Source organism: Caulobacter ginsengisoli, from assembly GCF_030814835.1.
GTDB classification, from domain to species: domain Bacteria; phylum Pseudomonadota; class Alphaproteobacteria; order Caulobacterales; family Caulobacteraceae; genus Caulobacter; species Caulobacter ginsengisoli.
The window spans coordinates 1-55,059 of record NZ_JAUSVS010000014.1 but is presented as its reverse complement, the minus strand read 5'-3'; the positions used below and the strand labels follow the sequence as shown (position 1 = coordinate 55,059).

Below are 55,059 nucleotides of genomic sequence, written 5' to 3'. Positions count from 1 at the left end.
ATCACGAAGTGTTGGTCAATAGTTAACACGCGTTTACTCAATCGAACGCCAAGTCTGATAGTAAGCTTGCGGCGACGTCTTGATATGGCTGTTTGACGAAGCGATCCGCGGCGAAGCTAATCTGGCGAGCTGGCTGTATACGGGGTTGGACACATGGGGCGACCGGATCTGGGAGCCGTCGTAGCGCGAGGTTGCTCCTCCGTCCCGCTCGTCATTGCCCTCGCCCTATCGATCCACGCGACGCCGGCGGTTGCCGAGATGGTGTCCGCGCCCGAGACCCTGGCCGATCTTCGCCAACTTTCGATCGAGGACCTGGCCAATGTCGATGTCTCGTCGGTGTCGAAGACCGCCCAGCCGCTGAGCAATGCGCCGGCCGCCATCTATGTCATCACCCGCGACGACATCCTCCGGTCCGGGGCCACGACCCTTCCGGAGATCCTGCGGCTGGCCCCCAACCTGCAGGTGGCGCGGATCACCGCGACGAGCTACGCCGTCTCGGCGCGCGGGTTCAATGGCAGCGCCGCCGACAAGCTGCTGGTGCTGATCGACGGTCGCAGCGTCTACACGCCGTTTTCCCATGGCGTGTTCTGGGACAGCCAGGACGTCCTGCCCGAGGACATCGACCGGATCGAGGTGATCAGCGGGCCGGGGGCCACCCTGTGGGGCGCCAACGCCGTCAACGGGGTGATCAACATCCTCACCCGCCGCTCGTCGGAGACCCAGGGCGTGAGCCTGCGGGCAGGCGGGGGCGACCGGGAGCAATTCGCCAGCCTGCAGTATGGCGGGACGCTGGGCGACGGGCTCACCTACCGGATCTACGCCGACGGCATGCGCCAGACCGGGAATGAGACCGCTACCGGCCAGGACGCCCGCGACGGCTGGAGCCGCCGTCAGGCCGGCTTCCGCCTGGACTGGTCGGGCGCGGACGATCTGATCACGCTGCAGGGCGATGTCTATAAGGGCTCCGAGGAGCAGGCGACGGCCCCGCTCTTCGCCGACCTCGCCAACTCCGGCGGCAATCTGATGGCCCGCTGGACCCGCACCCTGTCGAGTGGCGGGACGCTCCAGGTCCAGGCCTACTACGACCAGATCGAGCGGTCGGTTCCCGGGCGCTACCGTGACACCCTGCGCACCTATGACCTGGATGTTCAGCACAGCTTCTCCCTGGGCGGACGGCATCAGATCGTCTGGGGCGGCGGCTATCGTCTGACCGAGGACGACTTCCCCATCGCGCCCTCGCCGCCGAAAACCCAGTTCTTCGATCCGGTGAGCAGCCGCCAGACCCTGACCAACCTGTTCGCCCAGGACGCCATCACGCTCACCCCGACCCTGACACTGACGCTGGGACTGAAGCTGGAGAACGAGCCCTATGTCGGCCTCGAGCCGCTGCCGAACCTGCGCCTGGCCTGGAAGCCGACCAATACGACGCTGCTCTGGCTCGGGGTCTCGCGGGCGGTCCGCTCGCCTTCGCGTCTGGATCGGGACTTCGTCGAGGTCCACGGCGCCACCGTCTTCCTGACCGGACGCGATTTCCAGTCCGAAAGCCTGGTCGCCTATCAACTGGGTTATCGCGGCCAGCCCTCGGCCCGCAGCTCGGTCTCGGTGTCGGCCTACTACAACGTCTATGACGACCTGCGCAGCTTCGAGCTGACCGGCGGCGGCCTGCCGATCGTGTTCGCCAACCGGATGGAGGGCGAGGCCTATGGGATCGAGGCCTGGGGCGCCTATCAGATGACCGACTGGTGGCGGCTCAGCGGCGGCTTTACCTGGCTTCACAAGGATCTGCGCTACCGGCCCGGCTCCGCGAACCTGGTTTCCACCGATATCGCCGGCAACGACCCCGACTATCAGGCGTCCGTCCGCTCGATGATGGATCTGGGGTCCGGGGTAACTCTGGACCTGGACGTGCGCCGGATCGGCGAACTGCCGGACCCGGTTTCCCCCGCCTATACCGAACTGGGCGCGCGGGTGCGCTGGGCGGTGTCGGACTCGGTCGAGATCGCCCTGACCGGCGTCAACCTGCTCAACGATCGTCACCTGGAGTTTGGCTCGGCCAGCGCCAACGTGCAGCTGGGCGCCACCGGGATAGAGTCCGCCCGCAGCGTCTCGGTCGACCTCAGGTGGAGGTTCTAGCCATAGCCCTCCCGCCTCAACTCGATCGACGCGCTCTGGTCCTGGGCCTGGCCGGCCTGGTGGCCGGCGGCGCGCCCGCGCGGGCGTGGGCCGGCGTCGACGAGACCGCGGTGAAGGCGACCTATCTCTACAAGTTCGCCCCCTTCATCGAATGGCCCGCATCGACCTTCGCCTCGCCGACCAGCCCGCTGCATATCTGCGTCCTGGGCGACGATGCTTTCGCCGGGGTGCTGGAGCAGGCGGCCATGGGCCAGCGCCTGGACGGGCGGCCGATCATGGTCAGGCGGCTGCGCACCGCCGACAAGCCCACAGGCTGTCACATCCTCTATCTGGGCGCCGGCGCGGCCAAGTCGTCGGGCAATCTGCTGCGCGTCCTGAAAGGTTCGCCGATCCTCACTGTGTCCGACCGGGGCGGCGACGGCCAGGGCGCGATCATCCAATTCCTGGTCAAGGACGGCCGGGTCCGGTTCGGCGTCGATCTCGCGGCGGCCAACGCCAACGGCGTGACCATCAGTTCGAAGCTTCTAAGCCTGGCCGTTCTGGTCAAGCCCGGAGCCTGAAGATGGTGTTGTCGGAGCGACTGGCGATCTGGAAGCGATGGAAGGTGGGGCCAGGCCTGGTGATCGCCATGGCTGTCGGGCTGCTGCTCGCCGGGCTGTCCATGGCGATCTACAACGAATACCTGACCAGCGGCCAGAAGCTGCGGGCCTTGACCGTCCAGGCCGAGATCCTGTCCGGCAGCGTTTCCGCGGCCCTGGCCTTCGACGACCGGGAGGCCGCGCGGGAGTATGTCTCGGCCCTGAGCGCCAACCGCGATGTCGAGGCGGTTGGCGTCTACGACCTCCAGGGCCGCCTGGTGGCGGGCTTTGCCAAGGGCGGTTCCAGGCTGCCGGCCATCAACCAGGTCCGCCCTCCGGCCTGGAACGGCGATCGCCTGACGGTGACCGCCACGGTCGCCCAGAAGTCCGAGGTGCTGGGCTCGGTCTATCTGCGGACCGTCCGCGAGCCGCTCGTGCGGCGGATCGCCCGCTATGGCGGTATCGCCCTGCTGATCATCATGGCCTCGCTGCTGCTGATCGTACTGGGTGTCTCGAACAACTCCCTGGCCTTGGCCCACCGGTCCCTGGGGATCGAGATGGACGAGCGCGGCAAGGCCGAGGCGGCGCTGCGGCGCAGCCAGGAGCAGGAGGCGGCCGCCCAGTTGACCCTGGCGACAGAGCGGGGCCAGGCCGCGCTGCGGCAGTCGCAGCAGCAGCTGGAGTTCGCGCTGCAGGCCGGCCGCCTGGGCAGCTGGGAGCTGGACCTCACAACCCGGAAGTTGGCCGCTTCCGAATTCTTCCGGGCCAATTTCGGCCTGGGCCCGGACGATCCGCTCGATCGCTACGATGAGCTGTTCGCCCGCGTCTACCCAGACGACCGGGACGCGCTGGCCCAGGCCATCAACAAGGCCATCGCCGAGGCCTCCGAGCTGGAGGCCGAGCATCGAACCCTCACCCCGACCGGCGAGATCCGGTGGATTCTGGTGCGCGGCCGGGCGGTCTATGACGAGGCCGGGACGCCCGTGCGGCTGGCCGGGGTGTCGCTGGACATCACCGGCCGGAAGATGGCCGAGGACCGCCAGCGGGCCCTGCTCGACGAGCTGAACCACCGGGTGAAGAATACCCTGGCCACGGTGCAGGCGGTGGCGATGCAGACCAGCCGGACCAAGAGCGCTGGCACCTCCTTCGAAAGCGCCTTCCTGGCGCGGATCGGGGCGCTGGCCCGGGCCCACGACCTGCTGACCGAGGTCGCCTGGGAGGGCGCGTCGCTGACCCGGGTGATCAGCCGCACGCTCGAACCCTATGTCGCCCAGGGCCAGCTGGACCGCATCAGCCTGACGGGCCCCGAGGTGCGGCTGGGTCCCAACGCCGCCGTCACCCTGACCATGGCCTTCCATGAGCTGGCGACCAATGCCGGGAAATACGGCTCCTTCTCCGCCGTGGCCGGGCAGGTGTCCGTCGACTGGCGTGTGGACAGCGCCAGCAGTCCCCCCGCCCTGGAGATCGACTGGCGCGAGATGGGCGGGCCGGCCGTGGCGCCGCCCAGCCGCCGGGGCTTCGGCTCACGCTTCATCGAGAAGGGCCTGGCCCGCGAATTCGACGGCGAGGTTCACCTTACCTTCAGCCCTGAGGGTGTCTGCTGTCGCATGCGACTGCCCCTGTCCACCAAGCTGAGATTGGCCGCCTAGTCATCATGATTCCAGCCCTCAACGGACTGCGCCTGCTGGTGGTGGAAGACGAGACCATGCTGGCGATGATGATCGAATCCATGCTGGACGACCTCGGCTGCGTGGTGGTGGACGTCGCCGGGACGGTGGCGCGCGGCGTCGCCCTGGCCAGCGACGAGAGCCTGGAGATCGACGGCGCCATCCTCGACGTCAATCTGGGCGGCGAGAAGGTCTATCCGGTGGCCGAGGCGCTGATCAGCCGGCGGGTGCCGTTCATCTTCTCGACCGGCTACGGCATCGACGGCATCGCCGCGCAGTTCTCGCATGTGCCGGCCCTGGCCAAGCCCTACCGCCAGGAAGCGCTGGAGGGCATGCTGGTCTCCACCCTGGGCTCAGGTCGCGCCTGACCCCACCGACCATGTCCGAAAACCGCGAGACTTGCTCGGCCATCCGGGCGACGATGGGGTATGGACGATCTCGACGACGACGCCTGTTACCGGGCCATCAGCACGCGCGACGCCCGCTTTGACGGCCGCCTGTTCATCGGGGTGAAGACCACCGGCATCTACTGCCGTCCGGTCTGCCCGGCCCGCACGCCCAAGCGTGAGAACGTCACCTTCCATCCGACCGCCGCCTCGGCCCAGGAGGCGGGGTTCCGTCCCTGCCTGCGCTGTCGGCCCGAGACCGCCCCGGACCTGGGGGCTTGGCGCGGCACCTCCAACACCGTCTCGCGGGCGCTGGGCCTCATCGAGATGGGGGCGCTGGACGAGGGCGACCTTGAAGCGCTGGCCAACCGGGTCGGGGTCGGCGACCGGCAGCTGCGCCGCCTTTTCCAGCGGCATCTGGGCGCTTCGCCAGTGGCGGTGGCCCAGACCCGGCGGGTGCTGCTGGCCAAGCAGCTGATCCACGAGACCCGCTTGCCGATGGCCGAGATCGCCCTGGCCTCGGGCTTCGGCTCGATCCGCCGCTTTAATGAAACCTTCCAGCAGCTGTTCGGCCGCCCGCCCAGCGCCCTGCGCCGCGCCAGCGGCGAGACGGTCTCCTCCGGCCCGGCCGGCGAGGTCACCGTGCTGCTGCGTTATCGCCCGCCCTATGACTGGGAGGCGATGCTGGCCTTCCTCCGCCTGCGCGCCATTCCCGGCGTCGAGGTGATCGACAAGGGCGGGTATGCCCGCACCATCGAGATCGACGGCGCGCAGGGGACGCTGCGGGTCGAGCCTGGCGAGGGCAACACCCTGCGCGCCGCCATCCGCTTTCCGAAGCTCTCGGCCCTGCCGGTCATCATCGCCCGCCTGCGCCGCGTCTTCGACCTCGCCGCCGACCCGGTGGCCATCGGCGCCCAGCTGTCCGAGGACCCGGCGCTGGCCCCCCTAATCGCCGCCCGGCCGGGCCTGCGTGTGCCCGGCGCCTGGGACGGCTTCGAACTGGCCATCCGCGCCATCCTGGGCCAGCAGATCAGCGTCGAGGCCGCCATCGTCCTGGCCGGCAAGCTGGTCGCCCGCTATGGCCAGCCGCTCGAGGCGCCGCAGGAGGGGCTGACCCACCTCTTTCCCCGGCCAGAGCGGCTGGCCCAGGAAGACCTGGCGGCGCTCGGCCTGATGCCCGGGGCGCGGGCCAGGGCGCTCTCCAGCATCGCCGCCGCCGTGGTCGCCGACCCGCAGATCTTCGGCGCCCGCCGCGGGCTGGACGAGGCGATCCAGCAGCTCAAGAGCCTGGCGGGCGTCGGGGAATGGACGGCGCAGTACATCGCCATGCGTGAACTGCGCGAGCCCGACGCCTTCCCGGCCGCCGACATCGGCCTGATGCGGGCCCTGGCCGACGAGGCCGGCGTCCGGCCCACGCCCGCCGAACTGCTGGCCCGGGCCGAACGCTGGCGACCCTGGCGCGCCTATGCGGCCCAGCATCTGTGGGCGTCCTGGACGCCGCATGCGGTGGTGAAGGCGGCCTAGGCGGCCTTGAGGTGATCCAGCAGCTGCCGGGCGAACGGCCGCAGCTCACCGGCATCGCGCACGCACAGGGTCAGGTCCCGCGCCGCCCAGTCGTCGCTCAGTTCGACGATGGCCAGCGGCAGGGTGAGGGCGGCCCGCTTGGCCGTGGTCTCCGGCACGACGCCGATGCCGACCCCGGCGGCGACCAGCCGGCAGACGGCGTCGAAGCTGCGCAGCTGCACCCGCAGGCGCAGCGGCAGCCCGACCCGCGAGGCCTTGTCGGCCAGGAAGCGTTGCAGGGCGCTGGACCGCTCCAGCCCGACGATGTCGAAGCGCAGGGCGTCGGCGAAACGGATGCGGGTCATCTGGCCGAGCGGATGGCCCAGGCCGGTAATCAGCACGAAGCGGTCGGAGCGGAACGGGAAGGTCTGCAGGCCCCCGACATCCACCGTGCCGGCCACGATGCCGATATCGCCCGCCCCCTCGGCGATCATGCCGACGATCTCGTCCGACAGCCGCTCTTCCAGGTCGACGCTGACCCGGGGATTGGCGCGCAGGAAGGCGCTGAGGGCCTCGGGGAGGAATTCAGTGGAGGCGTTGGTGTTGGCCAGCACCCGCACCTGGCCGGCGAAGCCCTTGGCGAAGGCCCCCATGTCGTCCTGCAGCCGGGCGACCTGGGTGAGGATCGTGCGGGCATGGACCAGCAGGGCCTGGCCGGCGGCGGTGGCGGTGACGCCGTAGCGGCCACGGGTGAACAGCTTGGCGCCGAGCGAGTCCTCCATCCCCCGAATCCGGGTAGAAGCCGCGGCCAGGGCCAGATGGCTGCGCTCGGCGCCGTGGGTGATCGAGCCGGCTTCGGCAACGTCGCGGAAGAGCTTCAGATCAATCAGGTCGAACCGCATGCCTTCGTCCCCCGAACATTCGCGTTCGGCGAATGCTGGGCGTTAGATAGCGCGGATTTGTCTCGGAACGCCAGCGGCAGCCTTCGCCTGTCCGCTAGCCTCTAAGCGCGAGCCAGCGGCAGATCGTCGAACAGGCTGGGCTGGGCGCTGGTGCGGGCCTTCTCGATGGTCAGCATGCGCAGCTTGGTGTCGACCCCGCCCGGCGCCGAGAAGCCCCCGGTCCCGCCGCCGGCCGCCAGCACGCGGTGGCAGGGGACGATGATGGGGATGGGGTTCTTGCCCATCGCCTGGCCGACCTCGCGGGCCAGCTGCACCCCGCCCAGGCGCTTGGCGATGTCGCCGTAGGTGAGCGTTTCGCCCGGCGGGATGGCGCGGGCGATGGCGTAGACTTCGCGCTGGAAGTCGGAAACCGCCGCAAGGTCCAGCTTGATATCGGCCAGGTCGCGCTGGCCGCCGGCGAACAGTTCGCGGATGGCCTCGATGGCGGTGGCGATTTCGCTCGTTGGTTCGGTTTCGACCGCGGCGGGCGTGCGGCGCAGCAGCCGCTGGCGGGTCGCCTCCAGGTCGGCCTCAGGCAGGACGGCGTTGGTGACCCCATCATCGCCCCAGACCAGGCCGCAGGGGCCGATGGCGGTGTCGAAAAGAGCGTAGGAAGGCATGAGGGACTTTAACACATTTGCAGGCGGAGACTGGCGGGAAACGGACTCTCACCTTTCCCGTATCCCCAGCGAAAGCTGGGGATGCGGAGTTAGGGGAGGACAGCCTTTGCCCAGGCGGCGTAGCCCGCCTCGGCCTCGTCGGCTGAAATCCGTGGCTCGAACGTCCGGTCGTAGTGCGCCAGCCGCCCCAGATCGTCCCGTCCGATCAGCCTGGCCCCCATCGCCGCCGCCACCAGCGCGCCATAGGCGGTGGCGTCGCGCACGGCGTGGCGGCGGACGGGGCGTTGCAGGGCGTCGGCCTGGAGCTGCATGAGCAGGTCATTGGCCGTGGCGCCGCCGTCGACCGGCAAGGATTCCGGCAGATCGATTGCCGCTTCGCTTGCCGTCCCGGCGATTTCGCGGATGCGCCAGGCCAGGCCTTCCAGCGCCGCCCGCGCCAGTTCGCCCCGGCCGACGCCGGGCCTTAAGCCCCCGATCAGGGCCGGCAGATCGAACCGGCCATGCGGAGCGCCCAGCCCCTGCAGCGAGGGCCGCATGGCCGCCCCGCCGCTGGTCGGCACGCTTTCGGCGGCGGCCTGCAGGTCGGCGGGCGAGGCGAACAGGCCCACCTGGCACAGCCAGTCGATGAAGGCCCCGGCGGTGATCACCATGCCCTCGAAACAGAACAGCACCTCGCCCTCGCCCGCCGCCAGGGCCATGACCGGCAGGGTGGGGTGGGGGCTGGTCGGCTCGGGCCCCATCGACACCATCAGCACCGCCGAGGTGCCGTAGGTCGCCTTCCAGGCCCCGCGCCCCGGCCAGCCATGAGCGAACATGCCGGCCTGCTGGTCGGCGAGAATGGCGGTGATCGGGATTTTGGCGCCCAGGCCGGCGTCGGCCTCGCCGATCGCCCCCCAGCTTTCGACGACCTTGGGAAACAGGCCCTCGGGCAGGTTCTGCGCCGCCATCAGCCCGGCATGCCAAGCGGGAAAGCGGTCGAAGTCCATATAGCCGCTGACCCAGGCGTTGGAGACATCGGTGACGTGAGCCGCCCCGCCGCTCAGCTTGGCGACGATGAAGCTGTCCAGCGTGCCCCAGGCCAGGGCCCTGGGGTCGCGGTCGCCCAGCGCCATCTCCAGCTTGCAGGCCGGGGTCTGGGGCCAGACCTGGAAGCCCAGGGCGGCCAGGCTGGCGGCGCGGGGCAGGCCGCGCAGGTCGCTCCAGACGACCATGGGGGCCACGGCATGGGTGGTCGCCCTGTCCCAGAGCACGATGCTGGCCCGTTGGGTGGTGACGCCGATGGCGGCGACATCGGCCAGCTCATGGCCGGACTTGGCCAGGGCCAGCGCGATGACCCGCCGGGTCAGGGTCCAGACGCCTTCCGCATCCTGCTCGACCAGGCCCGGCGCGGGGAACAGCGAGGGGATCGGACAGCGGGCCGAGCCCAGCACATGGCCGTCGGCCGTGCCGACCAGGGTCCTTGTGCTGGTGGTTCCGACGTCGAGGGCGAGGATCAGCTCAGGCATCTGGCAGCAGATTGCCGGGGTTCATGATCATGTTGGGGTCCAGGGCCGCCTTGACCCTGCGCAGCAGGGCCACCCCCTCGTCGCCCAGGTCATGATGCAGGTAGTCGCGCCGCACCCGGCCGGAACCGTGGTGATGGGCGATGCCGCCGCCGTGCCGGGCCGTGGCTTCCAGGATGCGCCGCCAGCACTCGAAATACAGCGGCTCCATGTCGGCGCTGTCCTCGACCTTGGCCGCGAAGCTGAAATAGAGGTTGATGCCCGAGCGGTAGACATGGCTGGAGTGGGCCGAAGCGTTGACGATGCCGCCCACCTCCTCCAGCGCGGCCACGGCGTCCTCGTAGATGGCCTCGATGGCCGTCCAGGAGCCGGACACCTCGACCGTGTCGACGATGAAGCCGCGCTCCAGCAGGTCGCGCCAGGCCGGCACGTGATTGCGGCGGGCGAACCAGTCGGCCGTGGCCTGGGTCGGGGCTGGGGTCAGACCCGCGGCGAGGGCCAGGGCGGTGACGCCCGCGACCTCGACCTCGACTCGCGCCTTGGGGCCTTCGTGGATCATCAGCAGCAGGCCCTGGTCCTCGTTCGCATGGTCCTTGAACGAACGGCGGGCCTCCTTGGCGTCATAGAGGCGCATGACGGGCGGTCGCCAGTCGGCCTGGTAGATGATCCGCTGGGCTTCGAAGCCGGCGGCCATGGTCGGGGCGTGGAATGCGGTCATGGCCCGGTGCTCGGCCTGGCAGCGCAGGGACAGGGTGACGCCGGTGACCACGCCCATGATCCCCTCGGCCCCCATCAAGAGGTGGCGCAGGTCCGGCCCGGCGGCGGCTCTGGCGGCCTTGCCCAGCACCACCAGTTCACCCGTCGGCAGCACCGCCTCGATGGAATGGATGATGTCCTCGATATTGCCATAGGCGCTGGAGAACTGCCCCGAAGCCCGGGTCGAGACCCAGCCGCCGACGCTGGAGATCGCCACCGACTGCGGCCAGTGGCCGATGGTCAGGCCGTGGGCGGCGACGGCCTCCTCGGCCTCCAGCCCGTTCTTGCCGGCGTCGAAACTGGCCAGCAGGTTGACCGGGTCTACGCCGCGCACGGCGTTGAAGCTGCTCATGTCCAGCAGGATGGCGTCGGGCGAGGCCACCACGCCGCCGCAGACGCCGCTGCCCAGGCCGTGGGGGATGACGGCGATGCTCTCCCGGTTCGCCAGGCGCAGGATGGCCTGGACGTCGGCCACGCTGGATGGCCTGACGACCACGCCGGGCAGGGGCAGGACCTCGCCGCGCCAGTCGCGCAGGTGATTGACCACCCACTGGTCGAAGCGGCGGGACTTCAGGCTGTCCAGATCGACAGCCACCTTGTCGGGTCCGATGGCGCCGGAAAGGGCGGTAATGACATCGTCGATCATGCGGCGGCCTCTAAGACTTGGTTCAACCGGTCCAGCGACCGGCAATGGTTCAGTTCGGCGGCCCGCCGCTCGGCGCTCCAGCCCAGCAGTTCGGCCATGCGGTCGGCGGCCGCTTCCAGCCCTTCCGGCCCGCCGAACCAGGCCCGGGCGGTGCGGCGCACCCACCAGTCTTCCAGCGTGAGGGCGCCCTCGTGTTGCACGGCCTGCGTGGCTTCCGCCGCCGCATCGCCGCCGGCCGCGCGGACGGCCTCGGCTTCCGCGCCATACAGCCGCCAGAGCCGGTCGTCGCTGGCCGCTTCCGCTCCGCCAGCGCCGGGCAGGGGCTCTTCGGCGGTTCGACAGGCGGCGGTCTTGGCGCTAAGAACTTCGGCGACCTGATCGACGATCCGCTCGGCCATGGCGCGGTAGGCGGAGAGCTTGCCGCCGGCGATGGTGATAACCCCGGCCGGACCGGTCCAGACCTCGTCCTTGCGGGAGATCTCGCTGGCGCCCTTGCCGGCCTGGCCGATCAGCGGCCGCACGCCCGACCAGACGGCGGCGGCGTCCTCGGGCTTGAGGGTCGGGGCGTCGAGCAGCGCCTTGGCCGAGTCGACCAGATAGCTGAGGTCCGCTCGGGTCACGGTCGGCCAGTCGTCGGCGGCCTCATAGAAGGTGTCGGTGGTGCCGATGTAGGTGAAGTCGCCGCGCGGCACGGCGAAGGTCCCGCGCTTGTCGGCGGCCCGCAGGATCACCGTGTTGTTCACGGGCAGGGCGGACCGGGGCAGCACCATATGGACGCCCTTGGTCAGGGTCAGCCGGGGCGTCGCACTGCTGTCCTCCAGCGCCCGCACCGCATCGACCCAGGGCCCGGCGGCGTTGACGATCAGCCGGGCGCGCACGGTGACCTCGCGGTCCTCGCCGGCCAGGGTCGAGCGGGCCAGGACGCCGACCGCCCGGCCGCCCTCGATCAGGATGCGGGCAGCCTCCAGATGGCTGGCCACGGCCGCGCCGTGCTCGGCGGCCGAGCGGACATTGGCCAGCACCAGGCGGGCGTCGTCGGTCAGGAATTCCGGATAGACCAGGGCTGCATGCAGCCCCGCCGTCCTGATCAGCGGCTCGCGGCGGGCGATCTCCTTGAGGTCCCAGATCTCATGGACCTCGGCCTTGGGCACCTCGCCCAGTTTCTCGAAGGTCCACAGGCCGGCGCGCATCTTGGCCAGGGTCGCCAGGTTGGGCAGGGTAATGACGAAGGGGGTCAGCCGGGCCAGGTGCGGGGCGATGCGGCGCAGCACCTGCCGCTCGGACGCCGCCTCCTTGACCAGGGCCAGGTCGCCCTGGGCGAGGTAGCGCAGGCCGCCATGGATCATCTTGCTGCTGCGGCTCGAGGTGCCGCTGGCCCAGTCGCGGGCCTCGACCAGGGCGACCTTCAGGCCCCGCATGGCCGCGTCCCGCGCCACGCCGGCCCCGGTGATGCCGCCGCCGATGACCAGCAGGTCGAAGCTCTGCGTTTCCAGCGCGTCGAGATCGCTTGCGCGTCGTCGCGCGTCCAGGCTGGCGCTACCCATGATTTTCTCCCTGGCGACCACCCTAGAGGAGGCCGGCCCTTGGCGCGACAGCCTAGCTGGGCGAACTCATATCCCGATGGCGTCTCTGGACTGTGCTTCGATGCGGCTCAGGGTTTCGCGATCGACCTGGCGACGGACCGCGCTCAGCAGAGCGTCCCGGTCGGTATAGGCCCTCCCGTATGAGAGGTTGAACCCGTAGTCGAAATCCTGGGCGTTCCGCCCGATCAGGTGCTGCAGCATCGTCTCCAGCTTGTCGAAGCCCTTGGCCATGATCGCCTCGGGGGTCACGCCTTGGGCATATTCGTCCGCCAGGGCGAGGACTTCCGATGCGAGATCGTCAGGCAGCGGCTCGCAAAGCTGGATCAGGTCTTGGCGCTCGCGCGCGGCGCGACCGGAATCGCCGCCCTGCAGCACCGCCGGGACGTCACCGGAGATCGCCTCCCCGAGGTCATGCACCAGGCAGAGCTTCAGGAGGTGGAGGAGATCCACGGTCCCCAGATCCCGGTGGAACAGGAGCGCCATCAGGCAGAGCCGCCAGCTATGTTCGGCCGTGCTCTCCGGTCGGCCCTGTCGGGTTACCCCGCTGCGCAGCGTATCCTTCAGCTGCTCCGAGGCCTGGACGAAGTCCAGGATGGCGGCGATGCGGCACGGATCGGGCGCTGAACTCATCGCATCGGCCTAGCGCGCGTCCGCCGCCCGTTCCAGACCCGGAATAACTTATGCCGCGGTAGCGCCCTCGGCTCTGACAAGCCGGGCGAAGCTGCCGTCCGCCAAGGGCATCCGGGTGTAGCGGATCAGCCCGGCGGGATCGTCAGCTCCGGGAACACGGCCTTCTCGGTTGCGACGACGATGTCCGAGGCGAGCGGCCCGTACCAGCCTCGGGACTCCAGGCCGGCCTCGCCCGCGGCGATTCCTTGGGACGCGAACCGCCACAGGGACGTCCCGATGAGTTCGTCTATTCCAACGGTCCAGCTCCGGGCGCGGGCCGGCGACGCGGCGATCAGGCGATGGGTGAAATCGCAAATGAGATGGGCCGGCGTACTGGCGCAGCGGACCAGATCCGCCAGGGCGCGATCGGATGCGGACCCCGGCCTGGCCGCCAGCAGCGTGATCAGTCTGCGGGCCTCCCGGCCCTCCGGCGCCCGGGCCCCGGTCTCCCAACGCGAGATGGTCGTTTGCGAGACACCCAGCCGCTCGGCGGCGTCCGCCTGCTTGATCCTGTTCAGGACGCGCCAGCGCCTGAGCGAAACCCCCAGGCCGAGGCTGGTCGTGGCGATCGGCACGTTACGAAGCTCCTGATTTACGGGGCCGGACGTTCGGCTTTCGCCTGGGACCGTGGCGCCAGCTTGAGCTGGCTTAACATGGGGCCGACAGGCGATCCTGTCACCTCCGTGCCCGACCTGGACGACCCGGCCCTTGGCGCGACGGCCAAGCTGGGCGATGGTTGATCAAACAGACAAGTGAAGGGGAGATCAGGCCCATGAGGCTGTCCAAGCCGCGCATCGCGCCGCTCGAGATGAGCGAACTCAACGAGGATCAGAAGGCGATCGTGGCGCCCATCGCCGAGCGCGGGCCGGTGCTGAACATCTTCATGACCATGGCCAGGGACCCGGCCGCCGCGAAAGCCTTCCTCGCCTGGGGCAACTACATCCTGTCGCGCAAGAACGGCCTGCCGGCCCGGGAGCGCGAGATCGTCATCCTGCGCATCGGCTATCTCTGCAAGTCGGGCTACGAGTTCACCCAGCACACCCGCATCGGCCTGCAGTCGGGCCTGACCGAGGACGAGATCGAGCGCATCAAGCGCGGCGCGGACGCCGGCTGGAGCGAGGCGGACGCGGTGCTGATCCGGGCCTGCGACGACCTGAACAGGAATCATTTCGTCAGCGACGCCGTCTGGGCCGAGCTGGGCCGCTTCTACGACGACAAGCAGAAGATGGACCTGGTCTATACCGTCGGCCAGTACACCCAGGTGTCCATGCTGCTGAACAGTTTCGGGGTGCAGCTCGACAAGGGCCAGACCCTGGACCCAGAGCTGAAGGGCTACTGACATTCTGGAAGAGAGCTACCAGCCGGCCGCCGTCGAGGCGGCCCGCGACCGGTTCTTCGTCATCACCGGCTGCTCGGGCGGCGGCAAGTCCTCGCTGCTGGCCGGGCTGAAGGCGGTGGGCTATCCGGTGATCGAGGAGGCGGGGCGGCAGGTGGTGCGCGAGCAGGCGCTGATCGGCGGGCCGGGATTGCCGGACGATATCGATCACTTCCTGGACCTGACCATCTCGCGGACCATCTACGCGATGACGATGGCTCTGGCGCAGAACGGCCCGATGATTATGGACCGCTGCATCGTCGATCAGATCAGTGACCCCGGCCAGCCGGCTTGGCGGCTCGAGGCAGCGCGGCGGTTCGCCGTCAATCGGACGGTCTTCGTGACCCCGCCCTGGCCCGAGATTTTCGCCACCGACACCGAGCGTCGCCACGGCTTCGTGGCGGCCGAGGCCATGTACCATCAGCAGATGCGGACCTACCGCGACCTCGGCTACGACCTGGTTCACATTCCCAAGAGCCCGGTCCCTGACCGCATCGCCTTCCTGTTGGAACGCCTGCCCCCGCCTGGAGCCAAGCCATGACCGACCGCCTCAAGGGCAAGACCGCCGTCATCGTCGGGGCCGGGCAGACGCCGGGCGAGACCATCGGCAACGGCCGGGCCATGGCCGTGCTGTTCGCCCGCGAGGGGGCCGACATCCTCTGCGTCGACCGCGACATCGCCCGGGCCGAGGAGACGGCGGAGATGATCGTCGCCGAGGGTGGCTGCGCCGCCGCCTGGCAGGGCGACATCACCAAGCCGGACACCGCCCAGGCCCTGGCCGATCTGGTCAAGGAGCGCTGGGAGCGGCTCGACATCCTGGTCAACAATGTCGGCATCGGCGGGGGCGGCGACGGCCCGGCCCACCGGCTGGAGGAGGCGGCCTTCGACCGCATCATGTCGGTCAACCTCAAGGGCATGTGGCTGACCATCAAGGCCATCGTCCCGCTGATGCGCGAGCAGGGCGGCGGGGCGATCGTCAACATCTCGTCCCTGGCCGGAATCGCCGGCGGCAATCAGGTGGCCTACGAAATGTCCAAGGCCGCCGTGAACCGCCTGACCACATCCGTCGCCCAGGCCAACGCCGCCAAGGGCGTGCGCTGCAACGCCATCATGCCCGGCCTGATGGACACGCCCATGGCCGTGGCCGGCATCGCCAACGCCACCGGCCAGGACCAACAGGCCGTGCGAGAGGCTCGCAGCGCCCGGGTGCCGCTGCTGGGCAAGATGGGCACGGCCTGGGACACCGCCTATGCGGCCCTCTACCTGGCCAGCGACGAGTCGGCCTTCGTCACCGGGGTGGTGCTGCCGGTGGACGGCGGAATGTCCAGCCGGATCGGGTAATTGACCGATCCGCGTTCGTCGAGCAGGCTCCCCGCACAAGAACGGGGAGGCTCTGAAACATGTCCACTGAACTCACCATGCTCGCCTGGTCGGTCGGCCTGCTTATCGCGCTGGTCGTCATCCAGGCCTTTGCCGGCATCCGCTCCAAAGGGCTGGTTCCGCTGGCCAACAACCGCGACGACCTCGGCCCCGCCGAGGGTTTCCACGCCCGCATGCTGCGGGTGGTCGACAACCACCGCGAAGGCCTGACCATGTTCGCCCCGCTGGTGCTGATCGCCGCGGCGACCAGTGTCTCAACGCCGATGACGGTGCTGGGCGCGCAGCTGTTCTTCTATTCGCGGCTGGTCCACGCGGTGCTCTACATCCTGGGCGTGCCGATGGTGCGGCCCCTGGCCTGGGGCGTGGGCCTGGCCGGGACCGTTATGATCCTGCTGGCCGTCTTGCGCCTGATCTAGGGGGCGCCGGCCTTGCCGCGATAAATGTCGCACAGGGTGTCGATCACCCGCATCGCGGCCGGGTCGGACAGTCGGTAATAGATGGTCTGGGCCTCGCGCCGGGTGGCCACCAGCCCCTCGGCCCGCAGCTTGGCCAGATGCTGCGAGGCGGCCGACTGGGCCAGCCCCACATGCCGGGCCAGGTCGCCGGCGGAGCATTCGCCCTCGCTCAGCCGGCACAGCAGGATCAGCCGCTGCTCGCTGGCCAACAGCTTCATCAGCCGGGCCGCCGCCGAGGCGCTGGCCTCGAGTTCGGCCAGTTCGGAATGGGAGGGTGGGGCCAAGCTCTTGGTTTCCATCCGACTAGGGTAAGCGCGTCCGTCAGGCCGGCAAAGCCGGCTCGTCACGCCGCCCGTCGTCGCGTAGCGCCACATAGATGGCGGGGATGACCAGCACGGTCAGCAGGGTCGAGGAGGCCAGGCCGAACAGCAGCGAGATGGCCAGGCCCTGGAAGATGGGATCGAACAGGATCACCGCCGCCCCGATCATCGCCGCCAGGGCGGTCAGCAGGATCGGCTTGAAGCGGATCGCCCCGGCCTCCAGCAGCACGGTCCGTAGCGGCCGCCCGTCGCCGGCGCTGTGGCGGATGAAGTCGACCAGCAGGATCGAGTTGCGCACGATGATCCCCGCCAGGGCGATGAAGCCGATCATCGAGGTGGCGGTGAAGGGGGCGTGGAACAGGATGTGGCCGATGACGATGCCGACCAGGGTGAGCGGGATCGGGGTCAGGATGACCAGCGGCAGCTTGAAGCTTTTGAACTGGGCCACCACCAGCACGTAGATGCCCAGCAGGGCGACCATGAAGGCGGCCCCCATGTCGCGGAAGGTCACCCAGGTGATCTCCCATTCGCCGTCCCACAGCACGCTGGCCCTGGCCTCGTCGGTCGGCTGGCCGTTCAGCCGGATGGCGGGCGCGCCGGCCGGGCCCCAGTCGGCGTTCCTGATCGCCTTGTCGACCGCCAGCATGCCGTAGATCGGGGCCTCGTACTGGCCGGCCAGTTCGGCGGTGACCATTTCGACGTCGCGGCCGTCGCGGCGGAAGATGTGCAGGGAGCCCGGCTGGCGGTCGGCCTTGACCACCTCGTCCAGGGCCACCAGCCGCGCCTGCGCCCCCGAGCCGGTGACCGCCACGGGCAGGGCGCCCATCCGGCCGTCCCAGGTCCGGGCCGACTGCGGCAGCCGCACGCTGATCTCCAGCGGCGGGCGGCCCTCGCCGCGCGTCGAGTAGCCAACGAGCTGGCCGCCGAGGGCAGCGCCGATGGAGTCGTAGACGTCGCGGTCGGCCAGGCCCAGATGCTCCAGCTGCGCCCGGTCGGGGGTGAGGCGCAGACCGGGCCGGGGCGTCCCGGCGCTGTCGTCGATATCGACGATGTAGGGCACCGACTTGAAGATCGCCTTCACCCGCTGGGCGGTCGCCCGCCGCGTGGCCGCGTCCGGCCCGTAGACCTCGGCCAGCAGGGTGGCCAGCACCGGCGGCCCGGGCGGCGCCTCGACCACCTTCAGGGACGAGCCGGCCGGCAGCGGCAGGTCCGCCAGCCGCTGGCGCAGGTCCAGGGCCACGGCGTGGCTGTTGCGCTTGCGCTCGCCCTTGGGGGTCAGGGTGACGGCCAGGTCGCCCATCTCCGGCTTGCCCCGCAGGTAGTAGTGGCGGACCAGGCCGTTGAAGTTGAAGGGCGAGGCGGTCCCGGCCTGGGCGTCGATGGCGGTGACTTCGGGCAGGCCCCGGGTGATGTCGGCCGCCTGGGCCAGGATGCGCTGGGTGGTCTCCAGGCTGGTTCCCTCGGGCAGGTCGGCCACCACCTGCAGCTCGGACTTGTTGTCGAAGGGCAGCAGCTTCACGGTCACCGTCTTGGTGGCGAACATTGCGCAGGCCAGCAGCGTCGCCACGCCGACCGCGCCCAGGAAGATCCAGGCGCTGCGGCGGCTGGCGATCACCGGGGCGGCGACGCGGCGGTAGAGGCGGCCCAGCCGGTCTTCCCGGCCATGGGCGTGGCCGCGGGCCAGGGTCTTGCGGGCCAGTCGCACCATCAGCCAGGGGGCGATGACCACGGCCACGAAGAAGCTGAACACCATGGCCGCCGAGGCGTTGACCGGGATCGGGGCCATGTAGGGGCCCATCAGACCCGAGACGAACAGCATGGGCAGCAGGGCCGCCACCACGGTCATGGTCGCCACCACGGTGGGATTGCCGACCTCGGCCACGGCCTCGATGGCCGCCTGCCGCCGGTCGCGGCCGTCGTTCATCGCCCAGTGGCGGGCGATGTTCTCGATCATGACGATGGCGTCGTCGACCAGGATGCCGATCGAGAAGATCAGGGCGAACAGGCTGACCCGGTTGATGGTGTAGCCCATCAGGTTGGAGGCGAAGAGGGTCAGCAGGATGGTGGTCGGGATGACGATGGCCGTCACCATCGCCTCGCGGAGGCCGATGGCGAAGGCGATCAGGGCCACGATGGTCGCCGTCGCCAGGGCCAGGTGGAACAGCAGCTCGTTGGCCTTCTCGTTGGCCGTCTCGCCGTAGTCGCGGCTGATCGAGACCTGCAGGCCGGGCGGGATCAGCGTGCCTTTCAGCGTGTCCAGGCGCTCGAGCACCGCATGGCTGACCACCACGGTGTTGGCGCCCTTGCGCTTGGCGAGCGCCAGGCTGACCGCCGGGGTTTTCGACCACTGGCCATCCAGGCGGGCATAGCGCCACTGGCCGGCCTGGTCCTCGCGGGGGGCCTGGACGACCCGGGCGACGTCGCGGACATAGACCGCTTCGCCCCGCACCGAGGGGACCGTCAGCAGGCCCACGGCCTGGGCGCTGTCCAGGGTGGTCCCGACGCTGACATTGAGGGCCTGGTTGTCCTGGCGCAGGCTGCCGGCCGGGAAGCGGCGGTCGGCTTGGCGGACGGTGTCGACCAGCGCCCCCAGCGACACCCCGCGCAGGGTCATCAGGGCCGGGTCCGGCTCGATGCGGATCTCGTCGGGCCGGCCGCCGACGATGAAGGTCAGGCCCACATCCTCGACCTTGGCCAGTTCGGTGCGCAGCTTGCCGGCGATGTCGTAGAGCGCCTGGTCGGTCCAGCGCCCGGCCTGGTCCGGCCTGGGCGAAAGGGTCAGCACCAGGGCCGGCACGTCGTTGATGCCCCGGGCGACGATCAGCGGCTCGGGGATGCCGACCGGGATACGGTCGTAGTTGGCGCGGATCTTCTCGTGGATGCGGACGATGGCGTCGTCCGGGTCGGTGCCGACCTTGAACCGGGCGGTGACCATCACCTGGTCGTCGTCGACGAAGCTGTAGACGTGCTCGACGTCGCTGACGCTCTTGACGATGGTCTCCAGCGGCTTGGCCACCAGCTCGACGGCGTCGCTGGCGCGCAGGCCCGGGGCTGCGACCTGGACGTCGACCATCGGCACGCTGATCTGCGGCTCCTCCTCGCGGGGGATGGAGACCAGGGCCAGCAGGCCGATGGCGATGGCCGCCAGCAGGAACAGCGGCGTCAGGGGCGAGGCGATGGTGGCGGCAGTCAGCCGTCCGGACAGGCCCAGCTTCATGGCGCGACCAGCACGTCGCCGGCGGCGGCGCCCGAGAGGATTTCCACCCGGGCCGGATCGCCGGTCGGGGCGGTCTGGACCGGAGTCTCCAGCGCCGAGCCATTGGCTTGCAGCAGCCGCACATAGTCCAGGCCATAGCGGCTGACGATGAAGCGGCGGGGAATGGTCAGGGCCTGGCGCTGGCCGACGGGCAGCTGGACCCGCACGCGCGAGCCGACCAGGACCGCGCTCAGCCCGGCGACCCGCACGTCGGCGGTCACCTGGCCGGCGGTGACCGAGGGATAGACCTGGATGACCTGGCCCGCGGCGGCGGCGCCGGGAAGATCGCCCGGCTGCAGGCTCACCGCCTGGCCGACCCGTAGGGACGCGGCCTGGCCTTCCGGAACCTCGATCCGCAGCAGGGGCTCGCCAGCGGTGATCGTGGCGACCGACTGGCCGGCGGCCACGACCGAGCCGACCGGGGTCTGGGCGGTCAGCACCCGGCCGGTGGCGGGGGCCAGGATGGTTCCCTGGCCGGCCAGGTCGGCGCCGGCGGCCCGCTGGGCCCGGGCGGCGGCCAGGCTGGCCTCGGCCGAACGGGCGCCGGCCCTGGCCTGGTCCAGGCGCGCCTGGGCGTAGATGCCCTTGTCGAACAGGCTCTGGATGCGCTTGAGGTCCGCCCGCGCCCGGTCGGCCTCGGCGGCGGCGGCCAGCACCTGGGCGTCGTCCGCCCGGGTCAACAGGCCCAGCCGCTCGTCGCGCACCTGGCCGATGACCTGGCCAGCCCGGACCGTATCGCCCTCGCGCACGCTCAGGCTGGCCAGGATGCCGCCGATCCGGCTGCGCGCCTCGGCCATGTTGCGGGTGGTGACGGTGGCGGTCACCGGCTTGAGGTCATCGACCGGGCCGCGCGCCAGGACGAGCCGCTCGCCGCTCGCCTTGACGGGCGGCGCGGAGGCCGGCTCCGGCCGGCCGCAGCCGGCCACGGCCAGGAGAATCATCGCCATCAGGATCGGCGCGAGGCGCATGGGCTTCAAGTCCTAGGGTTCTAGCGGACGTCGCGGGTCCAGCCGGTTTCCGGATCGATGGTCACGGTCGGCAGGCCCGCCGCCTTCCAGGCGCCGATGCCGCCGGCGAGGTGCGCGGTCACGTGGACGCCGGCCTTCTGGCAGCGCTCCGCCGCCATGGCCGAGCGTTTGCCCGAACCGCATTGCAGAACGATGCGCCGCTCGCCGGAATCGGGAAGGGCGGCAGGGTCGAAACTCGACAGCGGAAACAGCAGGGCGCCGTGGATGCGCTCGGCCTCGAACTCGCCGGGCTCGCGCACGTCGACCAGCAGGATGCTGTGCGCATCCAGGCCGGCCTTGACCTGTTGGGGCGTCAGGTTCTCGAGCAGTGACATGGATTCTCCTCGGATCGGGTCAGCGTGATTTCGTATTTGCATATATGCGAATATACAAATATAAAACAACCCATCGAACCTGAAACATGGTCCCGGCGGCGAAAAAGGCCTTGATCCTGGTCAACGCGCCACCGCCGGAACCGGGAGATGCTGGCGTCATGAGCAAGCCATCGATCGTCATTCTCGGCGCCGGGCTCGGAGGAGCCATCGCCGCTTTCGAGATCAAGGCCGCGGTCGGCGACCGGGCCCAGGTCACGCTGGTGGGGCAGGGCGACCGCTTCCACTTCGTGCCCTCCAATCCCTGGGTGGCGGTCGGCTGGCGCACCCGCGAGGCCATCGAGGTCGAGCTGCCGCCGGTCATGGCCAAACGCGGCGTGGCCTTCATGAACTGCGGCGCCGAGCGGGTGCATCCGGCGGAGAATCGGGTGGCGCTGATGGACGGCGAGAGCCTTCCTTACGACTACCTGGTCATCGCCACCGGCCCGGATCTGGCCTTCGACGAGATCGAGGGGCTGGGGCCCGCCGGCTTCACCCAGTCGATCTGCCAGGTCGAGCATGCCCAGAAGGCCGCGGTCGCCTTCGACGCCCTGGCGGAAAACCCCGGCCCGGTGGTGATCGGCGCCGCCCAGGGGGCCAGCTGCTTTGGCCCGGCCTACGAGTTCGCCCTGATCCTCGACACCGAGCTGCGCCGCCGCAAGGCGCGCGACCGCGTGCCGATGACCTATGTCACGCCCGAACCCTATATCGGCCATCTGGGTCTCGACGGGGTGGGCGACACCAAGGGCCTGCTCGAGAGCGAGCTGCGCCAGCGCCACATCAAGTGGATCACCAACGCCAAGGTGGCGAAGGTCGAGGCCGGGATGATGCATGTCGAGGAGATTGGCGAGGACGGCGCGGTCAAGACGACCCACGACCTGCCCTTCGCGTTCTCGATGATGCTGCCAGCCTTCCGGGGCGTCGCCGCCGTGCGCGGCATCGAGGGCCTGACCAACCCGCGCGGCTTCATCATCGTCGACAAGCATCAGCGCAACCCGGCCTTCCCCAATGTCTTCGCCCTGGGGGTCTGCGTGGCCATCGCCCCGACCGGCAAGACGCCGGTGCCGGTGGGCGTGCCCAAGACCGGCTTCATGATCGAGAGCATGGTCACCGCCATCGCCCGCAACCTCGGCGACCTGGTCGCTGGCGAGCCGGCCGTGGCCGAGGCGACCTGGAACGCCATCTGCCTGGCCGACTTCGGCGACGGCGGCGTGGCCTTCATCGCCCAGCCGCAGATTCCGCCCCGCAACGTCAACTGGGCGGCCAGCGGCAAGTGGGTCCACCTGGCCAAGGTCGGCTTCGAGAAATACTTCCTGGGCAAGGTCCGCCGCGGCGAGAGCGAGCCCTTCTACGAGAAGCTGGCCCTCGACATCATGGGCGTCAGCAAGCTCAAGGCCGTGAGGTGAGCCCCACCCCCTTCCTCCACAGGAGTCTCTCCCGATGACCCTCGATCGCGCCGTCATGGCCTTCGCCGGGGCCATGGTCCTGGTCAGCCTCGCCCTGACCCAGTTCGTCCACCCCGCCTGGATCTGGCTCACCGTCTTCGTCGGCGCCAACCTGCTGCAGGCGTCCTTCACCGGCTTCTGTCCGGCGGCCATGGCGTTCAAGAGGCTGGGCCTGAAGGCGGGTGTGGTGTTCCGTTAGGCGTCCGCAGAGCCGATATGCGTTTCAAGCGTTGTCTTGCGCGGTAGCCTCATGACCCAGACCGTCTGCCCCCACTGCGACACCACCAACCGCCTGCCGGACAGCAAGCCGGCGTTGCAGGGCAAGTGCGGGCGCTGCGGCCAGCCGCTCTATGTCGGCCAGCCCAAGGAGGTCACCGGCGCGGGCCTGGCCAGGCGCATGGCCGCCGAACCGGCCCTGCTCGTCGATGTCTGGGCCCCCTGGTGCGGTCCCTGCCGGGCCATGGCCCCCAACTTCGCCGCCGCGGCCGCGCGGCTGGAACCGGACGTGCGGCTGCTGAAGCTGAACTCGGAGGCCGAACCGGCGGCGGCGCAGCGGTTCAACGTCTCCAGCATCCCGGCCCTGCTGCTGATCAAGGACGGCCAGGTGGCCGCGCGCACCGCCGGCCTGATGAGCGCCGAGCAGATCGTCGGCTGGGCGCGGCAGGCGCTGGGCTAGAGGCGACCTACTCCACCCAGTTCGGGAAGAAGCCCAGCCGCGCCTGCACCCGGCTGTCATGGGCCGGCACGATGGTCAGGCCCGGATCGGCCTTCTGCAGGGCCCGCATCCGGTCGATCTCCGCCTGGGTCCGGCCCGCGTCGCTGTCGGCCAGCAGGCCGGCCAGCCAGAACTTGGGCCGCGCCTGGGGGATGGCCGCCGCCGACCACACCGTGTCGCCGCAGAAGAAGAAGCGCCGCCCGCTGGAGGTGGTGACGAACATCCCCACCGCGCCGGGCGTGTGGCCGAACTGCGGGACCAGCACCACCGTCCCGTCGCCATAGAGGTCGAGGCTCTGGGCGAAACCGCGATAGGGTCTGGGCTGGAAGAGGATGGTGCGCCAGCGGATGGACGGGGCGCCCACCTGGCTTGGCCAGGCGCCGCCGCCGCGGATGAAGGCCAGTTCCTCCTTCGTCACCCAGACCTCGGCCTGGGGGAAGTCGACCACGCCGCTGGCATGGTCCCAGTGGCTGTGGCTGAGGATGACCCGGCGGATCGGCGGCAGGCCGGCCCTGGCCAGCTGGTCCCGCGCCGGGATGATGGGCTTGAGGTATTTGAAGAACCGCTGCTTCCAGCCCGGCATGTCCTGGGCGTACTGGCTGTCGATCCGCGCGCCCAGGCCGGTGTCGAACAGGAACTCGTCGTCCCCGTGCCGGATCAGGAAGGCGGAGAAGTTGTTGTCGAGCTTGGCCGCCTTGTCGCCGCCGGCATACAGCAGGGATTCCTGGACGACGGTCCGGCCGGTCTTGACGATGGCGAAGCTGACCCTGGGCCCGGCGGCCGCGGCGGGCAGGCCGATGGCCAGGACCGCCAGGGCGGCGGCGAAGCCGGCAACCAGGCCGGCGAAGCGGGGGCGACGATGCATGGGGTGTCCCTCTGTGACGATGGGGCGACCCTAGGTCGGCGTCTTAAATCGGCAAAATATATAGACTTGAGCTAGTTTCAATATTTGACCTATGTTCAAACCATGTTCGATCTGCGCGCCCTCCGCTATTTCGTCGCCGCCTATGAGACGGGGTCGATCACCGCCGCCGCCCGGCGCTGCTCGATCTCGCAGCCCTCGATCACCGCCGCGATCCAGAACCTGGAGGCCGAGCTGGGCGCGCGGCTGTTCGAGCGCACCCGCCAGGGCCTGGCCCCCACCCGCGACGCCGAGATCCTGCATCCCCGCGCCAGCGCCCTCCTGGCCGAGGCCGCCGCCCTGCACCGGGAATTCCGCGTCCGCGCCCCGCGCACCCTGGCCATCTTCATCCAGCCGGACGTCGGGCTGCGCCGTGTCGCCCCGGTGTTGCGCACGGCCTATGAGCTGGTCCCCGACCTGGTGGCGCGCCTGGTCGGCGAGCGCTCGGCGGCCGATATCCAGGTCACCGCCCAGGGCTGCCACGAGGCGGACAGCGACTTCCTGCCGCTCTGGACCGAGCCCTATGCCGTCCTCATGCCGGCGACCCATCCCTTGCGTTTCCGCAGCCACATCCGCCTGGCCGACCTCGACGGCCTGCCGCTGATCGAACGCCCCCACTGCGCCCTGCAGGCCAGGTTCGAGGGCGGGCTGGCCACAGCCGGTTTCCGCCCGGACATCCGCGCCACGGCGGCCGACGAGGAGGCGGTGCTGGTGCTGGTCGAGATGGGGGTGGGCCTGGCCATCGCCCCGGCCAGCCATGCCGAGGGCGCTTCCGGGGTGATCGTCAGGCCGCTGGCCCCGGAACTCGCCACCGACCGCACGGTGGGCCTGGCTTGGCGCAGGGGCTCGGGCCATGAGGACTTCTGCCGCAGCCTGGCCGCCGCGGCCCCGGCGCCCGCCTACGAACGCCGCCAGGCGGGCTGACGGTCAGTCCGGCGCCTCGGTCTCGGGAAACGGCGCGCCGGGCAGGTAGCGCAGGATCGGGCGGATCTCATAGACCGCCGTGGGATTGACTTGCCGCAGCTCGCGAGCGACCGCGACCGCCTCGTCGATGCTCTCCCCCTCCACCACATAGAAGCCCAGCAGCTGCTCCTTGGTCTCGGCGAACGGCCCGTCCAGCACCACGCCCTTTCCCGGCCCCCGCAGCGTCAGGGCGTCCCCCGTCGCCCCCAACCGCGCCGCCGGCCCCAGCCGCCCTTCGGCGGTGAGGCGGTCGTTGAGCTTGATCAGGTCGGCCATCAGGGCGCTGTCCTCGTCGGGCGTCCAGGTCGCGACGGTGGCGGCTTCGTCGTGGTAGGCCAGGATGGCGTAGAGCATGTGGGGTTCCAGGTAATTGGACGGTCGACCTCCAACTTGACGGGGAGTCGGGGCAAGGCCAAGCGAGGCGACACTTTTCCGTCACCCTACTCGACTGCCGCATTGAGAATGCAAACCAGTGGTAGAACCGATTAACCAAGACGATCTATCTCGGGGGTGAGGCGGGGAGAGAGAGCCGATGACGATAGCTGAGTTTGATCCCCATGTGCGGTTTGAGGATTGGACGAGAACCCGAGTGCCGGCTGTCATCGGAACCAATTCAGGATCGGAGCCGCTAGCATTCCAGAACTGGCGCCGGTTCAAGGAAGCGTTCGTGCCAGAACTGGTCGAACGAGCGGTAAGAGAAACGGGTGAGGCGCTTGGCCGTCCGGTAATAAATTGTCTGGATCCCTGCGCGGGGTCGGGCACCACGCCGCTCGCCTGCCAGTTTCTGGGCGTCGAGCCCATCGCGATTGAGGTCAACCCTTTTCTGGCCGACCTGATCGAAGCCAAGCTCTCGGTCGTGGATGCCGCGGTTGTTGCGAGAAGGTGTAGTGAGGTTATCGGCACTCAGCTTCACGTCGATCCAAATGAGCACTACGCGCTAGCACCAGCGACCTTCGTCGAGCCTGGTGTGGCAGATCGTTATCTTTTCCCGCGTGACGTTGCCGAGCGTCTAGCGAACCTTGTCCTTGCGGTCGAACAAGTGCCTGAGGTCAAGGTCAAGCGTCTACTACGCGTGCTACTCGGGTCGGCCGCGCTCGAAGTTTGCAATGCAACAGTCAGCGGGAAGGGCCGACGTTACAGGCAAAATTGGAAGGAACAGATGCGAACGGTCGATGAACTCGATCAAGCATTCGTCCAAGCCGTGGAGGGAGCCGTTTTCGATATAGCTCGCTACGCTCGGCGTCGGAATCTTTCCTATGATCTCCGCCGAGGTGACGCCCGCTTGGAAATCGCAAACATTCCAGAGATTGACTTAGCGGTTTTCTCCCCACCCTATCCCAATTCGTTCGACTATACGGACGTTTACAACATCGAACTATGGTCGCTCGGCTACCTGAAGGGCGGCAAAGACAACGTGGAACTTAGAAATTCCACTTTGCGCAGCCATGTACAAATCAAGCGTGACTTTGCCTCGGACGGCCTCTCTCTAGCAGTGCGGACTTCCGTTTCGAAGCTTCGAGCTGTCGATGGCCTCTGGAACAAAAATATTCCCGATATGATCGGGGCATACTTTGCGGATTTGGCGATCCTGCTGCGGGGAGTGCGTGAGAAGTTGGTCGCTGAGGGCCGGGTTTACATGGTTGTCGGTGATAGCAGATATGCGGGCGTCGACGTTCCCGTGGCGGAAGCAATTGCCGAAATGGCACCAAGCCTCCGGTATGAACTTATCGGGTCGGAACCGTTTCGTTCGATGCGTGTTTCGCCGCAGCAGGGTGGACGGGCCGAATTGGCCGAAACACTTATCGTTCTGGCGGCCGTCTAAGCAGCTTTCGGTCCCCCGGCTTTTCGCCACGCGCTAGGCGAATTGTAGATTGGAAATCGCCGTACCCGTACAGTTGCGAGGTGGTCGGGGTTCTGACCAATCAGTAACGGTGCAGTATCTCCACTAGGAGGGTTGCCAACGTCGTAAAGCGCAAGAGTCGCAAACGGAACGTGGATATCTTCCCTGTAGAAGTGCCCCTGACTAAGACCCTCCTCCGTCGCGGCATGGTCGGCGGTTTCAGGGCCTCGCAGAACCTTCAGCTCAAGAACTCCAACTAGGCGCAGCCCTCCGGATGGGGGCTTTTGCGTGAGTATCAGATCAGTCCGCCCTGCAGCGGTGTTGGTCTGTCGTAGCACCTTGACGGGTCGAGATTTTCCGAGAAAGTACATCCCAATTTGTCCTTTTAGTACCTTCTCAATTTCATCCTCTGCCTTCGAAACCAGCTTGCCTTTCGTCCACAAATTTACCGTCCCCCCGCTGGGGTTTTTGAGATTGTCGTCATAGGCTATATTTAAAACTTCACATAGATCATCTTGCGTTAAGTCATCGTCAGACACAGGGACCAAAAATCGTTGATGGATCGCGTCTCCCGATACGCCTTCTGGATAAACCGTAGCGGATCTCGCAACACCGTCCCAAAGGATCGTTGCGCGAGAACCGAAACCAGCCGCTTCAATTTGCTCAATCGCTGCCAGTATAGTTTTATCCGACAGGGGATGACAGCTACCGTTATTCGCGTCGCGGCCTGTCAGAACCATCTTTCCAGACATTGACCCGTGGCCGTCTTGCATATGTACTATGCGCGCAAAGCCGCCCTGGGCGCCGTCGGCCAACGGTGCATCGCTATAAATCAACGCGCACAGGTCACAGGCCTCTTCTCTGTGAGCAACAGCTCGAACAGCGGAAAGGATGAAGCGTGCTTGGTCGTCGAAGTCTAGCGGGATGTGGTCTAGGTCTTCTGCGGCAACCGCTTGAAGCAGCATCTCCTTCAGCGCGCTGCCGTTCAGCTGCTCGGCGAGAGTTTCAGCCATTTGCTGCTCGCCGGAGATATCGAACGTAGAGATTGACCTTTGCGCCGGGGCTCAGTGTTACACCAGCCTTTCCAAGTGTGTCATTGGCGAGCTCTTCGATTCTATCAGCTGACATGCGCGAGTAATTTCGCGCACGCCACTCGCCATAGTCAATTATCGTTCCTGCGTGGCCAGTGTCCCAGGTCACGTCAGCTTGAGTTGTGGCGTCAAGATCGTCATCTGGCACCGCGCCGAGCGCGTCAGCAAGTTCTCTAAAGAAGTCTCGCAGAGCGAGAAATTCCGGCAATTGATAGACGGCATTCAGTATTGACTGCGTAGCAGATCGCCGCAGGCAGAAGCTCGCGTCCAGATAGGCCCGCGAGGCCTCTACGACCGGCTGTAGTTGGACAACATCTACCAACCCCTGACCAACCAAGCGATCCAATTGCCACTGCAATTCTGGGAAATAAGGGCCAATGCGCCTCTTAAGAATTCGCCCCGATAGAGTGGAGAGGTCGTATATCGGACTTAGGACATCAGCTAGAAACGCGAGGGCGTGGAGGCGGGAAGTCGAAAGGGGCGCGATGACTGCATAGTCCGCTGCGTCTAGCAGCATCAACAGTCTCACGCGCCGGCGCACCTCTAGGCCCGACGTCTCTAGCCACCCGGTGAGTTCGTCGGTCGTCAATGGCCCGGTTCCCCTTGGCCATAGGGAGGAAAGAGGGCCCTATCCAATAAGTTCTTATATCGGTCCCCGACAAGCTCAACTGCGCTGGTCGGTGCAGCGAGTGTCAGTAGGTCGATGACACGATCTTTTCGCTCATCCCTAGGGATGACATGAGGTTCCGGATCGCCCTCTTGGGGCTCGTACGCTCCAAAAAGCGCAGGGATCATGTCGGCGTTCGTCAGGTTTGACGTCACGATTAGCCGGTTCTCAGTGTTGTCCCTGGTAAAGCGAGCAAGAAAAGCTCCGGCGCGTCTCATGAACAGCGCATCAAGGCTAGCCTCGGGCGCGTCAAACACCATAGACGCCGGCCCTGACTCCGCAGCCACCTCTACCAGCGCGAGGCGGAAAGCGAGGTCGATAAATTCGCCCTGAGACATGGATACTTCAGAACGGGTACGGCGGGGCATCGGCGCATCAAAGGTTCCAGATGTCATGCTCAGTTGAAAAGTTGGCCATTCGTATGATTGGCCACTTTCACCGATAGGCGCTCTTATGTATGCCAGTGTAATTTCTGCCCGTTCGACAAGGAAATCCGAAATTCTACTTCCAAATTTTTCCCTTATTTCATCGGCTTTTTGCTCAATCGACACCTTAAATTGATTAAAGACTTTTGAGAATTCGAGCTCTGCTGCGGTCTGATCTTCACGCAGGCCCTCAAGTGTTTCGCTTTGCTGAGCCACACGTTCCTTGAGAGCGGCAACCGCTGGTGGGCTGGGTGGTAGCGATCCTGCGATTTGTCTGATGCGTTTCTCGAGTTCAGACCGCTTCTGCAACTGACCGTCTAGTTCGATTTGAACTAAATCCCGTTGCTCCTCTTCGCGCTTTGCGTCGTCAGCGGCAACTTCCATCGACTGCTTGGCACCCTCCAGCCTAGCCTCTGCTTTTGCCAGCCTCGCTGCATCTACGGCGGTTGGAGGGACGATTGCTTCCTGGGCACTATGGTCAGCCCCACATACGAGGCAGCGCCCTTCGCTGATCGCCGCGACCCACCGATCGATGAGAGGGCCATCCTCTGCACCGCAGGCTAGGCATTCGCCATCGCCGATCAAACGGGCGATGACGTATCGGCTGGACTCATCAGACTTGGGAAAGGCGGCGGCGACACGCGCAAGCTTAAGCGCCTCGATCTCACGCAGAACGTCGTCGTAGTTGAACTTCGCCGCCTCATGGGTTGCCCGAGTTTCGGTCCTTGCCGCGTCTAAAGCCTGGCGGCGTTCGGCGAGGGCGAGAATGTTTTCGTTGTGAGCAGCCACGCCACTTTGGAGAGTGTGATACTCAGCGCTTAATGTGCCGGCAGTCGCGAGCGCCGCTTCATCTTTGAGAAGCTGCTTTCTGTCTCGATTTACGATGTATAGTAGGTTCCTGTATGCGCTATTGGCCGTCGCAACGGCCTGCGCGCGTTGAGACAGTTCATTTGCTTCCTTCGGAGCCATGAACAAAGCGCGTAGAGCGTTCCTTTGAGCAAAAGGACTCCACATCAATAACCCTCGGTTCTCAAACATGAAAACAATCAGGTTCATGATGAGAATGACGTCGGCGAGCCCCCCAACCTTCATAGAGGAAACCAGCGTCTGAGTGTAGTTTTGCTCGTCCGGCGTTTGTTCGGCCCCGTTGAGACGCCATTGAACGAGTGAAAGATCGTGCAGGGATCGTCTGACCTCAAACTGGTTCTCACCAATCGAGAAATGTACCTCGGCGAAGGCCGATTTCGCGCCATCAGCAACACGCCGTCGGAACCGGTCTACGTCCCGTCGCCCGACAATTTCCGGCTGCGGAACCCCAAAGTCATCGTTCCGAATAGCGGCTGGTCCAACGAGACCATGATACAAAATGAGCAGGAAGGTCGACTTCCCTAGTCCGTTGACACCCGCGACAAGGTGGAGACCGGGAGTGAATGTATGGTGGATGCCGGGAGCAGAGGGCGGGCCCGGATACATTTGATATCCGTCGACGGCGATATAGCGATAGATCGGCAATCGGACCGCCATATGCGCCGTAGTCTCCCTCTTTACCCTTGGCGACTTCACGCCCCCTAGTGCCAAGATTGCACCCGCGCATCCTATGCGCAACTCGCTACGAGCAACTCATCCGTCACGAGTAGGCGACTACAACTATCATCATCCCCCTCGCACCTCGCGGAACGCCACGTCCCGATCCACCTCCGGCTCCTTCGGCAACCCCAGCACCCGCTCCCCAATGATGTTCCGCTGGATCTGGTCCGTCCCGCCGCCGATCGAGGTGAAATAGGCGTTGAGGCTGAGGAAGTTGGCGTCCTCGGCTCTCGGATGATCCGGGCCTTCCAACAGGCTGCCGGCGCCCAGCATGGCCGTGCGCAGCCGGGCCTCCTCGTGGAGGATGCGGCTCATGGCCAGCTTGCCCAGGCTCATCAGCGAGGATGACGTGCCTTGGCCCAGGTCCGCCTTGGCCCGGGCGGTGTTGAGGGCGTTGAGCTGGCGCAGGGCGGTGACGCGGGCGAGGTCCTGGCGGATCAGGGGGTCGGCGAGGACGCCGGCCTCTCGGGCCAGAGCGACCATCGGGGCGGCCCCGCCGGCTTCCTTGGCGCCGCTGCGGGGGCCTCTGGCGGCCTCGCCCATGACCGAGCGTTCGTAGGCCAGGGCCGTCTGCAGGACGCTCCAGCCCTCGCCCTCGCGGCCCAGCAGGTTGTCGGGCGGGACGGCGGCGTCGGTGATGAAGACCTCGTTGAAATGGGCCTCATTGGTGATCTGGCGCAGGGGGCGGACCTCGACGCCCGGCTGTTTCATCGGCAGGAAGAAGAAGCTGATCCCCCGGTGCTTGGGCACGTCCCAGTCGGTGCGGGCGATCAGCATGCCGTAGTCGGCGGTGGCGGCGCTGGAGGTCCAGACCTTCTGGCCGTTGACCACCCAGCCGTCGCCGCTTCGATCCGCGCGGGTGCGGATGCCGGCCAGGTCCGAGCCGGCGCCCGGCTCGCTGTAGAGCAGGCACATGCCCACCTCGTTGCGCAGCAGTCGGCCGACCAGCTGGTGTTTCAGCGCCTCGGTCCCCTTGGCCAGCACGGTGTTGGCCCAGAGGTTGGTGCGGTCCTGGGCCGTGCCCGGGGCGCCGACGGCGGCGAACTCGCGCTCGATGATGCGGGCCTGGGTGTCGTCCAGGCCGCGGCCGAACCATTCGACGGGCCAGCGCGGGGCGGCCCAGCGGGCCTCGACCACCTTGGCCAGAAATCCAGCCCGCTCTTCTGGATTCCAGTTATCGGCCAGCCAGGCGCGGACCTCGTCGCGGAGTTGGTTGTCGGTCATGCCTGGGCCTCCAGGGCCTGAAGATAGCGTTCGCGATAGTGGTTGGAATTGCCGAACAGCTGCGCCCCGGCCCGGGCCCGGCGCAGGTAGAGGTGGGCCGGGTGGTCCCAGGTGAAGGCGATGCCGCCGTGCATCTGGATCGCCGTCGCCGTGGTCGTGGCGTAGGCGTCGGCGCAGGCGAAGGCGGCCAGGGCGATGGCGGCCTTAGCATCGGGGGCGTTCTCGGCCAGGGCGCGGGCGGCGTTGCGGGCCGCCGAGGTGGCCGATTCCGATTCCAGCAGCAGGTCGGCGGCCATGTGCTTGATGGCCTGGAAGCTGCCGATCGGCCGGCCGAACTGGATGCGGCTCTTGGCGTAGTCGACGGTCATCTCCAGCACCCGCCGCGCCCCGCCGGCCTGCTCGCCGGCCAGGGCGACCAGGCCCATGTTCAGGGCCGCCTGCACGGCGTCCCAGGCGGGGCCGGTGGCATCCAGCTTCTGGGCGGCGACCTTGTCGAAGGTCAGGCGGGCCATCCGCAGGGTGTGGTCGAAGGTCGGCAGGGCGGCGGTGTCGAGCCCACTGGCCTCCCGCTCGACTTCAAAGAGCGCCAGCCCGCCCGGACCGTTGGCGGCGACCAGCACCCGGTCGGCGGTCTGGCCGTCGGTGACGAAGCTGGCATGGCCGTCCAGCGTCCAGCCGTTGCCGGCCGGAGCGGCGGTCACCGCCATGCCTTCAGGGGTCCAGGTTCCGGCGTCGCCGGTCAGGGCGAGGGTGGCGATCAGCGAGCCGTCGGCGATGCCCGGCAGCAGGCGGGCCTTGGCCGCCTCGTCGCCGGCGGCGGCCAGCAGGGTGGCGGCCAGCACGGCCGAGGACAGCAGCGGCGAGCCCAGCAGCGCCGCGCCGGCTGCTTCCATCACCGCCTCCAGCTCCAATGGCCCCGCGCCGGCCCCGCCGTGGGCCTCGTCGACCAGCAGACCTGTAACCCCCATGGCGGCGATCTGGCCCCAGAGGGCGGGGTCGTAGCCGCTGGCGGTCTCCATGGTGCGCCGCACATCCTTCTCGGTGCAGCGGTCGGCCAGCAGGCGGGCGAAGCCGTCGCGCAGGGCTGTCCGTTCCTCGGGGCTGAGGCTTGCCATCCTGGTGTTCGTCTCCCGGTCGTTTCCGCCAGCCTAGGGCGGGGCGGCCGGCCCTGAAAGACTCACGTTGGGTCATCTTCCAGGTAGAACACCGCCTCCACCGGCCGGCCCAGCGCCCGGGCCACCTTCAGGGCCAGGGTCGCCGAGGGGGTGAAGACCCTGTTCTCGATGGTGTTGATGGTCTTGCGCGAGACGCCGACCTGCTCGGCCAGCTCGGCCTGGGTGAGGCCGGCCTCGTTGCGAAAGTCCTTCAGCCGGTTGCCCAGTTCACTGTCCGCCATAGGGCGGGTGTGCCCCAAGCGAAGTGTAACGTCAAGGTTACATCATTCCTTCAGCACTAGGCCAAGGAACTGGATCAGGTAGACGACCCCAATGCCGGTGACGATATAGCGGGTCCAGGTCAGAAAGCCCTTGTCGCTCATCCGATCCAGGATGCGCCCGCCGACCACGGTGCCCAGCATCGACAGCGGCACGGCGGCGACGATGACCCAATAGAAGCTGGCCGGCAGGCCTTTGGCGGCGATCAGCGGCGCGCCATAGACGACGATCTTGGCCAGGTGGGCGAAGACCTGGGTGGCGGCCTTGGTGGCGACGATCTGGTGGCGGTTCAGCGCCGTGCGCACGAAGAAGATGTCCAGCAGCGGCCCGGCCACCCCGGCCAGCAGGTTCAGTGCGGTGACCAGGAAGCCGGAGGTCAGGGCATGGAAGGGCTTGGCGGCGTCCAGCCGGATCCAGGCCTTGGGCAGCCACAGGATGCCCGGAACCAGGCCCAGGGCCAGGAACAGGAAGGGCTTTGAGGGCGTGAAGGAGAGGGTGGAGACCAGCAGGCCGGCGACGAAGGAGGCGATGGCGTAGAGGCCGACGATTTTCCACTGCACATGCTTGCGGTGCAGGACGGCCCGCCAGCCGTTGGCGGTCAGCTGGATCAAGCCATGGGCGACAAAGGCGGCGGAGACCGGCAGCACGATGGCCAGCGCCCCCATCAGCATCAGCCCGCCGGCCATGCCGAACACCCCCGACACCGCCGAGGTGATGAAGGCCACGACCAGGATGAAGGCCGCCGTAACGAGTGACATGAAACGCCCCTGTGCTGAGGGCCGCCCTATCGGCGCATCGGCGCCATAAGTAAAATACCGATTTGCAATCGACGTCATTTGCAATTCTTATTAATGCATGGACCTGCGCCAGCTCCGCTACTTTCTGGCCGTGGCCGACCGGGGCAGCTTCACCCGGGCGGCGGCGGCGCTGCATGTCTCGCAGCCGGCCCTCAGCCTGGCCATCGGCAAGCTGGAGGAGGACCTGGGGACGCGGCTTTTCGACCGGGGCGACCGCTTCGTGCGGGCGACCGAGGCGGGCGAGCGGCTGATCGGTCACGCCCGCGGCCTGCTGGAAGCCGCCGACCGGGCCCGCGCCTCGGTGGCGCCGGCGGCGTCCCCGGTCAGCATCGTGCGGCTGGGCGCCCCGGCCCTGCTGGCGAGCGCCTGGTTGCCAGGGGCCTTGGCGGCCTTCCTGGAAGCGCGGCCGGACGTGCGGCTGCAGGTGACCGTGGCCGGGGCCCGCATCGTCGAGGCCCAGGTGGCGGCCGGCGAGCTCGATCTGGGCCTGATCAGCGAATACCAGCCGTCGAGCCAGGTGGAGGTGACGCCGCTGTTCCAGGCGGGCCTGGGCGCCTGTGTCGCCGAAGGTCATCCGCTGGCCGGCAAGGCGTCGGTGACCTGGCCGCAGTTCCTGGCCCAGCCGCTGGTGCTGTTCCCGCGCGGCTATTACCAGCGCGACCTCACCGAAGCCCAGGCCGCCCGCCGCCGCGCCAGTCTCGATGTGGTGGCCGAGACCGACGCCATCCCGCTGCTGAAGGCCATCCTGCGGCTGGGCCGGGCGGCGGGGCTGCTGATGCCGATGGCGGTTTCGCCGGGCGAGGGCCTGGCGGTCATCCCGTTCGACACGCCGGCCCTGCTGCGCATCTCGGCCTGCCGCCGCAAGGGCGAGGGCCGGGCAGCCGTCGAGGATCTGCTGGCCCATCTGGTGGCCAGCGCGCCCGGCTAGGCCTTGGCGAGCACCAGCAGGTCGCCCTGGGTGCGCACCGTCTGCGGCTCGGTCTCCGCCGCCACCGCCGCGTCGAGCCTGGCAAAGCCGCGCTGGATGTCGTCCTCGCTCATATGCTCGAAGGTGGAGATGGCCCGCAGGGAGAGCCGCTCGCGGAAGTCCGCCAGACTGGGCGAGACGGAATGCTCGATGCGAGTCAACGAGACCTTGTGGAGGCCCACCCCGGCGAACAGCGCCTCGATCTCGGCGAGCGGGGGAAACATGCGCTTTTCTACCTCGCGCGCCTCGGGGAAGAAGCGGTGCCAGTGGATGTCGGGAAAGCGGTCGCTGAACGGGGTGTAGGTCAGGTAGCGGCCGCCGGGCTTCAGCACCCGGGCGATCTCGGCCGCCCCGGCCGCGCGATCGCGGACATGGTGGAAGGAGAGCATGGTCAGCGCCACATCGACGCTGGCGTCCTCCAGCGGGATGGCCTCGGCCCGGCCCGCCAGATAGGTGACGGCGGGGTGGGCGGCCTGTTCGGCGGCGACCTCCCGCATCCTGTCGGAGGGCTCGACCCCGTAGACCGGCCCGCCGAACACCTGCGCCAGCAGGGGGCTGAAGCGGCCCGTGCCCGAGCCCAGGTCCAGCACCGTCGCCGGACGCGTGGCGGGTCCCTGGGCGGCGAACATCTCGAGCCAGAGCTGGGTGGAGTCGGCGTCCAGGACGCGGCCCCTGGCGTACACCTTGTGTTGGTTTTCGTTGTAGTCGACGACCTTCAGCATCTTCGAACCCCTCTGAGTTCCGAGGCTGTCTAGCACGTCCTGAAAAGACGGCTAGCGTTGGGCGGCGCCAATCGTGTCGGCCATCTGGGCGCCCCGCGCGCCCAGCGGCAGGGGCTCGCCGGTGGTGGTGTCGCGGCCGGTCTGGTGTTCCATCTCTGCGTTGAGTTCGGCTCCGGCCAGCACGATGACCGCCGACAGATAGGTCCACATCATGAAGCCGATCACCGCCCCCAGCGGCCCGTAGGTCTTGTCGTAGTGGGCGAAGCTGCCCAGCCACAGCGAGAACGCCCAGGAGGCCGCGATCCAGAACAGGGTGACGAAGGCCGCGCCCCAGCTGATCCACCGCCAGCGCGCCCGCTCGCGGCTGGGGCCGTAGCGATAGAGCAGGGTGACCGCCCCCCAGATGGCCAGGGCCAGCAATGGCCAGATCACGGCACGGACCAGCTGCTGGGCCTCATAGCCGAACAGCACCAGGGCGGTCGGCACCGCCACCGCCGCGGCCAGCAATACGATGAAGAAGGCCAGCAGGCCCAGGGTGAAGGCGAAGCTGACCAGGGTCAGGCGGACGAAGCCGCGCTTCTCGGTCTCCTCATAGGCGATGTTCAGCCCCAGGAAGATGGCCTTGGCCGCTCCGTTGGCGCTCCATAGCGACAGGGCGAGGCCGGTGGCGAAGGTCAGCGACAGGCCGCCGGTGTGGGCGGCGGCGACCTGGACCATCTGATCGCCGACGAAGCGCACGGTGTCGGGCGGCAGGATCACCGCCAGGGTCAGGAACTGGTCGCGGGCGTCCTGGACGTTGGCGAACAGGCCGTAGAGGGCCACAAAGGCCGCGACCCCCGGGAAGAAGGCCAGCAGCGAATAGAAGGTGATCCCGGCGGCCACCAGGGTGATGTGATCCTCCTGGAACTCCTTCCAGGTGCGCTTGAAGATGTCGCGCCAGCCGCGCATCGGAATGCCGACGGGTGTTTCGGCGTGGCGGCCGCGGCCGGGCTCGCGCAGCGCCAGCAGGGGCGGGGCGCTGCGGCCGGCGCCTGCGCCGGTGAGCCGGCTCCTGGCGATCAGGCCCAGCGAGCCGATCAGCACGGCCAGCGCCACGGCGTCCACCGCCAGGCTCATCGCCTTGCGCCGAAACTCCGCCATCGCCGTCCTCTCCAGCCTCTGGAGGCTCAAAGCGTCAGGCGGGGCGGGGTTCCCGCCTGACGGAACCGACCTGGCGGGCGGATGGTTCTGACGGCATGAAACTTTACCTCTCTCCAGGCGCCTGCAGCCTGGCTGACCATATCGCCCTGCACGAAGCCGGCCTGGATTTCGAACGGGTCACCGTCGACCTCAAGACCAAGACGACGGGGGACGGGCAGGACTTCACCCGGATCAACCCCAAGGGCTATGTGCCGGCCCTGCAGTTCGACGACGGCGAGGTGCTGACCGAGAACATCGCCATCCTCAGCTGGATCGCCGACCGCTCGGACCTGGGCGGCCCCGGCGGCGACCTCTCGCGGGCCAGGCTGCTGGAGGCCCTGGCCTTCATCTCGACCGAAATCCACAAACAGTTCAAACCCTTCTTCTCGGGCGGCTCGGACGAGGCCAAGGCCGGCGCTAGGCAGACGATCGAGAAACGGCTGGGCTTCCTCGCCGACGGCCTGACGGGCGACTACCTGTTCGGCGACAAGGTCAGCGTCGCCGACGCCTATCTCTTCGTCATGCTGATGTGGGCGGGCAGGACCGGCGTCGGCGTTCCCGGCCCCCTGGCGGCCTTCGCCGAGCGCATGAAGCAGCGTCCGGCCGTGCGGCTGGCCCTGGAGCACGAGGGGCTGGCCGGAGGCTAGCCTTGCCTGGCGGGTGGGGCGCTAGGCGGTCGGCCGGGCGGTGGCGCCAATGCCATCCAGCAGCGCCCTGGCCTGCGCCAGGTCGGGCGCGCCAAAGCCCTCGGTGAGCCCGCCATAGACCGGCCCTAACAGTTCGCCGGCTTCGGCGTGGTCGCCCCGGTCGCAATAAAGCCGCGCCAGGCTCACGGCGGCGCGCAGTTCCCAGAGCCTGGCCCCTTGGCTGCCGGCCAGGTCGATGGCCTGGCGGTATTGCTCGGCCGCAGCCTCGGCCTGCCCCAGCCGCAAAAGAAGCTGTCCCTTCCGCCGATACAGCTCGGCCGCGAACCAGCGCTCCCCGGTCCGGGCGACGATCTGCATGGCCTCGTCCAGCAAGACGGCGGCGTCCTCGACCTCGCCGGCCGCCTCATGTCCCGCAGCCAGCAGGGCGATGAAATGCGGCAGCCACATCACCGCCCCGGTGGCCCGGTAGGCGGCCAGCCCGCCCTGCAGCAACGCGATCCCGCCGGCCACATCGCCCGCCTGCACCTTGGCGCGACCCTGATAGATGGCGGCCCAGGCCTGGTAGAAGGGCAGGCCCTGCTCGCTCGCCACGACCGCCAGCTCGCTCGCGCGCAGGTCCAGGGCTTCGCCGTCCTCGGCGAGCGAGGCCTGCAGCGCGCCGATCGCCAGACCGACGGCCAGGGAGGTCGGATGGGCCAGCCGCCGGGCCTCGGCGATGGCCGCGAGGCTCCGCGCGTTCGCCTGGTCCGGAAAGCCCAGGCAGAACAGCCCCAGCCCCAGGAAGGCCTGGGTCATCAAGGGGTGGGAGCCCGCCTGCTGGACCAGGGTGGCGTGGGCAAGGGGGTCATACAGCGCCTGCAGCGCTTCCAGATGCATCCGCGACCCGGCGAAGTTCCCCGCCAGCAACAGGCTCTGCCCGGCGACGCTGTGACCCATCACCAGCCCGGCTGAATCGCCGCGTTCGCCGCTCAGCCTCAGCAGGTCCTCGCCGACCCGCCGCGCCAGGTCGAGTTCGCCGCGATAGACGTGGTACATCGACTGCCCATAGGGCACGTGACGGAACTCCGGCGGGGACCCCAGCTGTTCCCACAGTTCCTGCGTGCGGGCATAGGCCCGGCCGGTTTCCGGCGCCGCCTGGCCCTGGATGAACCGCAGCAGCGCGGCCAGGGCGCTGCGGAACTCCAGCTCCTGTCGGGCGCGCTCGAGGCTTTCCGGCGTCAGCGCCAGCTGGTCCAGCGCTTTTTGGAACTGGGCCGCCGCCTCGGCCAGCGCCGATCGCGCGGCGGACCGCCAGCCGGCCCGGCCCCAGGCCTCGGCGGATTTTTGCGCCAGCCCTGCCTCGGCGCAGTGATGAGCCAGCAGCTCGGGCTGGGTCTCGATCAACTCCGGGGACCGCGTCTCGAGCGCCTGGACGATCGCCGCGTGCAGCTGCTGGCGGTCGGCCCGCACCAGGCTGCCATAGGCCACGTCCTGCACCAGGGCGTGCTTGAAGCTGTAGACCGACTCCGGCGGCATGCCGCGCTGGAAGGCCAGCTCCGAGGCGACCAGCTGGGCCAGGGCGCTCTGCAGCTGGTCCTCGGGAAGTCGGCAGACCGCGCGCAGCAGGCCGTAGGAAAACTCGCGTCCGATCGCCGCCCCCGCCTGCGCCACCCGCCGCATCGAGGCCGGACGGTCGAGCCGGGCCAGGAGCAGGGCGTAGAGGCTGGTCGGGATGGCGAACGCCGGCGCTGTCCCATCGAGGACGAAGCGGTCCGTCTCGGCCCGTAGCAGGCCGCTCTCCAGCACGCTCTTGGTCAGTTCCTCGACGAACAGCGGCACGCCGTCGGTGCGGTCGGCGATCTGGTCCAGCACGGCGGCCGGCAGCGCCTTGCCGGCGACCTGGGCCACCAGCGAGATCCGCTCGCGGCGATCCAGGCGGCTCAGGGCCAGCGCCGTGACGTGCGGCTGGCCGGTCCAGGGCGGTTTGAACTCGGGACGAAAGGTGACGATCAGCAGCACCGGCAGGCCGCGCACGCGCTCGACGGCCAGATCGAGCAGGTCTCGCGAGGTCGCATCGATCCAATGGGCGTCTTCGAAGATCATCACCACCGGCTGGCGGCGCGCCAGGCCTTCGATCTGCCGGAGCAGAGCCTCCAGCGTCCGCTCCATCGTCCGGCGGGCGTTCTGGTTCGCCAGGGGCGGGGGGTCCGGCGCCGGCAGGGCCAGCAGATCGCTGAGGAGCGCCACATCCTCGTCGGGCAGGGCGGCCTCGGCCAGCAGCGCCGCCAGCCTCTCCCGCCGGGCCGGCGCCAGGTCGTCGGGCGTGAACCCGCAGGCCCGCTCCAGCTGGTCAACGAAGGGAAACAGCGCGCTGTCCTGGTGGTGGGGCGAGCAGAAATAGCCGAGCCGCCGGTGGGGTTGGCCCTGCAGGCGGTCCGCCATCTCCGCGGCGAGGCGGGACTTGCCCAGGCCCGGTTCACCGGACATCAGCACGACCTGGCCCTCGCCGGCGGCGGCGCGCGCCCAGCGGCGCAGCAGCAGGTCGATCTCCTCATCGCGGCCGACCAGCCGGCTCGCCACCGCGCCCCGCAGGGCCTCGAACCGGCTGGCGACCCGTCCCTCGCCCAGCACCTGCCAGACGCGCAGCGGCCCGGCGCGGCCCGCCGAGGCGATGGAGCCGAAATCGCGGCAGTCGAACAGGTCGCCGATCAGGCCGCGCGTGGCCGGCTCGATGGCGACGTTGCCCGGCTGGGCCGACAGCCGCAACTGGACGGCCAGGTCTGGCGCATCGCCGACGATCTCGCGGTCGCCGATGATGGCCACGCCGGTGGCGATACCGGCCCGGCAGCGCATCGGCGCGTCAGGCTTGAGGGCGCCGACCGCGGCCCGAAGGCCGATCCCTGCCCGGACCGCCTGTTCGGCGTCGTGTTCGCCGGCGGCCGGATAGCCGAACAGGACCAGCGCGGTGGCGCCGAGCTGGCCGAGGACATGGCCGCCGTAGCGATCGGCCATCTGCGTCACACAGCGTTGAAACGCGGCGTGGGCCTCGCGCAGGTCTTCGAGGTCGTCGACCGCTTCCGGCCGGCCGACAAGTTCGCACGACATCGCGGTGATCTGGCGCCGTTCGGCCATGGGCGGTGGCGCGTCGACGGGGGTTTCCGGGGGCGTGGCGGCGACAGGCCCGACATAGCGATAGCCGCGGCGGGGCATGGTCTCGATCCACCGCTCGCCGCCGGGAACCTCGCCGAGCGCCTTGCGCAGGGCGGCGATCTGGACCGTGAGATTGCTGTCCTCGACGGTCTGGCCCGGCCAGGCCGCCTCGATCAGCGCGTCCTTGGAGACCGGGGCGCCGGGGCGTTCGACCAGCGCCCGCAACAGGGCCACCGCCCGCCGGCCGAGCGCTACGGGCTCGTCGCCGCGGAACAACAGGTCCCCCTGCTCGTCCAGATGAAAGGATCCCAGCGCCTGATCGGGCATGACCGCAGCTGTAGCCACTTCCCGCAGTTTTCGGAACTTTTTCCGGTTCCTTTCAGGACACCGGATCGGCAGGGGCGCATCAGGGGGCAACTCAACAGGAGAAACGCCATGTCTTTGCGGATCAATTCCGAGGCCCCCAACTTCGTCGCCAACACCACCCAGGGCGAAATCGATTTTCACGCCTGGATGGGGGACAGCTGGGCCATCCTGTTCTCGCACCCCAAGGACTTCACCCCGGTCTGCACCACGGAGCTGGGCTACATGGCCCGGCTGAAGCCCGAGTTCGACCGGCGCAACACCAAGATCATCGGCCTCAGCGTCGACCCGGTGATCAATCACGCCAAATGGGTCCAGGACATCGAGGAAACCCAGGGCCACGCGGTCAACTACCCGATGATCGGCGACACCGAGCTCAAAGTGGCGATGGCCTACGACATGCTGCCCGAGGGCGCCGGCGACAGCTGTGACGGCCGCACCGCCGCCGACAACGCCACGGTCCGTTCGGTCTTCGTCATCGGGCCGGACAAGAAGATCAAGGCGATGCTGACCTACCCGATGAGCACCGGCCGCAACTTCGACGAGGTCCAGCGCCTGCTCGACTCCTGCCAGCTGACGGCCAAGCACACGGTGGCGACGCCGGTGAACTGGCGCCCTGGCCAGGACGTCATCATCCCGCCCTCGGTTTCCGACGAACAGGCCCGCGAGAAGTTCCCGGCCGGATGGAAGACCGTGAAGCCCTATCTGCGGGTGGTGGCCCAGCCGCAGGCCTGACAGAGTCCGGGGTAGGGCAGGGGAGTGGGGCGATGGTCTTCGAACAGTTCGCGACAGGCGGTTGCCAGTCCTATCTGGTGGGCTGCGAAACCAGCCGGGCGGCGGTGCTCATCGATCCGGAGCTCAGCGCGATCGACCGCTACCTGGGCCTGGCGGCCCAGCAGGGGGTGCAGATCCGCTATGTCATCGACACCCACACCCATGCCGACCACTTCTCGGCCGGCCGCGAACTGGGCAAGGCGCTGTCGGCGCCGCTGGTCATGCACCGGTCCAGCCCCGCGCCCCACGCCGACATGCGGCTGGACGACGGCGACATGCTGATCGTGGGGCAGCTGCGGCTCAAGGCCCTGCACACGCCGGGGCACACCCAGGACTCCATGTGCCTGGTCATGGAGGACCGGGTGTTCACCGGCGACACCCTGCTGATCGGCGGCACCGGGCGGACCGACCTGCCGACCGGCGATCCCCACGCGCTGTATGAGAGCCTGTTCGACAAGGTTCTGAAGCTGCCGCCCCAGACCCTGGTCTATCCGGCCCACGAGTACAAAGGCCGGTCCCACTCCACCATCGGCGCCGAGATGGCCGACAATCCGCGCCTGCAGAAGACCGACCGCGCCGCCTTCGTCGAGATGATGCAGCAGCTCAATCTGGCCGCGCCCACCCATCTCACCGAGGCGCTGCGCACCAACATGACCGGCGGCAAGTCCGTGGCCCAGCTGCTGGCCGAGGCGGCCGCCAAGACCCCCTTCATGTCCCTGGCCGAGCTCAATGAGCGGATCGGCGGCAACAGCCGCGACATGGTGATCCTGGATATCCGCGAGCGGGAGGCGTTCGAGGCCGGGCATATCGCCGGCGCCCGGCACCTGCCCCGGGGCCAGCTGGAACTGCGGGTCAATACCGAATTCCCCGACCCCACGGTGCGGATCGTCACCTGCTGCGAACTGGGCAAGATCTCGACCCTGGCGGCGGCGACCCTGCGCGAACTGGGCTTCCGCCGCGCCGTGGCCCTGGACGGCGGCATGCAGTCGTGGCGCGAGGCGGGCTATCCGCTGGAGATGTAGGGGCGTCCCTGGCTGGCCCAGCCGGCGGTTTGCCCCTATCTAGCCGCCATGCGCCCCCATCGCCTCTCCGTGGCCCCGATGATGGACTGGACGGACCGGCATTGCCGGGTCCTGCACCGGTCGCTGTCGGCGCGCGCGCTGCTCTATACCGAGATGGTGACCACCGGGGCGGTGCTGCATGGCGACCGCGAGCGGCTACTGGGGTTCGATCCGGTCGAGCATCCGGTGGCGCTGCAACTGGGCGGGTCCGATCCCCGCGAGCTGGCCGCGTCGGCCCGGATCGGCGAGGACCTGGGCTATGACGAGATCAACCTCAATGTCGGCTGCCCCTCGGACCGGGTGCAGTCGGGGCGGTTCGGGGCCTGCCTGATGCGCGAGCCGGAACTGGTCGCCGACTGCATGGCGGCCATCCGGGGCGAGGTGAAGGTCGATGTGACGGTGAAGTGCCGGATCGGCGTCGATGACCAGGACCCGCAGGAGAGCCTCTGGCGGCTGGTCGAGCTTTGCGAGAAGGCTGGAGTGACGACCTTCATCGTCCATGCCCGCAAGGCCTGGCTCAAGGGCCTTTCGCCGAAAGAGAACCGCGATGTGCCGCCGCTCGATTACGACCTGGTGGCGCGGCTGAAGCGTGAGAAGCCGCATCTGACCATCGTGCTGAACGGCGGGGTGCCGGATCTGGAGGCCGCCGTCGGCTATCTGGATGCGTTCGACGGGGTGATGCTGGGCCGGGCGGCGTATCACGAGCCGGCGCAGCTGGGCCGGGTCGACCGCCTGGTGTTCGGCGGAACTCAGGCAGATATCGACCCGTTCGAGGCGGTGGCCCGCTACCGGCCCTATATGTCCCAGCAGCTGGCGCGCGGCGTCCACCTGCCGGCCATGAGCCGCCACATGCTGGGCCTGTTCCACGGCCGGCCCGGGGCGCGGGCGTGGCGGCGCATCCTGACCGTCGAGGGCTGCAAGCCTGGTGCGGGACTGGAAGTGCTGGACGCGGCCCTGGCGGCGGTGACTATGGAGCGAATACCGGTTCCGGCCTGAGACGAGGAGAAGCGAGATGGCGCATCTGGTCTATGAGATCGTCGAGCATGACGGCGGCTGGGCCTACCGGGTCGACGGCTCCTATTCCGAGACCTTCCGATCGCGCGACGCGGCGGTGGCGGCGGCCAAGCGGGCGGCCGGCGGGCAGCGGGTCGGCGGCGAGGACGAGGGCATCTCCTACGAGGATTCCCAGGGCCACTGGCATTTCGAAGTCTCGGACGGCGGCGACCGGCCCTCGACCGAGGTAAAGTCCTAGACCGAGGCGGTCCGGGGGCATGAAGCCGGCGCGGCGGACCCAGGCTGAACGCTCCGAGGCGACGCGCCTGGCGCTGGTCGACGCGGGCCGCGAACTCTTCGCCGGCCGCGGCTATGGCCATGTCGGGGCCGACGAGATCGCCCGGGCGGCCGGCGTGACCCGCGGCGCCCTCTATCATCACTTCAAGGACAAGACCGAGCTGTTCCAGGCGGTCTACGAGGCCGTGGAGACCGAGGTGATCGAGGCCATCGCCGAAGGGATCGCGGCGGCGCCCGACGCCGATCCCATAGCCCGGATGCGGCTGGGGACGCGTCTCTGGCTGGAAGCCTGCGGCGATCCGGCGGTGCGCCAGGTCGCCCTGGTCGACGCCCCCGCGGTGCTGGGCGTCACGCGCTGGCGGGAGATCAGCACCCGCTATGGCCTGGGTCTGACCGAGGGGATGCTTACCCAGGCCCTGGAGAGCGGCCTGATCGCCAGCCAGCCGATCCGCCCCCTGGCCCATGTGCTGCTGGGCGCGTTGCGGGAGGCCTCGCTCTATCTGGCGGGGGCGGACGACACCGAGCACGCTCGTGAGGAGGTCACCGGTGTGATGGACCGGCTGATCCTCTCCCTGCGCACAGCCTAGGGCCTCTAGGTCAAAGGGCAGGCAGAATTGATAAACATACAAACTGTATGTATGTAATGAGTCGCTCACGGTCCGGCGATTGGCGCGGTCGTGACACCACCTAGCGGGGAGGGCTCAATGCACCTGGATTCTTCGGCCATCTGGATTCTGCGCGCCGTCTGTGGCGGGGGCGTGCTGTCGCTGGTGATGATGGTCTGGATGACCGCCGTGCGGCTGCCGGCAATGCGCAAGGCCGGGCTCACCTATCAGGACGCCGCCCATACCGAGGATTTCCGGCCCAGGCTGCCCTCGCCGGTGCGCAGGGTGGCGGACAACTACAACCACCTGTTCGAGGCGCCGACCGTCTTCTATACGGTCGCCATCGTCATTGTGGTCGCGGGTCTGGCCGACCCGGCCTATGCCATCGCGGCCTGGATCTATCTGGGCCTGCGCGTCTGCCATTCCCTGGTCCAGGCGACCATCGACCGGGTGACGATCCGGGCCAACCTCTACGCCCTGTCCTGGCTGGTGCTGGGGTTGATGATCCTCCGGGCGACATTCGATCTGTCGGGCGGTCGTCTGCCGGGCTGACTCAAACCCAGGCCGGCGGATCGCTGCCCAGCGGCCGGGTGGGTTCGGTCCAACGGGCGGGGGTCGCCGACAACCGGACCGGCGGGCGCAGGAAGCTGACCGGCCCGAACCCGCCGTCCTCGTGGAGGCTGTAGCCCGCTAGTTCCTCGGCGCTGAACGGCTGGACGGCCGCCAGCCGCTCCGGCCCGGCGATCCCCAGTTCGCGCACCCAGCGGGCGGTCTGGACCAGCGAGACCCGCACCCGCCAGCTGCCGCCTTCGACGGCCCGACGGCGCAGGGCGATCATGGCGCCCAGGGCCGCGAGATAGCCGGTGGTGTAGTCGTTGACCGCCGCCGGCTGGATGGTCGGTCCCGCCTCGCCGCCATGGACATGGGCCATGCCGGTCACCGTCTGGGCCAGCTGCTCCCAGCCTGGCCGGCCCGCCCATGGGCCTTCGTGGCCATAGCAGTTGATCGAGACATGGATCAGACCGGGCCGTCTGGCCGCCAGGGCTTCCGGCGACAGACCCAGCCGGTCGAGGCCGCCCAGGCGATAGCCCTGCGAGAAGATGTCGGCGTCATCTAGCAGCGCCAGCAGGCGGCCGTGATCGGCCTCGGTCTTCAGGTCGAGGAAGGCCGAGCGCTTGCCATGGCCGGTGTCCGACACGAAGGGCGGGATTGAGGGCAGATTGGGCGAGGTGATGTGCAGCACCTCGGCGCCATGCTGCGCCAGCGCGCGGGCGCAGGCCGGGCCGGCCAGGACGCGGGTCAGGTCCAGCACCTTGACGCCGGAGAGGGGGCTGTCGCCGCTGGCGGGAAGCGGTTTTGGCGGGGCGTCGCCGATGCGGACCACCTCGACCAGCGGCAGGCGGGCCATGGCCTGGCCCTGCTCGCTGGCGTCCCATTCCTGCGGCGTGCGGGCCATCGCGCCGCAGACGCCCGCCTCGGCAATCGCGTCCTCGAGGGCCTGGGCCTCCCAGCCGGCGACAGTGGCGGTCACCGCCTCGCGGCTGTTCTCGCAACCCAACAGCTGCAGCATGGCCCGCGAACTTTCCGGGAAGCTGGGGTGGAGGTAGACCCAGCGGCCGTCCCCACTCCTGAAGAAGCCGTCAGCGGCGGTGACCGGCGGGTCGCGGACGGCGGCCCGCGCCGGGTCCTCGAAGCGCTGGAACATGAAGCTGATCAGGCTGGCGGCCGCCTCGCGGGCGGCCACCTCGACCGTTTGGGTCTGGCCGGTGCGCATCCTCCACAGATCCGCCGCCTCGGCCGCGGTGGCGGCGATGACGGCGGCGGCAGCCTCGTCGGCCTGGAAGCGGGTGGCCAGGGCTGGCGGCTGCCTGGCGATGGTCACGCCGTCATAGCGCTCGCGCCCGGCGAGGGCGGCCAGCTGGGTAAGGGGATCGGTCATGCCGCAAGCCAAGCACGCGGCATGAGGGGCGTCTAGGGATGCAGGATCAGCGAGGTCGGGGTCGCTTCGAACCGCTGCAGGCGGCCCAGGTACGACATGCCCAGCAGCGAGGTCTGCAGGCCCTTCTGCACCACCAGGGCGTCGACATTGGCGATCTTCGCCCCGGCGATGGAGACGCTGGCCAGCTTGATCGAGGCGGCCTTGGTGCGGCCGTCGGCGGTGATGACGTCGTAGCTGTAGTCGAGATGGGCGACATCGACGCCCAGGCGCTTGGCGTCGTCGGCGGTCAGCGAGACGATGGTGGCGCCGGTGTCGACCAGGAAGCGCACGGCCTTGCCGTCCACATTGGCCTCGGCCCAGAAATGGCCGTCGCGGCTCTTGGTGATCGAGGCGGGAGCGGAGGCTGTCGCGGGGGCGCCCGACAGCTGCACGGAGGCGCGCAGCGGCGAGGCGGGCTCGAGCGCGGCGACAGCGCGCGCGGCGCCGACCGCCGAGAGCGCTCCCACCAGCGCGATAGCCGCGAACTTCATCATCTCAAAAGACCCCGCCGTTTTGGCTGCCGGAACCGGTTCACCGGTCAATTCGAGGGGCAGGATAACGGCCATGGGTTTGCAACGGATGAATCCGCTAGCGGCTCCGCTGCATGGCGCGACGACGACTGAGCAGCAGCCCGGCGGTCAGGCCCAGGCCGTGCAGCAGAGCGGTGGCCAGGATGAAGCCGCCGGCGAAGGCCAGGCCCGAGGCGGACGACGGGGCTTCCGCGCCGTGGGCCAGGCCGTGCAAGAGCGCGAAGGCTCCAATCATGCAGGCCATCGCCGGGAGCGGCGGGGTCCAGCGCAGAATCAGGGCTGTCAACATCACCACGAGCGAGAGGCCGATCATCGCCTCGGTGATCGGGGCCGTGACGCCGGCCATGTCCAGAGCGCCGCCGATGGTCATCAGGGTCAGGAAGCTGGCCGGCAGCAGCCACAGCGCCCGCCCGCCCAGCCGCGCCGCCAGCAGGCCGACCGCGATCATGACGGCGACGTGGTCCAGCCCGCCCAGGGGGTGGCCGAGGCCGGCCGCGAAGCCGCTCTCCTGGCCGTGGCCGGGATGGGCCAGGGCGGCGACGGGCAGGGCGGCGAGCGCGGCGGCCAGGCAGGCTGTGCGGGTCATCCGGATCATGGGCGGCTCCTTCTGCGGGCCATCAGGGACCGGCTGACGCGCCAAGTCCATCGCTGCCGACGGCCAGAGGAAGCGATGCCTAATTCGGCGGCGTCAGCCCCAGCCCAGCTTCTCCGGCCGGATCAGGCTGCGGCGGGCGGGCAGGCCCTCCATGATGCCGGCGCGTTCGTCATCGCTCAGCTTCGCCCAGCCGGCGATCTCCGGCAGGGTCCGCTGGCAGCCCAGGCACAGGCCGCTCTCGCCGTCGACGATACAGACCTTGACGCAGGGCGTGACGATCGGGCGGGGCGGGGCGTCCATGGCCGGCAATGTCGCCATCCCGCCCGGCCGATGCAAGGCGCCCCCGCCTGGATTAACGTCCTGTAATAATGCTAAAGCTTACACACAAAGCTGACACAATATCGAAATCATTAAATACAGTTCATTTCGTGCAATTAATTTGAGAGTCGAGGTGTTCGCAAGCACTCTGTCCCGGCTGGGGTGACCCAAGGGGAGACAAATCATGCGAATTCTGACGACGGCTTTACTGGTTGCGGCCAGCGCCGCGAGTCTGGCGACGGCGGCCTATGCCGAGGCGGCCCGCTTCAACGACGCGCAATTCATCAAGGCCGCCCGTTGCCGCGGTCTGGCTGGCGCGCCCGGCCTGGGTGGCGACAAGGCCGCCTTCGACGCGGTCCTCAAGGCCCAGCGCCAGGGCCGCGAAACCTACACTCGCGACCGGGCCGACGCCGCCCGCTCCGACGCCGAGCATCAGGCCCGCAACGCCAGCGACGCCGAAAAACAGGCCCTGTCGGCCGAGCTCTCCGGCGCCTGCGCGGCCCTGCTGAGCTGATTTTTCCAAACTTCTGAGTTTTCGAGCAACCCAGAGCCAACTTGACGCCCCGTCTCCCCAGGCGGGGCGTTTTCTTTGCGCGCAGGTTTACGTTGACGCGCGCGTCATCTTTTCAAACGCTTGTTTGGCGCCTATGATCGCCGCGACGCCCCCCACCTTCCTAAATGGGGCCCCGCGGGGCCGCGCCCGGAGCCTGCCATGAACCTCGAATTCTCGCCCGAAGACCTCGCCTTCCGTGACGAGGTCCGGACCTTCATTGCCGAGAACTACCCCGAGCAGCTGCGCGGCAAGCAGGACGAGGGCGACGACCTGGGCAAGGACGACTTCCTGGCCTGGCACAAGGTGCTGGCCAAGAAGGGCTGGGTCGCGCCGTCCTGGCCGAAGGAGTGGGGCGGCACCAGCTGGACCCCCACCCAGAAGTATATCTGGTCGGAAGAACTGGCCCGGGCCGACGCCATCGCGGTGCTGCCGTTCGGCATCAACATGGTCAGCCCGGTGATCTACACCTTCGGCACCAAGGAGCAGAAAGAGAAGTTCCTGCCGGCCACCTACAATGGCGAGATCTGGTGGTGCCAGGGCTACAGCGAGCCGGGCGCCGGCTCGGACCTGGCCAGCCTGAAGACCAAGGCCGAACGCATCACCGGCGACGATGGCAAGGAATACTATATCGTCAACGGCCAGAAGACCTGGACCACCCTGGCGCAATTCGCCGACTGGGGCTTCTTCCTGGTCCGCACCGATCCGACGGCCAAGATCCAGGAGGGCATCTCCTTCCTGCTGATCGACATGAAGACCCCGGGCATCACGGTGCGCCCGATCATCACCATGGACGGCAGCCACGAGGTCAACGAGGTCTGGCTGGAGAACGTCAAGGTCCCGGTCGAGAACCGTGTGTTCGAGGAGAACAAGGGCTGGACCTGCGCCAAGTTCCTGCTGGCCCATGAGCGTTCCGGCATCGCCGGCGTCGCCCGCTCCAAGCGCGGCATCGAGCGCATCCGCGAGATGGCCGGCACGGAATTCAGCGATGACGGCGAAAGCCTGATCAAGGACGCCAGCTTCAAGCGCAAGGTCGCCGAGCTGGAGATCGACCTGACGGCGCTGGAATACACCGAGCTGCGCACCCTGGCCTCCGAGAGCGCCGGCAAGGGGCCGGGGCCGGAATCCTCGCTGCTGAAGATCAAGGGCACCGAAATCCAGCAGCGGATCACCGACCTGGCCCTCGAGGCCGCCGGCCACTACGGCGCGCCCTATTTCCGCGGCTTCCCGGACGACGGCGACAACGCCCATCCGATCGGCCCGGACTACGCCCACCGCACCGCGCCCAACTATTTCAACACCCGCAAGACCTCGATCTATGGCGGGTCGAACGAAATTCAGCGCAATATCATCGCCAAGATGGTGCTGGGCCTCTAGGCCCCACCGGATAAGAACAGTTTCAGGATCAGGGACGCCCGATGGATTTCAACTTCACCGAAGAGCAGTCGATGCTGCGCGACACCGTCGCCAGCTATCTCCAGGACCGCTACGACTTCGACTCCCGCCGCAAGATCATCAGCTCCGACGCGGGCTGGTCCAAGGACGTCTGGTCGGCCTTCGCCAATGAGCTGGGCATCCTGGGCGCCCCCTTCAGCGAGGATCACGGTGGTCTCGGCGGCGGCGCCATCGAGAACATGATCGTCATGGAAGAGTTTGGCAAAGCCCTGGTGGTCGAGCCCTACCTCAGCACCGTCGTCATCGGCGGCGGCTTCCTGAAGCACTCCGGCTATGCCGGCGCGGCCGACCTGATCGGCAGTGTCATCGGCGGCGAGACCGTCATCGCCTTCGCCTACGCCGAGCCCCAGGGCCGCTACAACTGGGCCGATCTGAAGACCACGGCCAAGAAGGACGGCGCAGGCTGGATCCTGAATGGCCACAAGGCAGTCGTCGTCGGCGCCCCGTGGGCCACCCACCTGATCGTCACCGCCCGCACCGCCGGCGGCCAGCGCGACGCCTCAGGCGTCTCGGTGTTCATCGTCGAAAAGGGCGCCAAGGGCGTCACCACCCGCGACTACCCAACCGTCGACGGCCAGCGCGCCTCGGAAGTCTATTTCGAGAACGTCTCGGTCGGCGCCGACGCCCTGATCGGCACGGCCGACGCCGGCCTGCCGCTGGTCAACAAGGTGCTGGACGAGGCCACCGCCGCCGTCTGCGCCGAGGCCGTGGGCGCCATGCGCAAGCTGCACGAGGGCACCCTCGACTACGCCCGCCAGCGCAAGCAGTTCGGCGTGCCGATCGCCAGCTTCCAGGTGCTGCAGCACCGCATGGTCGACATGTTCATGAACGTCGAGCAGTCGGTCTCGATGACCTACATGGCCACCATGAAGGTCGACGAGAGCGACGCCGAGCGCGCCAAGGCCGTTTCGGCCGCCAAGGTGCAGATCGGCAAGGCCTGCAAGTTCGTCGGCCAGAACGCCATCCAGATCCATGGCGGCATGGGCATGACCGACGAACTGGCCATCGGCCACTATTTCAAGCGCGCCACGATGATCGAGGGCCTGTTCGGCTCGGTCGACCATCACCTGCGCCGCTACGAAGGCCTGAGCTTCGACGCCGCGGCCTAGTCGCTGGGCCGTTCGCGGCCAATCCGTACTCGGAAAGCGCCCGTATCCTCGCGATACGGGCGCTTTTCTTTGTTTGTCATGTCGTTTTAAAACAATGGGTTGGGCAATAATCCGTACACAGAATTAGTCCGTATCCGGATTATTTTCTTGCATCGGAATCGCGATCTCGGCAGGCTTGCCAATGACGCGACCACGACTAGGAGGGTGAAAGCCCCTGTAAGCCGAGCGCGTCTCTTTCGGCACACCGGTCAAAGGAGACGCCCATGACCAAAGTTACTCCGATGCAGCACACCATGCTGTCCTTCGCCCTGATGGGCGGCCTGCTGGTCGGCGACCGCCGGCCCAAGCCCGCGCCCAAGCCCAAGCCCTCTCGAAAATAGGGTTTTCCCCGCCTTAGGCATTGATGCGGGGCCGCGCCCTCGTTACCCCGGTGGCGACACCGGGAGACGAAGATGAGCCTGATCCTCACTGAAAAGCGCGGCCACGTGGCCATCCTCACGCTCAACCGGCCGGACACGATGAATCCGCTGGGCGCGCCGGGGGATGGCGACCAGGTGGCGGAGGCCTGCGCGGCGATCAACGCCGACCGCGAGATCCGCTGCGTGGTGCTGACCGGAGCCGGCAAGGCCTTCTCGGCCGGCGGCGACGTCAAGGCCATGAAGGAGCGGTCGGGCGCTTTCGGTGGTGGCGGGGTGGAGCTGCGCGACGGCTACCGCAACAACATCCACCGGGTGGTGCGCTCGATCTATGGCCTGGAGGTTCCCTCCATCGCCGCGGTCAACGGGGCGGCCATTGGCCTGGGCTGCGACGTCGCCTGCATGACCGACATCCGCATCGCTTCGGACAAGGCGCGGTTCGGGGTGACCTTCCTGAAGCTGGGCCTGATCCCCGGGGACGGCGGCGCCTGGCTGCTGCCGCGCACCATCGGCATGAGCCGGGCCTGCGAGCTGCTGTTCACAGGCGATGTCATCGACGCCCCGACCGCCGCCGACTGGGGCCTGGTCTCCAAGGTCGTGCCGCATGAGATCCTGATGGACGAGGCCCTGGCCCTGGCGAACCGTATCGCCCAGCAGCCGCCGCATGCCCTGCGCCTGGCCAAGACCCTGCTCAAGCAGGGCCAGACCACCACCTACGACACCCTGATGGAGATGAGCGCCGCGGCCCAGGCCATCGCCCACCTCACCGAGGACCATATGGAGGGCGTCGACTCCATCCTCGAAAAGCGCCCCGCCGTCTTCAAGGGCGCCTGAGATGGGCAAGGAGGCGCAGGTCCAGGCGCGCCTCCAGGGCGGCGCCGAAGAGGGCCGCCTGCAGTGGGAGTCGCCCAGGCTGATCTTCCGGGGCGCCACGCGCGTGGCGTTCCAGGGCGATGCGCTCAAGGGCTTGAAGGCCGAGGGCGGCGACCTGGTGCTGACGAGCGGCGAGCGCTTCACGCTCGGCGAGCCGCAGGCGGCGCGCTGGGCCGAGGCCATCCTCAATCCGCCCGGCCGGCTGGACAAGCTGGGGGTCAAGCCCGGCCAGAAGGTCGCCATCCTCAACCTCGGCGACCCGGACTTCGAGACCGAGCTCAGCGGCCGCGCCCCGCCGGTCGGCCCGGCGCACCGCGATGATCTGGACATCCTCTTCTACGGCGCCGACAGCCAGGCCGAACTGGACGCCATCCCCGAGCTGATCCCGAAGCTGGCCGAACGCGGCGCCGTGTGGATCGTCTCGCTGAAGGGAAAGGCCGCCAAGCTCAAGGACATCGAGGTCATGGCCGCCGCCAAGGCCCATGGCCTGGTCGACAACAAGGTCTGCGCCCTCTCCGAAACCCGCACCGCCCTGCGCTTCACCCGACGCAAGCCGTGAAGCTTCGCGACTTCCTGATCCTGCTGTTCATCTGCGTCGTCTGGGCGTCGAACAACATCGTCAGCAAGATCGTCGTCGCCGAATGGCATGTGCCGCCGCTGTTCTACGCCGCCGTGCGCTTCGCCGTTGTCAGCCTCGCGACCCTGCCCTGGCTGCTGCCGGCGCCCAGGCCGCTGTGGCGGATCATCGTCGTGGCCCTGCTGATGGGCGGCGGCAACTTCGCCCTGCTGTTCATCGGCTTCAAGACCGCCAGCCCCTCGGCCGCCTCGGTGGTGGTGCAGCTGGGCATGCCGATGACGACGCTGCTGTCGATGCTGATGCTGGGCGAGAAGGTGCGCTGGCGGCGCGGGATCGGCATGGCCCTGACCTTGATCGGGGCGCTGGTGGTGATGTGGCATCCCGACGGCATGGCGCTCTCGGCCGGCCTCTGGCTGGTCGCCGCCGCCGCCTTCAGCGGCTCGCTGGGGGCGGTGATGATGAAGCAGATGGAGGGCATCCGGCCGCTGCGCTTCCAGGCCTGGGTCGGCTTTTCCTCGCTCTGGCCGCTGGCCCTGGCCAGCGCCGTTTTCGAGCAGGGGCAGGTGGGGGCCGCGATGGCGGTCCCCTGGGGTTTCGTCGGGGCCATCCTGTTCTCGGCCCTGATCGTCTCGGTGATCGGCCACACCTTCTATTACGACCTGATCCAGCGCTACGAGGCGACGCTGATCTCGCCGCTGACCCTGATGACCCCGCTGTTCACCATCGCCATGGGGGTGACCATCACCCATGACGCCTTCGACCTGCGCATGGGAATCGGCGCTTCCCTGGCCCTGCTTGGCGTGCTGATCATCGCGCTCAGACCCAACCACGTCATGCCCCTGCTGACCGCCATCCGGAACCGCGTCCAATGAGCCTGGAAGTCATTCCGGCCCCGTCGCCCAACTTCGACGCCCGCACCGCGCCACCGGACATGCTGGTCCTGCACTATACCGGCATGCAGAGCGGCGAGGCGGCCCTGACCCGGCTGCGCACGCCGGAAGCCAAGGTCTCGGCCCATTATCTGGTCGAGGAGGACGGCCGCGTCTTCAGCCTGGTGGCCGAGGAGCGCCGCGCCTGGCACGCCGGCCGCTCGTTCTGGAAGGGCGAGAGCGGCGTCAATGGCGTCTCCATCGGCGTCGAGATCGTCAATCCGGGCCACGAATTCGGCTATCGGCCATTCCCGGACGCCCAGATCGCCAGCGTCATCGAGCTGGTCGGCGAGATCCGCGGCCGCTGGAGCATCCCCGACAGCCGCATCCTGGGCCACGCCGACGTCGCCCCGGCCCGCAAGGAGGACCCCGGCGAACTCTTCCCCTGGAAGCGCCTGGCCGAGGCGGGCCACGGGCTCTGGGCCGAGCCGCCGCCCGCGCCGGGCGAGCCGCTGAGCGAAGGCGCCACGGGGGTAGGGGTGTTCGCCCTGCAGGCCGGCCTGACCCGCCTGGGCTTCGACATCCCCCCATCCGGCCAGTTCGACCAGGCCACCCGCGAGATCGTCACCGCCTTCCAGCGCCACTGGGTGCAGAACCGCTTCGACGGCGTGGCCGACGGCGAGACCCGGGCGCGCCTCATCGCCCTGCTGCGGATGGCGGACTAGGTCGTATCGACATTCAGCGTAGCCAGATGACGATTGCGGCGAGGTGAGTGAAGGCCAGGAAGTGTATGGCTCGTCGATCGTATCGGGTGGC

General features: G+C 68.4%; 57 protein-coding genes. 30 read left to right on the top strand and 27 right to left on the bottom strand.

Features of this window, described 5'->3' with window-relative positions:
* Positions 1-258 precede the first annotated feature (258 nt).
* The 5 genes from QO010_RS22740 to QO010_RS22720 are packed head-to-tail and all read left to right on the top strand — an operon-like array spanning position 259 to position 6,288.
* Complete coding sequence (locus QO010_RS22740) at positions 259-2,133, top strand: TOL_0244 family TonB-dependent receptor (RefSeq protein ID WP_307352905.1); 1,875 nt, start codon at positions 259-261, stop codon at positions 2,131-2,133.
* Positions 2,121-2,693: a TOL_0243 family YfiR-like periplasmic protein gene (locus tag QO010_RS22735; RefSeq protein WP_307352904.1), complete on the top strand. Its 573-nt coding sequence runs from the start codon at positions 2,121-2,123 to the stop codon at positions 2,691-2,693. The genes QO010_RS22740 and QO010_RS22735 overlap by 13 nt, the downstream gene beginning before the upstream one ends.
* 8 nt (positions 2,694-2,701) lie before the next feature.
* The gene (locus QO010_RS22730) at positions 2,702-4,360 is read left to right on the top strand and encodes a sensor histidine kinase (protein ID WP_307352903.1); all 1,659 of its coding nucleotides are present in this window, start codon (positions 2,702-2,704) and stop codon (positions 4,358-4,360) included.
* A gap of 5 nt (positions 4,361-4,365) precedes the next feature.
* Entirely contained in the window at positions 4,366-4,746 is a 381-nt protein-coding gene (locus QO010_RS22725; RefSeq protein ID WP_307352902.1) for a response regulator, read from the top strand.
* 60 nt (positions 4,747-4,806) lie between these two features.
* Positions 4,807-6,288, top strand: a complete 1,482-nt coding sequence (locus QO010_RS22720) for an AlkA N-terminal domain-containing protein (RefSeq protein ID WP_307352901.1) — start codon at positions 4,807-4,809, stop codon at positions 6,286-6,288.
* On the opposite strand, the gene QO010_RS22715 is transcribed toward QO010_RS22720, so the two are convergent.
* From QO010_RS22715 to QO010_RS22685, 7 genes are all read right to left on the bottom strand, one after another.
* On the bottom strand, positions 6,285-7,169 hold the full coding sequence (locus QO010_RS22715) for a LysR family transcriptional regulator (RefSeq protein ID WP_307352900.1): 885 nt from the start codon (positions 7,167-7,169) through the stop codon (positions 6,285-6,287). The genes QO010_RS22720 and QO010_RS22715 overlap by 4 nt on opposite strands.
* Positions 7,170-7,270: 101 nt before the next feature.
* Complete coding sequence (locus QO010_RS22710) at positions 7,271-7,828, bottom strand: methylated-DNA--[protein]-cysteine S-methyltransferase (RefSeq protein WP_307352899.1); 558 nt, start codon at positions 7,826-7,828, stop codon at positions 7,271-7,273.
* An 89-nt stretch (positions 7,829-7,917) separates the two neighbouring features.
* A complete protein-coding gene (locus QO010_RS22705; protein WP_307352898.1) occupies positions 7,918-9,333 on the bottom strand; it encodes an FGGY family carbohydrate kinase in 1,416 nt (471 codons plus the stop codon).
* Positions 9,326-10,732: an FAD-binding oxidoreductase gene (locus QO010_RS22700; RefSeq protein WP_307352897.1), complete on the bottom strand. Its 1,407-nt coding sequence runs from the start codon at positions 10,730-10,732 to the stop codon at positions 9,326-9,328. Before QO010_RS22700 ends, QO010_RS22705 begins: the two co-directional genes overlap by 8 nt.
* The gene (locus QO010_RS22695) at positions 10,729-12,276 is read right to left on the bottom strand and encodes a glycerol-3-phosphate dehydrogenase/oxidase (protein ID WP_307352896.1); all 1,548 of its coding nucleotides are present in this window, start codon (positions 12,274-12,276) and stop codon (positions 10,729-10,731) included. The genes QO010_RS22700 and QO010_RS22695 overlap by 4 nt, the downstream gene beginning before the upstream one ends.
* Positions 12,277-12,342: 66 nt before the next feature.
* Positions 12,343-12,945, bottom strand: coding sequence for an HD domain-containing protein (locus tag QO010_RS22690; RefSeq protein ID WP_307352895.1), 603 nt, complete (start codon positions 12,943-12,945; stop codon positions 12,343-12,345).
* A gap of 125 nt (positions 12,946-13,070) precedes the next feature.
* Positions 13,071-13,559 (bottom strand): helix-turn-helix transcriptional regulator, encoded by a 489-nt coding sequence (locus QO010_RS22685; RefSeq protein ID WP_307352894.1) that lies wholly within the window; start codon positions 13,557-13,559, stop codon positions 13,071-13,073.
* Positions 13,560-13,756: 197 nt separating this feature from the next.
* Here QO010_RS22685 and QO010_RS22680 point away from each other — a divergent pair, with 197 nt between their 5' ends.
* The 4 genes from QO010_RS22680 to QO010_RS22665 are packed head-to-tail and all read left to right on the top strand — an operon-like array spanning position 13,757 to position 16,155.
* Positions 13,757-14,323 (top strand): carboxymuconolactone decarboxylase family protein, encoded by a 567-nt coding sequence (locus tag QO010_RS22680; protein WP_307352893.1) that lies wholly within the window; start codon positions 13,757-13,759, stop codon positions 14,321-14,323.
* A gap of 1 nt (position 14,324) precedes the next feature.
* Positions 14,325-14,900 carry an AAA family ATPase gene (locus QO010_RS22675; RefSeq protein WP_307352939.1) on the top strand — a complete coding sequence of 192 codons (576 nt, stop codon included), beginning with the start codon at positions 14,325-14,327 and terminating at the stop codon, positions 14,898-14,900.
* Complete coding sequence (locus QO010_RS22670) at positions 14,897-15,700, top strand: SDR family NAD(P)-dependent oxidoreductase (protein WP_307352892.1); 804 nt, start codon at positions 14,897-14,899, stop codon at positions 15,698-15,700. The genes QO010_RS22675 and QO010_RS22670 overlap by 4 nt, the downstream gene beginning before the upstream one ends.
* Before the next feature lie 59 nt (positions 15,701-15,759).
* Positions 15,760-16,155, top strand: a complete 396-nt coding sequence (locus tag QO010_RS22665; protein WP_307352891.1) for an MAPEG family protein — start codon at positions 15,760-15,762, stop codon at positions 16,153-16,155.
* Here the strand turns inward: QO010_RS22665 and QO010_RS22660 are convergent.
* The 4 genes from QO010_RS22660 to QO010_RS22645 all read right to left on the bottom strand — a co-directional run bounded on the left by QO010_RS22660 (position 16,152) and on the right by QO010_RS22645 (position 21,112).
* Complete coding sequence (locus tag QO010_RS22660; protein WP_307352938.1) at positions 16,152-16,412, bottom strand: ArsR/SmtB family transcription factor; 261 nt, start codon at positions 16,410-16,412, stop codon at positions 16,152-16,154. The genes QO010_RS22665 and QO010_RS22660 overlap by 4 nt on opposite strands.
* 103 nt (positions 16,413-16,515) lie before the next feature.
* On the bottom strand, positions 16,516-19,731 hold the full coding sequence (locus tag QO010_RS22655) for an efflux RND transporter permease subunit (protein ID WP_307352889.1): 3,216 nt from the start codon (positions 19,729-19,731) through the stop codon (positions 16,516-16,518).
* Positions 19,728-20,738, bottom strand: coding sequence for an efflux RND transporter periplasmic adaptor subunit (locus tag QO010_RS22650; RefSeq protein ID WP_307352888.1), 1,011 nt, complete (start codon positions 20,736-20,738; stop codon positions 19,728-19,730). The genes QO010_RS22655 and QO010_RS22650 overlap by 4 nt, the downstream gene beginning before the upstream one ends.
* Positions 20,739-20,758: 20 nt before the next feature.
* Positions 20,759-21,112 carry a rhodanese-like domain-containing protein gene (locus tag QO010_RS22645; RefSeq protein ID WP_307352887.1) on the bottom strand — a complete coding sequence of 118 codons (354 nt, stop codon included), beginning with the start codon at positions 21,110-21,112 and terminating at the stop codon, positions 20,759-20,761.
* A 158-nt stretch (positions 21,113-21,270) separates the two neighbouring features.
* Here QO010_RS22645 and QO010_RS22640 point away from each other — a divergent pair, with 158 nt between their 5' ends.
* The 3 genes from QO010_RS22640 to trxC are packed head-to-tail and all read left to right on the top strand — an operon-like array spanning position 21,271 to position 23,269.
* The gene (locus tag QO010_RS22640; RefSeq protein WP_307352886.1) at positions 21,271-22,554 is read left to right on the top strand and encodes an NAD(P)/FAD-dependent oxidoreductase; all 1,284 of its coding nucleotides are present in this window, start codon (positions 21,271-21,273) and stop codon (positions 22,552-22,554) included.
* 34 nt (positions 22,555-22,588) lie between these two features.
* Complete coding sequence (locus QO010_RS22635; protein WP_307352885.1) at positions 22,589-22,792, top strand: YgaP family membrane protein; 204 nt, start codon at positions 22,589-22,591, stop codon at positions 22,790-22,792.
* A gap of 51 nt (positions 22,793-22,843) precedes the next feature.
* Positions 22,844-23,269 carry a thioredoxin TrxC gene (trxC, locus tag QO010_RS22630; protein WP_307352884.1) on the top strand — a complete coding sequence of 142 codons (426 nt, stop codon included), beginning with the start codon at positions 22,844-22,846 and terminating at the stop codon, positions 23,267-23,269.
* 7 nt (positions 23,270-23,276) lie between these two features.
* Here the strand turns inward: trxC and QO010_RS22625 are convergent, their stop codons facing one another.
* Complete coding sequence (locus QO010_RS22625; protein WP_307352883.1) at positions 23,277-24,173, bottom strand: MBL fold metallo-hydrolase; 897 nt, start codon at positions 24,171-24,173, stop codon at positions 23,277-23,279.
* Between the two features lie 102 nt (positions 24,174-24,275).
* Here QO010_RS22625 and QO010_RS22620 point away from each other — a divergent pair, with 102 nt between their 5' ends.
* A complete protein-coding gene (locus tag QO010_RS22620) occupies positions 24,276-25,133 on the top strand; it encodes a LysR family transcriptional regulator (protein WP_307352882.1) in 858 nt (285 codons plus the stop codon).
* Between the two features lie 3 nt (positions 25,134-25,136).
* Here the strand turns inward: QO010_RS22620 and QO010_RS22615 are convergent, their stop codons facing one another.
* Positions 25,137-25,526 carry a YciI family protein gene (locus tag QO010_RS22615; RefSeq protein ID WP_307352881.1) on the bottom strand — a complete coding sequence of 130 codons (390 nt, stop codon included), beginning with the start codon at positions 25,524-25,526 and terminating at the stop codon, positions 25,137-25,139.
* 178 nt (positions 25,527-25,704) lie between these two features.
* Between QO010_RS22615 and QO010_RS22610 the strand changes: the two genes are divergently transcribed.
* Positions 25,705-26,994, top strand: a complete 1,290-nt coding sequence (locus QO010_RS22610; RefSeq protein ID WP_307352880.1) for a hypothetical protein — start codon at positions 25,705-25,707, stop codon at positions 26,992-26,994.
* Here QO010_RS22610 and QO010_RS22605 read toward each other — a convergent pair.
* From QO010_RS22605 to QO010_RS22575, 7 genes are all read right to left on the bottom strand, one after another.
* Positions 26,991-28,025, bottom strand: a complete 1,035-nt coding sequence (locus QO010_RS22605) for a hypothetical protein (protein ID WP_307352879.1) — start codon at positions 28,023-28,025, stop codon at positions 26,991-26,993. The genes QO010_RS22610 and QO010_RS22605 overlap by 4 nt on opposite strands.
* Entirely contained in the window at positions 28,018-28,620 is a 603-nt protein-coding gene (locus tag QO010_RS22600) for a hypothetical protein (protein WP_307352878.1), read from the bottom strand. Before QO010_RS22600 ends, QO010_RS22605 begins: the two co-directional genes overlap by 8 nt.
* A gap of 68 nt (positions 28,621-28,688) precedes the next feature.
* Positions 28,689-30,707 (bottom strand): hypothetical protein, encoded by a 2,019-nt coding sequence (locus tag QO010_RS22595; protein WP_307352877.1) that lies wholly within the window; start codon positions 30,705-30,707, stop codon positions 28,689-28,691.
* A 141-nt stretch (positions 30,708-30,848) separates the two neighbouring features.
* The gene (locus QO010_RS22590) at positions 30,849-32,006 is read right to left on the bottom strand and encodes an acyl-CoA dehydrogenase family protein (protein ID WP_307352876.1); all 1,158 of its coding nucleotides are present in this window, start codon (positions 32,004-32,006) and stop codon (positions 30,849-30,851) included.
* Complete coding sequence (locus QO010_RS22585) at positions 32,003-33,121, bottom strand: acyl-CoA dehydrogenase family protein (RefSeq protein ID WP_307352875.1); 1,119 nt, start codon at positions 33,119-33,121, stop codon at positions 32,003-32,005. Before QO010_RS22585 ends, QO010_RS22590 begins: the two co-directional genes overlap by 4 nt.
* 62 nt (positions 33,122-33,183) lie before the next feature.
* Complete coding sequence (locus QO010_RS22580) at positions 33,184-33,402, bottom strand: helix-turn-helix transcriptional regulator (RefSeq protein WP_307352874.1); 219 nt, start codon at positions 33,400-33,402, stop codon at positions 33,184-33,186.
* Positions 33,403-33,444: 42 nt separating this feature from the next.
* Positions 33,445-34,197 (bottom strand): TSUP family transporter, encoded by a 753-nt coding sequence (locus QO010_RS22575; RefSeq protein WP_307352873.1) that lies wholly within the window; start codon positions 34,195-34,197, stop codon positions 33,445-33,447.
* Positions 34,198-34,294: 97 nt separating this feature from the next.
* Here QO010_RS22575 and QO010_RS22570 point away from each other — a divergent pair, with 97 nt between their 5' ends.
* Positions 34,295-35,164: a LysR family transcriptional regulator gene (locus QO010_RS22570; protein WP_307352872.1), complete on the top strand. Its 870-nt coding sequence runs from the start codon at positions 34,295-34,297 to the stop codon at positions 35,162-35,164.
* Here the strand turns inward: QO010_RS22570 and QO010_RS22565 are convergent.
* Entirely contained in the window at positions 35,161-35,925 is a 765-nt protein-coding gene (locus QO010_RS22565; RefSeq protein WP_307352871.1) for a class I SAM-dependent methyltransferase, read from the bottom strand. The genes QO010_RS22570 and QO010_RS22565 overlap by 4 nt on opposite strands.
* A gap of 51 nt (positions 35,926-35,976) precedes the next feature.
* Complete coding sequence (locus QO010_RS22560) at positions 35,977-37,065, bottom strand: YihY/virulence factor BrkB family protein (protein ID WP_307352870.1); 1,089 nt, start codon at positions 37,063-37,065, stop codon at positions 35,977-35,979.
* Between the two features lie 95 nt (positions 37,066-37,160).
* On the opposite strand from QO010_RS22560, the gene QO010_RS22555 reads away from it, so the two are divergent.
* Positions 37,161-37,751 carry a glutathione S-transferase C-terminal domain-containing protein gene (locus QO010_RS22555; RefSeq protein ID WP_307352869.1) on the top strand — a complete coding sequence of 197 codons (591 nt, stop codon included), beginning with the start codon at positions 37,161-37,163 and terminating at the stop codon, positions 37,749-37,751.
* Positions 37,752-37,772: 21 nt separating this feature from the next.
* Here QO010_RS22555 and QO010_RS22550 read toward each other — a convergent pair whose 3' ends face one another.
* A complete protein-coding gene (locus QO010_RS22550; protein ID WP_307352868.1) occupies positions 37,773-41,207 on the bottom strand; it encodes an AAA family ATPase in 3,435 nt (1,144 codons plus the stop codon).
* A 108-nt stretch (positions 41,208-41,315) separates the two neighbouring features.
* On the opposite strand from QO010_RS22550, the gene QO010_RS22545 reads away from it, so the two are divergent.
* From QO010_RS22545 to QO010_RS22520, 6 genes are all read left to right on the top strand, one after another.
* Positions 41,316-41,978 carry a peroxiredoxin gene (locus QO010_RS22545; RefSeq protein WP_307352867.1) on the top strand — a complete coding sequence of 221 codons (663 nt, stop codon included), beginning with the start codon at positions 41,316-41,318 and terminating at the stop codon, positions 41,976-41,978.
* A 32-nt stretch (positions 41,979-42,010) separates the two neighbouring features.
* Positions 42,011-43,039 carry an MBL fold metallo-hydrolase gene (locus QO010_RS22540; RefSeq protein WP_307352866.1) on the top strand — a complete coding sequence of 343 codons (1,029 nt, stop codon included), beginning with the start codon at positions 42,011-42,013 and terminating at the stop codon, positions 43,037-43,039.
* A 48-nt stretch (positions 43,040-43,087) separates the two neighbouring features.
* Entirely contained in the window at positions 43,088-44,074 is a 987-nt protein-coding gene (gene dusA / locus QO010_RS22535) for a tRNA dihydrouridine(20/20a) synthase DusA (protein ID WP_307352865.1), read from the top strand.
* Between the two features lie 16 nt (positions 44,075-44,090).
* Positions 44,091-44,330, top strand: coding sequence for a DUF2188 domain-containing protein (locus QO010_RS22530; RefSeq protein ID WP_307352864.1), 240 nt, complete (start codon positions 44,091-44,093; stop codon positions 44,328-44,330).
* Between the two features lie 19 nt (positions 44,331-44,349).
* On the top strand, positions 44,350-44,955 hold the full coding sequence (locus QO010_RS22525; protein WP_307352863.1) for a TetR/AcrR family transcriptional regulator: 606 nt from the start codon (positions 44,350-44,352) through the stop codon (positions 44,953-44,955).
* Between the two features lie 117 nt (positions 44,956-45,072).
* Entirely contained in the window at positions 45,073-45,525 is a 453-nt protein-coding gene (locus QO010_RS22520) for an MAPEG family protein (protein ID WP_307352861.1), read from the top strand.
* A gap of 1 nt (position 45,526) precedes the next feature.
* Here the strand turns inward: QO010_RS22520 and QO010_RS22515 are convergent, their stop codons facing one another.
* From QO010_RS22515 to QO010_RS22500, 4 genes are all read right to left on the bottom strand, one after another.
* Positions 45,527-46,912: a CoA transferase gene (locus QO010_RS22515; RefSeq protein WP_307352860.1), complete on the bottom strand. Its 1,386-nt coding sequence runs from the start codon at positions 46,910-46,912 to the stop codon at positions 45,527-45,529.
* Positions 46,913-46,944: 32 nt separating this feature from the next.
* Positions 46,945-47,445 (bottom strand): TIGR02281 family clan AA aspartic protease, encoded by a 501-nt coding sequence (locus QO010_RS22510; protein WP_307352859.1) that lies wholly within the window; start codon positions 47,443-47,445, stop codon positions 46,945-46,947.
* Between the two features lie 94 nt (positions 47,446-47,539).
* The gene (locus QO010_RS22505) at positions 47,540-48,076 is read right to left on the bottom strand and encodes a HupE/UreJ family protein (protein WP_307352858.1); all 537 of its coding nucleotides are present in this window, start codon (positions 48,074-48,076) and stop codon (positions 47,540-47,542) included.
* Positions 48,077-48,169: 93 nt separating this feature from the next.
* A complete protein-coding gene (locus QO010_RS22500; protein WP_307352856.1) occupies positions 48,170-48,376 on the bottom strand; it encodes a DUF1289 domain-containing protein in 207 nt (68 codons plus the stop codon).
* Between the two features lie 202 nt (positions 48,377-48,578).
* On the opposite strand from QO010_RS22500, the gene QO010_RS22495 reads away from it, so the two are divergent.
* The 8 genes from QO010_RS22495 (at position 48,579) to QO010_RS22465 (ending at position 54,968) form a co-directional block, all read left to right on the top strand.
* A complete protein-coding gene (locus QO010_RS22495) occupies positions 48,579-48,908 on the top strand; it encodes a hypothetical protein (RefSeq protein ID WP_307352855.1) in 330 nt (109 codons plus the stop codon).
* Between the two features lie 198 nt (positions 48,909-49,106).
* A complete protein-coding gene (locus QO010_RS22490; RefSeq protein ID WP_307352854.1) occupies positions 49,107-50,321 on the top strand; it encodes an acyl-CoA dehydrogenase family protein in 1,215 nt (404 codons plus the stop codon).
* A gap of 41 nt (positions 50,322-50,362) precedes the next feature.
* Positions 50,363-51,508, top strand: coding sequence for an acyl-CoA dehydrogenase family protein (locus tag QO010_RS22485; RefSeq protein WP_307352853.1), 1,146 nt, complete (start codon positions 50,363-50,365; stop codon positions 51,506-51,508).
* A 263-nt stretch (positions 51,509-51,771) separates the two neighbouring features.
* Positions 51,772-51,888, top strand: a complete 117-nt coding sequence (locus QO010_RS24040) for a hypothetical protein (RefSeq protein ID WP_370873846.1) — start codon at positions 51,772-51,774, stop codon at positions 51,886-51,888.
* A 72-nt stretch (positions 51,889-51,960) separates the two neighbouring features.
* On the top strand, positions 51,961-52,758 hold the full coding sequence (locus QO010_RS22480; RefSeq protein WP_307352852.1) for a crotonase/enoyl-CoA hydratase family protein: 798 nt from the start codon (positions 51,961-51,963) through the stop codon (positions 52,756-52,758).
* Between the two features lies 1 nt (position 52,759).
* The gene (locus QO010_RS22475) at positions 52,760-53,356 is read left to right on the top strand and encodes a DUF3052 domain-containing protein (RefSeq protein WP_307352851.1); all 597 of its coding nucleotides are present in this window, start codon (positions 52,760-52,762) and stop codon (positions 53,354-53,356) included.
* A complete protein-coding gene (locus tag QO010_RS22470; protein WP_307352850.1) occupies positions 53,353-54,246 on the top strand; it encodes a DMT family transporter in 894 nt (297 codons plus the stop codon). Before QO010_RS22475 ends, QO010_RS22470 begins: the two co-directional genes overlap by 4 nt.
* Positions 54,243-54,968 (top strand): N-acetylmuramoyl-L-alanine amidase, encoded by a 726-nt coding sequence (locus tag QO010_RS22465; RefSeq protein ID WP_307352849.1) that lies wholly within the window; start codon positions 54,243-54,245, stop codon positions 54,966-54,968. The genes QO010_RS22470 and QO010_RS22465 overlap by 4 nt, the downstream gene beginning before the upstream one ends.
* The last annotated feature ends 91 nt before the right edge of the window (positions 54,969-55,059 follow it).

Bases quoted from the DNA above. Each gene is read 5' to 3' on its own strand.
- QO010_RS22515 (WP_307352860.1), bottom strand. From the start codon at position 46,912: ATGACCGATCCCCTTACCCAGCTGGCCGCCCTCGCCGGGCGCGAGCGC.
- QO010_RS22600 (WP_307352878.1), bottom strand. From the start codon at position 28,620: ATGCTGCTAGACGCAGCGGACTATGCAGTCATCGCGCCCCTTTCGACT.
- QO010_RS22570 (WP_307352872.1), top strand. From the start codon at position 34,295: ATGGACCTGCGCCAGCTCCGCTACTTTCTGGCCGTGGCCGACCGGGGC.
- QO010_RS22705 (WP_307352898.1), bottom strand. From the start codon at position 9,333: ATGCCTGAGCTGATCCTCGCCCTCGACGTCGGAACCACCAGCACAAGG.
- QO010_RS22500 (WP_307352856.1), bottom strand. From the start codon at position 48,376: ATGGACGCCCCGCCCCGCCCGATCGTCACGCCCTGCGTCAAGGTCTGT.
- QO010_RS22670 (WP_307352892.1), top strand. From the start codon at position 14,897: ATGACCGACCGCCTCAAGGGCAAGACCGCCGTCATCGTCGGGGCCGGG.
- QO010_RS22580 (WP_307352874.1), bottom strand. From the start codon at position 33,402: ATGGCGGACAGTGAACTGGGCAACCGGCTGAAGGACTTTCGCAACGAG.
- dusA (WP_307352865.1), top strand. From the start codon at position 43,088: ATGCGCCCCCATCGCCTCTCCGTGGCCCCGATGATGGACTGGACGGAC.
- QO010_RS22465 (WP_307352849.1), top strand. From the start codon at position 54,243: ATGAGCCTGGAAGTCATTCCGGCCCCGTCGCCCAACTTCGACGCCCGC.
- QO010_RS22645 (WP_307352887.1), bottom strand. From the start codon at position 21,112: ATGTCACTGCTCGAGAACCTGACGCCCCAACAGGTCAAGGCCGGCCTG.
- QO010_RS22480 (WP_307352852.1), top strand. From the start codon at position 51,961: ATGAGCCTGATCCTCACTGAAAAGCGCGGCCACGTGGCCATCCTCACG.
- QO010_RS22605 (WP_307352879.1), bottom strand. From the start codon at position 28,025: ATGGCTGAAACTCTCGCCGAGCAGCTGAACGGCAGCGCGCTGAAGGAG.
- QO010_RS22635 (WP_307352885.1), top strand. From the start codon at position 22,589: ATGACCCTCGATCGCGCCGTCATGGCCTTCGCCGGGGCCATGGTCCTG.
- trxC (WP_307352884.1), top strand. From the start codon at position 22,844: ATGACCCAGACCGTCTGCCCCCACTGCGACACCACCAACCGCCTGCCG.
- QO010_RS22540 (WP_307352866.1), top strand. From the start codon at position 42,011: ATGGTCTTCGAACAGTTCGCGACAGGCGGTTGCCAGTCCTATCTGGTG.
- QO010_RS22620 (WP_307352882.1), top strand. From the start codon at position 24,276: ATGTTCGATCTGCGCGCCCTCCGCTATTTCGTCGCCGCCTATGAGACG.
- QO010_RS22475 (WP_307352851.1), top strand. From the start codon at position 52,760: ATGGGCAAGGAGGCGCAGGTCCAGGCGCGCCTCCAGGGCGGCGCCGAA.
- QO010_RS22740 (WP_307352905.1), top strand. From the start codon at position 259: ATGGTGTCCGCGCCCGAGACCCTGGCCGATCTTCGCCAACTTTCGATC.
- QO010_RS24040 (WP_370873846.1), top strand. From the start codon at position 51,772: ATGACCAAAGTTACTCCGATGCAGCACACCATGCTGTCCTTCGCCCTG.
- QO010_RS22590 (WP_307352876.1), bottom strand. From the start codon at position 32,006: ATGACCGACAACCAACTCCGCGACGAGGTCCGCGCCTGGCTGGCCGAT.
- QO010_RS22715 (WP_307352900.1), bottom strand. From the start codon at position 7,169: ATGCGGTTCGACCTGATTGATCTGAAGCTCTTCCGCGACGTTGCCGAA.
- QO010_RS22550 (WP_307352868.1), bottom strand. From the start codon at position 41,207: ATGCCCGATCAGGCGCTGGGATCCTTTCATCTGGACGAGCAGGGGGAC.
- QO010_RS22520 (WP_307352861.1), top strand. From the start codon at position 45,073: ATGCACCTGGATTCTTCGGCCATCTGGATTCTGCGCGCCGTCTGTGGC.
- QO010_RS22560 (WP_307352870.1), bottom strand. From the start codon at position 37,065: ATGGCGGAGTTTCGGCGCAAGGCGATGAGCCTGGCGGTGGACGCCGTG.
- QO010_RS22485 (WP_307352853.1), top strand. From the start codon at position 50,363: ATGGATTTCAACTTCACCGAAGAGCAGTCGATGCTGCGCGACACCGTC.
- QO010_RS22565 (WP_307352871.1), bottom strand. From the start codon at position 35,925: ATGCTGAAGGTCGTCGACTACAACGAAAACCAACACAAGGTGTACGCC.
- QO010_RS22660 (WP_307352938.1), bottom strand. From the start codon at position 16,412: ATGAAGCTGTTGGCCAGCGAGCAGCGGCTGATCCTGCTGTGCCGGCTG.
- QO010_RS22655 (WP_307352889.1), bottom strand. From the start codon at position 19,731: ATGAAGCTGGGCCTGTCCGGACGGCTGACTGCCGCCACCATCGCCTCG.
- QO010_RS22490 (WP_307352854.1), top strand. From the start codon at position 49,107: ATGAACCTCGAATTCTCGCCCGAAGACCTCGCCTTCCGTGACGAGGTC.
- QO010_RS22640 (WP_307352886.1), top strand. From the start codon at position 21,271: ATGAGCAAGCCATCGATCGTCATTCTCGGCGCCGGGCTCGGAGGAGCC.
- QO010_RS22695 (WP_307352896.1), bottom strand. From the start codon at position 12,276: ATGGGTAGCGCCAGCCTGGACGCGCGACGACGCGCAAGCGATCTCGAC.
- QO010_RS22725 (WP_307352902.1), top strand. From the start codon at position 4,366: ATGATTCCAGCCCTCAACGGACTGCGCCTGCTGGTGGTGGAAGACGAG.
- QO010_RS22505 (WP_307352858.1), bottom strand. From the start codon at position 48,076: ATGATCCGGATGACCCGCACAGCCTGCCTGGCCGCCGCGCTCGCCGCC.
- QO010_RS22615 (WP_307352881.1), bottom strand. From the start codon at position 25,526: ATGCTCTACGCCATCCTGGCCTACCACGACGAAGCCGCCACCGTCGCG.
- QO010_RS22700 (WP_307352897.1), bottom strand. From the start codon at position 10,732: ATGATCGACGATGTCATTACCGCCCTTTCCGGCGCCATCGGACCCGAC.
- QO010_RS22545 (WP_307352867.1), top strand. From the start codon at position 41,316: ATGTCTTTGCGGATCAATTCCGAGGCCCCCAACTTCGTCGCCAACACC.
- QO010_RS22610 (WP_307352880.1), top strand. From the start codon at position 25,705: ATGACGATAGCTGAGTTTGATCCCCATGTGCGGTTTGAGGATTGGACG.
- QO010_RS22495 (WP_307352855.1), top strand. From the start codon at position 48,579: ATGCGAATTCTGACGACGGCTTTACTGGTTGCGGCCAGCGCCGCGAGT.
- QO010_RS22710 (WP_307352899.1), bottom strand. From the start codon at position 7,828: ATGCCTTCCTACGCTCTTTTCGACACCGCCATCGGCCCCTGCGGCCTG.
- QO010_RS22625 (WP_307352883.1), bottom strand. From the start codon at position 24,173: ATGCATCGTCGCCCCCGCTTCGCCGGCCTGGTTGCCGGCTTCGCCGCC.
- QO010_RS22665 (WP_307352891.1), top strand. From the start codon at position 15,760: ATGTCCACTGAACTCACCATGCTCGCCTGGTCGGTCGGCCTGCTTATC.
- QO010_RS22575 (WP_307352873.1), bottom strand. From the start codon at position 34,197: ATGTCACTCGTTACGGCGGCCTTCATCCTGGTCGTGGCCTTCATCACC.
- QO010_RS22530 (WP_307352864.1), top strand. From the start codon at position 44,091: ATGGCGCATCTGGTCTATGAGATCGTCGAGCATGACGGCGGCTGGGCC.
- QO010_RS22720 (WP_307352901.1), top strand. From the start codon at position 4,807: ATGGACGATCTCGACGACGACGCCTGTTACCGGGCCATCAGCACGCGC.
- QO010_RS22690 (WP_307352895.1), bottom strand. From the start codon at position 12,945: ATGAGTTCAGCGCCCGATCCGTGCCGCATCGCCGCCATCCTGGACTTC.
- QO010_RS22585 (WP_307352875.1), bottom strand. From the start codon at position 33,121: ATGGCAAGCCTCAGCCCCGAGGAACGGACAGCCCTGCGCGACGGCTTC.
- QO010_RS22680 (WP_307352893.1), top strand. From the start codon at position 13,757: ATGAGGCTGTCCAAGCCGCGCATCGCGCCGCTCGAGATGAGCGAACTC.
- QO010_RS22555 (WP_307352869.1), top strand. From the start codon at position 37,161: ATGAAACTTTACCTCTCTCCAGGCGCCTGCAGCCTGGCTGACCATATC.
- QO010_RS22510 (WP_307352859.1), bottom strand. From the start codon at position 47,445: ATGATGAAGTTCGCGGCTATCGCGCTGGTGGGAGCGCTCTCGGCGGTC.
- QO010_RS22650 (WP_307352888.1), bottom strand. From the start codon at position 20,738: ATGCGCCTCGCGCCGATCCTGATGGCGATGATTCTCCTGGCCGTGGCC.
- QO010_RS22525 (WP_307352863.1), top strand. From the start codon at position 44,350: ATGAAGCCGGCGCGGCGGACCCAGGCTGAACGCTCCGAGGCGACGCGC.